The organism is Paenibacillus sp. Marseille-Q9583 (assembly GCF_976954365.1).
The window spans coordinates 57,672-98,391 of sequence record NZ_CDRJTB010000016.1 but is presented as its reverse complement, the minus strand read 5'-3'; the positions used below and the strand labels follow the sequence as shown (position 1 = coordinate 98,391).

The 40,720-nt window shown below is 44.6% G+C and carries 21 protein-coding genes (1 of these 21 running past the window's edge); 20 read left to right on the top strand and 1 reads right to left on the bottom strand.

Features of this window, described 5'->3' with window-relative positions; all coding sequences use genetic code 11:
• Positions 1-13: 13 nt before the first annotated feature.
• The 12 genes from ahpC to ACWNM1_RS10295 all read left to right on the top strand — a co-directional run bounded on the left by ahpC (position 14) and on the right by ACWNM1_RS10295 (position 10,747).
• Positions 14-577, top strand: a complete 564-nt coding sequence (ahpC, locus tag ACWNM1_RS10350) for an alkyl hydroperoxide reductase subunit C (RefSeq protein ID WP_042192019.1) — start codon at positions 14-16, stop codon at positions 575-577.
• Positions 578-591: 14 nt separating this feature from the next.
• Positions 592-2,121, top strand: a complete 1,530-nt coding sequence (gene ahpF / locus ACWNM1_RS10345) for an alkyl hydroperoxide reductase subunit F (RefSeq protein ID WP_042192017.1) — start codon at positions 592-594, stop codon at positions 2,119-2,121.
• A 201-nt stretch (positions 2,122-2,322) separates the two neighbouring features.
• Positions 2,323-2,646, top strand: a complete 324-nt coding sequence (locus ACWNM1_RS10340) for a methyl-accepting chemotaxis protein (RefSeq protein WP_449600912.1) — start codon at positions 2,323-2,325, stop codon at positions 2,644-2,646.
• A gap of 114 nt (positions 2,647-2,760) precedes the next feature.
• Positions 2,761-3,477 (top strand): purine-nucleoside phosphorylase, encoded by a 717-nt coding sequence (deoD, locus tag ACWNM1_RS10335; RefSeq protein WP_449600909.1) that lies wholly within the window; start codon positions 2,761-2,763, stop codon positions 3,475-3,477.
• 238 nt (positions 3,478-3,715) lie between these two features.
• Entirely contained in the window at positions 3,716-4,726 is a 1,011-nt protein-coding gene (locus tag ACWNM1_RS10330; RefSeq protein ID WP_449600908.1) for a cation diffusion facilitator family transporter, read from the top strand.
• A 73-nt stretch (positions 4,727-4,799) separates the two neighbouring features.
• Entirely contained in the window at positions 4,800-5,120 is a 321-nt protein-coding gene (locus tag ACWNM1_RS10325) for a metal-sensitive transcriptional regulator (RefSeq protein ID WP_042131123.1), read from the top strand.
• Positions 5,121-5,190: 70 nt separating this feature from the next.
• Positions 5,191-5,463 carry a glutaredoxin family protein gene (locus ACWNM1_RS10320; protein WP_449600907.1) on the top strand — a complete coding sequence of 91 codons (273 nt, stop codon included), beginning with the start codon at positions 5,191-5,193 and terminating at the stop codon, positions 5,461-5,463.
• Entirely contained in the window at positions 5,463-5,561 is a 99-nt protein-coding gene (locus ACWNM1_RS10315; RefSeq protein ID WP_449600906.1) for a four-helix bundle copper-binding protein, read from the top strand. Before ACWNM1_RS10320 ends, ACWNM1_RS10315 begins: the two co-directional genes overlap by 1 nt.
• Before the next feature lie 207 nt (positions 5,562-5,768).
• The gene (locus ACWNM1_RS10310) at positions 5,769-8,201 is read left to right on the top strand and encodes a heavy metal translocating P-type ATPase (protein WP_449600905.1); all 2,433 of its coding nucleotides are present in this window, start codon (positions 5,769-5,771) and stop codon (positions 8,199-8,201) included.
• Positions 8,202-8,233: 32 nt separating this feature from the next.
• Positions 8,234-8,857, top strand: coding sequence for a nitrite reductase (locus ACWNM1_RS10305; protein ID WP_449600904.1), 624 nt, complete (start codon positions 8,234-8,236; stop codon positions 8,855-8,857).
• Positions 8,858-9,095: 238 nt separating this feature from the next.
• Entirely contained in the window at positions 9,096-10,094 is a 999-nt protein-coding gene (locus tag ACWNM1_RS10300) for a protoglobin domain-containing protein (protein ID WP_449600903.1), read from the top strand.
• A gap of 68 nt (positions 10,095-10,162) precedes the next feature.
• The gene (locus ACWNM1_RS10295; RefSeq protein ID WP_449600902.1) at positions 10,163-10,747 is read left to right on the top strand and encodes a dihydrofolate reductase family protein; all 585 of its coding nucleotides are present in this window, start codon (positions 10,163-10,165) and stop codon (positions 10,745-10,747) included.
• A gap of 63 nt (positions 10,748-10,810) precedes the next feature.
• Here the strand turns inward: ACWNM1_RS10295 and ACWNM1_RS10290 are convergent, their stop codons facing one another.
• Entirely contained in the window at positions 10,811-10,981 is a 171-nt protein-coding gene (locus tag ACWNM1_RS10290; RefSeq protein ID WP_156113190.1) for a hypothetical protein, read from the bottom strand.
• 401 nt (positions 10,982-11,382) lie between these two features.
• Between ACWNM1_RS10290 and ACWNM1_RS10285 the strand changes: the two genes are divergently transcribed.
• The 8 genes from ACWNM1_RS10285 to ACWNM1_RS10250 form a co-directional block, all read left to right on the top strand.
• Complete coding sequence (locus ACWNM1_RS10285) at positions 11,383-11,856, top strand: CcdC protein domain-containing protein (protein WP_042192000.1); 474 nt, start codon at positions 11,383-11,385, stop codon at positions 11,854-11,856.
• A 246-nt stretch (positions 11,857-12,102) separates the two neighbouring features.
• Positions 12,103-12,798, top strand: coding sequence for a 4'-phosphopantetheinyl transferase family protein (locus tag ACWNM1_RS10280; RefSeq protein ID WP_449600901.1), 696 nt, complete (start codon positions 12,103-12,105; stop codon positions 12,796-12,798).
• Positions 12,798-13,541: a thioesterase II family protein gene (locus ACWNM1_RS10275; RefSeq protein WP_449600900.1), complete on the top strand. Its 744-nt coding sequence runs from the start codon at positions 12,798-12,800 to the stop codon at positions 13,539-13,541. Before ACWNM1_RS10280 ends, ACWNM1_RS10275 begins: the two co-directional genes overlap by 1 nt.
• A 17-nt stretch (positions 13,542-13,558) precedes the next feature.
• Positions 13,559-20,632: an amino acid adenylation domain-containing protein gene (locus tag ACWNM1_RS10270; RefSeq protein WP_449600899.1), complete on the top strand. Its 7,074-nt coding sequence runs from the start codon at positions 13,559-13,561 to the stop codon at positions 20,630-20,632.
• Positions 20,633-20,658: 26 nt separating this feature from the next.
• Positions 20,659-31,398: an amino acid adenylation domain-containing protein gene (locus tag ACWNM1_RS10265; RefSeq protein WP_449600898.1), complete on the top strand. Its 10,740-nt coding sequence runs from the start codon at positions 20,659-20,661 to the stop codon at positions 31,396-31,398.
• A 56-nt stretch (positions 31,399-31,454) separates the two neighbouring features.
• Positions 31,455-34,616, top strand: a complete 3,162-nt coding sequence (locus ACWNM1_RS10260; RefSeq protein WP_449600897.1) for an amino acid adenylation domain-containing protein — start codon at positions 31,455-31,457, stop codon at positions 34,614-34,616.
• A 17-nt stretch (positions 34,617-34,633) separates the two neighbouring features.
• A complete protein-coding gene (gene fabD, locus ACWNM1_RS10255; RefSeq protein WP_449600896.1) occupies positions 34,634-35,911 on the top strand; it encodes an ACP S-malonyltransferase in 1,278 nt (425 codons plus the stop codon).
• 38 nt (positions 35,912-35,949) lie between these two features.
• Positions 35,950-40,720: the 5' portion of an SDR family NAD(P)-dependent oxidoreductase gene (locus tag ACWNM1_RS10250; protein WP_449600895.1), read on the top strand. The gene runs 2 nt beyond the window's last position; only the first 4,771 of its 4,773 coding nucleotides appear in the window; its start codon is at positions 35,950-35,952; only part of the stop codon is in view: it crosses the right edge, with 1 base visible at position 40,720.

Genomic DNA, 40,720 nt, shown 5'->3' with positions numbered 1-40,720 from the left:
AGATTTAAATAATATGTCACTTATCGGAACAGAAGTCCTACCATTCAAAGCAAGCGCATTTCAAGATGGGAAATTCATCGATGTATCAGAAGAAAACTTCAAAGGTAAATGGAGTGTAGTTTGCTTCTACCCAGCTGACTTTACATTCGTCTGCCCAACTGAACTTGAAGATCTGCAGAACCAATATGAAACCCTGAAACAACTGGGTGTTGAAGTATATTCCGTTTCCACAGATACTCACTTTACACATAAAGCATGGCATGAAAGCTCTGCAGCTATTGGCAAGGTAAAATACATTATGATCGGCGATCCTTCTCATGTGATTTCCCGTAACTTTGATGTTCTGATCGAAGCTGACGGTCTTGCTGATCGTGGTACATTCATCATTGATCCAGACGGTATTATCCAAACCGTTGAAATTAATGCTGGTGGTATTGGTCGCGATGCTAGTGCACTTGTTAACAAAATCAAAGCAGCACAATATGTACGCAATCATCCAGGTGAAGTTTGCCCAGCGAAATGGTCCGAAGGTGCAGAAACGCTTAAACCAAGTCTCGATCTTGTAGGTAAGATTTAAGGAGCGAAAGCTAAATGAAATTAGATCAAGAAATAAAAGCTCAACTAGCTCAATACCTAGAACTCTTGGAAGGCGACGTAGTACTGAAAATCAGTGCAGGCTCTGACGAAGCATCTCAAGAGATGGAAGCGCTGGTTGATGAAATTGCCAAAATGTCAGCTAGGATAACGGTAGAAAAAACCGAACTGCCTAGAACCCCAAGCTTTAGCGTAAATCGTGTGGGTGAAGATACGGGCGTAACCTTTGCTGGAACTCCGCTAGGACATGAGTTTACTTCATTAGTGTTGGCTCTATTGCAAGTTAGCGGAAGAGCGCCTAAGGTTGAGCAAAGTGTTATTGATCAGATCAAAAGCATTAATGGCGAATATAAGTTTGAAACTTATGTCAGCCTAAGCTGTCACAATTGCCCTGATGTTGTACAAGCACTGAACCTAATGAGTATCTTCAATCCTGGCATTACCCATACGATGATTGACGGCGGAGTGTTCAAAGAAGAGGTAGAACGCAAAGAAATTATGTCTGTTCCAAGCGTTTACCTTAACGGTGAATTTTTCGAAAGTGGTCGTATGACGGTTGAAGAAATTCTAGCTAAAATGGGTAGTACTGTAGACGCATCAGAGTTTGACAATAAAGCTCCTTATGATGTACTTGTTGTTGGCGGTGGCCCAGCAGGTGCAAGTGCAGCAATTTACGCAGCGCGTAAAGGAATTCGCACAGGGATTGTCGCTGAACGCTTAGGCGGACAGGTTAACGACACACTTGGCATTGAGAACTTTATCAGTGTAAATTACATTGAAGGTCCTCAGCTAGTGGCTAAACTCGAAGAGCAAGTGAAAGAGTATGGCATTGATGTGATGAAGTTACAACGTGCCACACGTTTAGATAAGAATGATTTAATTGAAGTTGAACTCGAGAACGGTGCTGTTCTAAAGAGTAAGACGGTCATTTTGTCGACAGGTGCTCGTTGGCGCAATATGGGTGTGCCTGGTGAAGCTGAATTCAAGAATAAAGGCGTAGCCTACTGCCCACACTGTGATGGTCCTTTATTTGCAGGCAAAGATGTTGCCGTTGTCGGCGGCGGTAATTCAGGGATTGAGGCAGCTATTGACCTTGCGGGTATAGTGAAGCATGTAACGGTTCTGGAATTTGCTCCAGAGCTCAAAGCAGATGCTGTACTGCAAGATCGTCTCTACAGCCTACCTAACGTTACTGTGCTTAAGAACGTGCAAACGAAAGAAATTACCGGAACTGATAAGGTAGATGGTATTTCTTATATCGATCGTGCGACAGAAGAAACTCATCATATTGAATTACAGGGTGTGTTTGTACAGATCGGTTTGGTTCCGAACACAGATTGGTTAGGTGACATGGTTGAACGTACTCGCGTTGGCGAGATCGTTGTAGATAGCCATGGTGCCACAAATGTACCAGGAGTATTTGCTGCTGGCGATTGCACTAATAGTGCTTATAAACAAATCATCATTTCGATGGGATCCGGTGCAACTGCAGCTTTAGGTGCATTTGATTATCTGATCCGCAACTAATCGATACTGTTAATAAAAGCAAGTAACCCAAAGCCCTCACTTTTCACAAGGTGAGGGCTTTTTTTGTATGCTATCCGTATGTTATGAGCTAAAAAAGGGGATTTGTAAACTTTTTTGGAGGATTTTATGAGAATTCCTCGAATACATATTTCAAATATGAATTAAGCAAAATTGAGAATTTAGCACGGTGAGGTCCTATCGATTATTAAAAAGGTTGCTGACCAAACGAATTTACTCGGGCTGAATGCAGCAATAGAAGCGGCTCATGCAGGTGAGAAGGGAAGAGGGTTTGAAGTCGTAGCTAAGGAAATTCGGAAATTTTCACGGGAAACCGTTTCTTCAACTCAAAACATAAATGAAACCATGCTACAAATTAAGGGGATTACGAACCAAATGGCTAATTCGATAGAGAAGATAGCTGCTATCGGACAAGAACAGGCTGCATCTGTTCAGCATACTTCTGCATTTATTGAGGAAATAAAAATAATGTCCCAAAAGCTTAACGAGTTTGCGAATAAATTGTAGCAAGAGAATCAGTTCTTTTTTTGTTGAAACAAAAGAATATTTTAAACGTATATTTAAATTCATGGATGGTATAGTAAGATAGTAGTTGAGTAACAAACTTAGGAGGAATAAATTATGTCAACGCCGCACAATGCAGCACAAAATGGTGAAGTCGCCAAAACAGTATTAATGCCAGGAGATCCGTTAAGAGCGAAGTATATCGCAGAAACCTATTTGGAGAACCCAACCCAATTTAATACGGTACGGAATATGTTTGGATATACAGGCACTTACAAAGGTAAAGAAGTGTCAGTAATGGGTTCGGGAATGGGAATGCCAAGTATCGGTATTTATTCTTATGAACTATACAAAAATTATGGTGTGGAAAACATCATTCGCATCGGTAGTGCAGGTGCCTACACAGATAAATTGAATTTATTTGATGTGGTGCTGGCGGATAGTGCGTGGAGTGAATCTACATACGCCTATGTGCAAAGTGGTGTAGAAGGAGACGTGCAGCTGCCAAGTAAAGAATTGAACGTAGTCATTGAAGAAGCGGCTAAACGTATTAACAAGCCACTTTTGACTGCAAGAATTCATTCAAGCGATGTATTCTATCATGAGGACAACGTGCCAGGCCACAATGAATTTTACAATGAACATAACTGTGTATGTGTAGAAATGGAGAGCTATGCATTGTTCCATAATGCGAAAGTATTAGGTAAACAAGCAGCATGTATTCTTACCATTTCAGATTCATTAGTTACTCATGCAGTAACCACTGCAGAAGAAAGACAAAATTCTTTCAACAGCATGATGGAAGTTGCATTAGAAGCAGCGATCTCTCTTTAAGATTAAAAAGTGAAAGATAAACTAAAACATCTTTATACAGATATTGTATAGAGATGTTTTTTTGTGTTTTCAAGATTAAAGAGGCTATACCCCTTAGTTTCGTTATTGACAAGAAGAAAAATCCAGATCATAATAACATATGAGCACTTGTTCATATGTTATTATGATCTGGAGCTTTTGAATACCACTGCGCGCGCATACAAATACTATCTTGCTGAAGGTAAATAGGAGGCAAATCATGAAGAACAAGAAGAATAATCACAATCATCAGAATGAGCATGTAGACGGGGAACTCTCCGATCACGATCACAGCGATCACAATCATTCCCATGCAGGACATGATCATTCCCATGGGCCTCACGGTCATCATCATTTTGATCCTAGCGGAAACAAAAAAGGGCTAATGATTGCATTAATAATTACAGTAGGAATTATGTTTTTGGAGTTTTTTGGCGGACTGGTCACTAACAGCTTAGCGCTGCTATCGGACAGTGGGCATATGCTAAACGATGCAAGCTCCTTAGCATTAAGCCTAGTAGCGGTCTGGTTTGCAACTAAACCTGCCTCTCCCAATAAAACTTATGGATTTCATCGCTTTGAAATTTTAGCGGCACTATTGAACGGGGTCACGTTATTTGTAGTTGCTGGTTTTATCATCGTGGAAGCCTATGGACGATTCTTCGAGCCGCCTACAGTTGCAAGTGGCTCTATGATGCTGATCGCATGTATAGGTCTTTTAGCGAATGTTGCTAGTGCTTGGTCTCTTATGAGAAAAGGAGATGTAAAGAATAACATTAACCTTCGCAGCGCTTATCTTCATGTGCTTGGCGATGCCTTAGGCTCGGTAGGAGCTATTGTTGCAGGTTTAGTTATGATGATTTTTGGCTGGTATATTGCTGACCCGATTATAAGCGTACTAGTCGCTCTATTAATTCTTAGAGGCGCTTGGGGAATCATCAAACATACCGTTCATGTTCTTATGGAAGGTACACCGATTACAGTGAATCCATCTGAGGTGAAGGCAGTTCTAGAAAATATCGAGGGCGTTATAAATGTTCATGATCTTCATATTTGGACAATTACCTCGGGTCTTGATTCACTAAGCTGCCATCTCTTAATCAAAGATCAGGAAGATGATCAACGTATATTGCAGCAAGCCATTCAGTTAATAGCGCAACGCTTCAAAATCCAGCATACTACTATTCAAATTGAGACATCGGTGATATCCCATGAAGTGATGAAAGTCTAATTATATTTTATATTTTGAATAGATTCGGGGGGCTATAGTATAATAAAACTATATGGAAAGGAGTGATTGGTGCATGGAAGATCATACGCACGAGCACGAATCATGTAGCACGGGTGAACGAAAAAGTCATCACTCTGAGAAGACTAAAAAGAACCTGGTTAGCCGACTCAATAGAATTGAAGGACAAGTAAGAGGGCTAAAGGGATTAATTGAGAAGGACACCTATTGTGATGATGTGCTGCATCAAATCTCTTCGGTCCAATCTGCTTTGAACGGCGTAGGAAAGCTTTTGTTAGAACATCATATGAAGAGCTGTGTCGTAGAACGAATTCAAGATGGTGAAAATGAAGTGTTAGATGAGTTATTAATTACCATCAATAAATTAATTAAATAATTGATAATAGAAAGGATTCGTTGGAATCCTTTTTTATTTAGATTCATATATAGTATAGGGGGGTATACTAATGTTGTTAGAAAATATACTGAAGGAGGACGACCATATGAACGTAGAGGTATATACAACACCGACTTGTGAGGATTGCAGAAATTTTAAAAAGTTCTTAGGTGAGCATCATATTCCATTTACTGAATTTAATATTGCAGATCATCCTGACCATGCAGATACGTTATTTAATCGAACGGGAAAAAGATTGGTTCCTACCATTTTCATTAACAATCAGGTATTCTTCGGTTTTGTGTTCAATCGTCAAGAAATTGAGAAACAGTTGCATGTCTAATGTTCAGTTCGGACAATTTCTCTGAGCATGATCATTGCCAGCAATGTGCAGAAGCATGTTTTGCCTGTGCGAAAATTTGCCGTGAAATGGCCGCTTAACTCAGTAGGACTCTCTTCAGAGAGGACGGATTCATGAAGGAGTTTTCTCAGAAACAGGATTTCTGTTATTGAGAAGGCTCCTTTTTAGGTGCAATTGTGTAGAGCTTGTCGCTTGACATAATATAGGGTAGGGGGGTATACTAGCATCAATAAGAGGATGATACAAACAATAGAAATCATCATAAAAGTGGAAGAGGTGTTTATATAATGACTACTGCTGCGGCGGGACAATCACAAACTTCATTACAAATCACAGGGATGACTTGTGCTGCTTGTGCAAACCGCATAGAAAAAGGCTTGAACAAGTTAGAAGGTGTAACAGAAGCCAACGTAAACTTTGCAATGGAAAGGGCTACAGTGACTTATGATCCGAACATAGTGGACGTAAGTAAGATGGAAGCAAGTATTCAGAAGCTAGGGTATAGCACGGCTAAAGAAGCTGTAGATTTACAGCTTGTAGGTATGACATGCGCTGCTTGTGCATTGAAAATTGAAAAGACTCTGAATAAACTGCCTGGCGTAAGCACTGCCAGTGTGAACTTTGCGATGGAAACAGCACATGTCGAATATAATCCCGTTGAAGTTTCTGTATCTGACATGCAGAAGCGGGTGGAGAAGCTTGGATACAAGGCTGTTCCCAAACAAGAGCAAGGTGACCCAGCGGAACAGCGACAACAAGATTTATCCAAGCAAAAACGTAAGCTGCTGATCTCCGCGATTCTATCGTTTCCACTGCTGTGGGCGATGGTGAGCCACTTTTCCTTCACTTCGTGGATATGGCTGCCTGATCTTTTTATGAATCCATGGTTCCAATTGATTTTGGCAACACCAGTTCAATTTTATATTGGTAAACAATTTTACATCGGTGCTTATAAAGCGCTACGTAACGGCAGTGCGAACATGGATGTTCTAGTTTCACTTGGGACCTCAGCGGCCTTTTTTTACAGCCTTTATTTAACCATAGTTTGGGCTGTCGATGGTGGGAGCGCGCATCATGGACCAGAAATGTATTATGAAACGAGTGCAGTATTGATTACTCTGGTTCTAATGGGGAAATTGTTCGAATCCTTGGCAAAAGGACGGACCTCAGAAGCTATTAAATCCTTGATGGGACTGCAAGCCAAGACAGCTTTAGTTGTCCGCGACGGTGAAGAATTAAGCATTCCGGTAGAGGAAGTTATTACTGGTGATATAGTACTTGTTCGTCCAGGGAATAAAGTACCTGTGGATGGTGAAGTTCTGGAAGGGATCTCTTCGGTAGATGAATCCATGCTGACAGGCGAAAGCCTCCCTGTTGAAAAGAAAGCCGGAGATTCCGTCATTGGAGCGACGATTAATAAAAACGGTATGCTTCGAATTAAAGCAACAAAAGTAGGTAAAGAAACTGCTCTTGCGCAGATCATCAAAGTGGTAGAAGAAGCGCAAGGTTCAAAAGCTCCTATTCAACGGGTTGCTGACATCATCTCCGGTATCTTTGTTCCTATCGTTGTTGGGATTGCTGTTATTGCATTTTTAGTGTGGTACTTCATCGTAACACCGGGTGATTTTGCAGGAGCTTTGGAAAAAGCAATCGCCATTCTGGTTATCGCTTGCCCTTGTGCTTTGGGTCTGGCTACGCCAACCTCCATTATGGCTGGTTCCGGACGTGCAGCTGAACTGGGAATTCTGTTCAAAGGTGGAGAGCATTTAGAACAAACACATAAAATTGATACGATTATCTTGGATAAAACAGGCACTGTAACCAAGGGCAAACCTGAGCTTACCGATATTTTGGTCGAAGGCAACGAGACAGAATTTCTTAGACTGGTGGGTGCGGCCGAGAAGAATTCAGAACATCCACTTGCGGAAGCTATTGTCGCAGGCATCTTGGAAAGAAATATTGAATTGCCAGCGACTGAATCTTTTGAAGCTATACCGGGTTATGGGATCAAGGCTGTCGTGGAAGGCAAAGAGCTGTTAATTGGTACTCGGCGTCTCATGGACAAATACGGTGTAGAGGCAAGTCATGCTTATAACATCATGTCCACTTTAGAAGAGTCAGGAAAAACAGCAATGCTTGTGGCTATAAATAAAGGGTACGTGGGTATGGTAGCTGTAGCGGATACTATCAAAGAAACCTCTCAGGCTGCTGTCAGTCGCTTGAAAGGAATGGGAATCCAGGTCATTATGATTACCGGAGATAACGAACGTACGGCAAAGGCGATCGCAGCCCAAGTTGGCATTGATCATGTACGCGCTGAAGTACTTCCAGAAGGAAAAGCGGAGGAAGTGAAAAAATTACAAGCACAAGGAAAGATAGTAGCTATGGTTGGCGATGGCATTAACGATGCTCCTGCCCTTGCTACGGCAGATATTGGAATGGCAATTGGTACCGGTACGGACGTGGCTATGGAAGCTGCGGATGTTACTTTAATGCGAGGCGATCTATCCAGTATTCCCGACGCTATCTACATGAGTCGTAAAACGATGACCAATATTAAACAAAATCTATTCTGGGCACTTGGCTACAACTCACTTGGCATTCCGATTGCAGCACTTGGTTTCCTGGCTCCGTGGGTAGCGGGTGCAGCAATGGCGCTCAGTTCGGTTTCCGTTGTACTTAACGCGCTTCGTCTACAACGTGTGAAGATCCGTAACTAAATCGCTTGAGGAATGGAGACGGTGATAAGGATATGGGAGAGATAACGAAAATCGCAGTTGCGCCTCCAATTCAAGTGGGAGGAAGCCTGTTCACACCAGAGCAGCTTGCTACAATTGGAGCTATTGTAGGGACGAATGCAGGAATTGAAATGACATCTTTTAAACAGCTATATTTGGAGGTACCTCTGGAACATCGTGAAGAGATTGTGGAACAACTTGAGCGTACGGGCTTGGAAGTATATCCAGCGGGTTTTGTCACGAAAAGCCTGATTGCCTGTAATTTTTGTAAAGGGGCTGAGGAAGCAGGTCTGGCAGTTGCACAGAAGTTAAATCAGTCCATAGCAGGGATTGAAACACCTATGCCACTGAAGATTGGTTATGCGGGCTGTGCACTCGGAACAAGTGAGCCTTTGTTGAAGGACATCAGCGTTGTGAAAATGCGTAATACCTATGAGGTTTTTATTGGAGGAGAACCTAAAGGACTTAAGACTTCAATCGCGCAATCTCTTAGATCAAGGCTAAGTGAAGATCAACTCATTCCAGTGATTTTGTCATTGATTAACTACTACAAGGCCAACGCCAAAGGGAAAGAGAAATTCAAGAAATTCATTGACCGGATGACGATAGAATTGCTGCAACAAGTTGTTGCTGTGTAGGATAAGGTTTTAAATTTAAGAGGGGCTTCCTTTATAGGAGCTCCTCTTTTTACTGTGATCTAAGAATAATGCTATGAAATGCAAAGTTTGTAAAATTAATAAACTATTTAAGTAAATAAAGTGTTAAAATTTATAAAAATAATACCTTTATTATCAAGATAAATAGATGCCATAGGGGATGGCATGGAAGATGCGATGATCATTATATAAACAGAATGAGAGGGAAGTTGACCAAATTATGATCAATCTTAGTTCAGAGCGACAACAGCAAGTTAGCTATATTGGGATTACTGAGGCTGATTTAAATGTAATGAAAAGTAAGGAGAAAGAATTCAAGCAAATCGTAAGCTCCCTTGTAGATGAATTGTATAAGCAGATGATAGAGGAACCTGAGCTACTCCATATCATTGAACAGCATAGTACGCTTGATCGATTGAAGGAAACACAACAGTGGTATTTTTTATCCATGGCCTCGGGTGTGATTGATGAAGCATTTATTGAAAGACGACTGCTTATAGGTAAAATTCACTCGCGTATTGGTCTGACAACGAATTGGTATTTGGGCACTTACATATTATATTTGGATCTCGCTACAGCTTATTTTGAACGGATATTACCGACTGATTGGAAACCCGTCATTCATGCATTAACCAAGATGTTTAATCTGGATTCACAGTTGGTTCTTGAAGCCTACGAAGTCGATGAAAAAGCAAAAATAGAAAATTTATTGGAAAAGCAAAACCATTTGCTTACAGGTGTTAGTTCTGCGGTTCAAGAATTAGTATCCTTAATGGTTCAACTGAAAGATAGCAGTGAATCGATCGAGGAATTAGCAAGTAAGAATGCTGATTATCAAGAGAAAACACATCAAACTGTGTTATATCTCGACAAAGAGGTAGAGTCTATTCATCAAGTGGGTACAATGATTAGGGAAGTGGCTGATCATACGCATCTTTTGGGCTTAAACGCGGCCATTGAAGCGGCAAGAGCAGGGGAGTACGGTAGAGGCTTTGAAGTCGTCGCGAATGAAGTACGCAAGTTAGCTCGTCGCTCTAAAGATTCAATAGGAACGATTGATGAGAAGCTGAATAATATCAACTCCACACTGTCCAAGGTGAAAAAAGAATCGGAACACAATTCCATGTATTCTAGAGATCAGGTGAAGGGCTCTCAAGAACTAGCTTCTTTCGTGAATCTGATTGAAAAAGTGACCGTCGAGTTAGAAAACTTGAGATAAACAAGAAAGTCTTATATTTTTCAGATCAAATTTTTAGGTCTTCATTTCTGGGGCGAGGAGCGGTAACAGTGTCTAAAGATCATCATGCGCAAAAAGTGGTAAATGCACTTCGGAAGATTGTGGCAGGATTATTCATGTCGCTGGATGGGGTTGTAGACTCGCTTGAAGCCTCACCTAAGAAGTGGGGGAGCAATGAAATGAATGAGACGATTGCTGCGGGTGTTGCACAGGCGGATACTGTACTGCTTGGACCACGTACTTACAAGATGTTAGCCCAGTTCTGGCAGCATCAGAGTGACGACCTACCCATGGCAAGATTCCTGAACCATTCTGACAAATATCTGGTCTCCAGTACGATTACGGAGGACATGCTCGAATGGCAACCTGCAAGCCTGATCAAGGGCAATCTCTTCGAGGAGATAATGAAGCTAAAGCAACAGCCTGGAAAGAACATTCAGATCCCTGGTAGTCCGAAATTAGTGAGATCCCTATTACAAAATGGATTGTTAGATGAGCTTAGGCTTAATATCTGTCCCGTAGTCGTTGGCTCTGGAATGCGTCTTTTTGACGAGATCACGAATCAAGTCCCACTTCATCTTGTGGACTCAAAAGCTTACAGTAACGGTGTAGTAGGCTTAACGTATCGCATATAATCTTTGAAATGAAACACTCCTTCAGAATATTCTGAGGAGTGTTTTTTTGTTTAACAGTGCGGTTTAGACGTCGGTTTTGGAAACACCGTTTAAGCTGGGAACATAATCGGCAGCTTTATCGATGTTTACCATCTGAGCCGCTTCATTAAAGTTATTGTTATTCTGTGCATTGTTTTTCTTACTTGGTTGATGTTTGCCTGGTTCACCTTTGGGACTGGCGTTATTTTTTGGCATGACATTCACCTCCATATTCTCCCCATAGTATGAGAAGGTAGTCTGGATTTTATGCCAGACCTTGACAGTTATATAGTAGAAAACTCCCAATTCAATTGGAGGCTTTTTACTTTGAGGGGGCCTAGGGGAGTTCAGCATCGGCTAAGTTTATGGTTGTCTCGGACTTACTGAGTCCTTTGATGATATAGTGTAACAAATCTACAGCTAACCAGTTTAACCAGCTCCCTACGGTACCTAGTAAACCGGCGCTTGTTCGGATGAAGGAGGGTCCCTTCCCCTAGGGATGCTGAGGCAAGCTTAAAATTTGCGGTTTTTACCACAATGATTTTCGGTGTAAAGCTATAAATAATAAGATACACTTTATTCCAGTGATGCATATTACGTGGAAGGAGCTGTGCAAAATGAATAGTAACTTTATGTTAAGCATTATGCTGGGTGTCGCTGCAATTATTGTGCTGAGAAGACTAATGTCGGAACATAGGCCTATGGGGAAAAGAGCGTTTAGGATTATGCTGCCGATTCTATTCTTAAGCCCTGGTCTACTGTTGCTGCTGAATGGTCAGGTACATCTTCAACAGAATGAAACACTGCTGGCTATACTTGTAGGATTAGCTTTCTCGGTTCCTTTGATTATTACAACAGCTTATGAGAAAAGGGATGGCCGAATTTATACCAAGAGGAACATAGGTTTTCTCTATTTTTTCGTAGGGATCTTGATCTTGCGTGTTATTCTCAGAAGTTATCTTCTCCAGATTGAACCGCAAAATATGGCTGTGCTGCTGTTTATCGTCGCGTCGTCCTACATCATTCCTTGGAGACTAGCCAGTTATCTGAAGTTTAAAAAGATGATTAAATCAGACGTTTCGATGGAATAACGATACTTGTTTTAATAAAAGATCCGCGGGTAGATTGCGGGTCTTTTTTTTATGGGCAACTGGACCCCGCAACTGGAGCGTTGATGAACCAACATAATTGCGGTGCTTGGCTCGTAAAAGCGCAAAAGGTTTGTGGTTAAACCAGGGGTGGTTTTCGGTGAAAGGTCTGATAGGCTGTTGTAAGATTGACTTAAGAAAGAAACACACTCGGCTAAAGGATAATTTTCAGGAAAGGATGTGAGTGATATGGAATTGCACGCTTTACATATAGAAGGTGGCATTCCGGAACAGCAATATCTACATCTTTTGCTTTCTACTGATGCTGATATGCGCAAACGGATCTCAAGCTTCTATAAAAGGGAAGATGCGGAGCGTTCGCTTGCAGGTATTTTCCTTGCCAAATCAGTGATTGCCGACAGAATTGGACAGCCGGTTAGACGTATCCAGTTCCAGGTAAACCCTTATGGTAAGCCAGAGGTTAGCGGACTGAACATTCATTTTAACATTAGTCACTCCGGTGATTGGGTCATATGTGCTCTCGACGAGCAGCCAATCGGAACGGATATTGAACAGTGTCATTCCTTACCTCCCGCAATTGGAGATCTCTGCTTCACGGAAGAAGAGAAAGTCTATCTGGCAGCAGATTCGCATGAATATCCTAATCGCTTCTACGAGCTTTGGACCATGAAGGAGAGTTATATCAAGGCTTTGGGGAAGGGGATGTCAATCCCTTTACAATCCTTTTCTATTCAAAAGAGTCAGGAAGAAAGCAGGTTCAAATGTTACATACAGAATCATTTACTGGAAGATTGGTCTTTTGAGACCTTTAATGACATAACTGGTTATCAATGTGCTGTTTGCTGCCATCCCAAGAGCATACCAGGGCAGTTGAAGTTGTGGAGTTTAAATGATTTTTACTATCCTAAGTTGGAGTTGGCGTAATGATGAATCCTATAAAAGTGTTCTGTATTCCATACGCGGGCGGTTCTGCAGTCACTTATGAACGCTGGAAGAAGCGGATACCGGATAAGAATGATATGGATTTTATTCCGCTGGAACTAGCCGGAAGAGGTCGCAAGTCGAATCTTCCTTTTTATGAAAATATGGAAGAAGCCGTTGAAGATTTGTATCAGAGTATCCGCTCTGAGTTGTATGAGCCCTATGCGATATTTGGACATAGTATGGGCAGTCTGATCGCGTTTGAATTATGTCACAAGCTGCAAGAGAAGGGGCTGCCGGGGCCGGAGCATATTTTTTTCTCAGGTAGACGATCTCCTTTTATCCCCTCTCCTAATCATAACTTTCATATGTTATCTGATGAGGAGTTTGTACAGGAAGTGCTCAACTACGGGGGGACCACTAGACAGGCGTTGGAGCATACAGAGCTTCGTGAGTTATTTCTCCCGATTCTACGAGCCGATTTTAAATTAGTCGAGACGTATCAACCTAGATTAGACCGTCCCAAATTTTCAGCCAACATCAGTGCATTCGGAGGAAAAAGGGATGTCCAGGTTACACTAGAAGACCTTCAATCCTGGGGGGAGACGACTATGGGACAGTGTCGCACCAGTATTTTTCCGGGTAATCATTTCTTTATTAACGAATCGTTGGATGATGTCATTATGAAAATTTATATCGCCTTATATTTGGAGAGAATCTTCCGGGTTGCTATACCTGGGAAATAAAGGAGGTTTCAATTTCAATGTCTACAACACCCGCTAATCAATTGTCCAAATCCTCTGATCCGGTATGGCTTGAACGGTATGAGGATGAGAATATGAAGCTGGATCTCTCATGGGGAAGTCCACTGAGCAGCCAAGCAGTTAAGAATGAGGACTCTCTGGGCTTTGTGGATTTCACATTTTCAAGTCGAACATTTACCGCTTTCCGTAAGTTGGCACATACACACGGTTTTTCGATATATTCAGGGATAATGACGCTGTATGCGATGGTGTTATATCGGTACACTGGCGAGAAGAATTTCCTTATTAATTACGAATGCTCCACTGGTTATCATGAGATACAGCCGATCCTATGCACGGTAGATTCGGGACAATCTTTTATAGAGGTTTGGGAACAAACTGAGAATCATGCGAGAGAGAATCCGCGGTATGCTGCTGAAGCTTTTATGGAGCGGACTGCAGAATGGATAAGAGAAACTCGGTTGAACAGCTATGCTATAGGTCATTCTGCAATCTATGAAAGCAGGACATTATGTACATTCACTCCTTATGATCTGGCGCTGAATATCGTTGTAGGTGATAATGATCTATCGCTGCGCTTGATTTATAGCAAGACAGCCCTCCGCAGCGCTTCTATCCGCAGCTTGTCCCGTCATCTAAGCAGAATGGCCACTAATGCCCTCCGGCAGCCATTTACCCCTATTGCTTCTATCGAAATGCTCTCCACCTTAGAAAAACGCCGCATTCTGATTGACTTCAATGCAACGGACACCCTTCTTCCAGTACAACAATCGATTCATGAGCTGTTTGAAGAGCAGGTTAAACTTGCAGCAGAACATCCGGCAATTGTTCACGAAGGCGGTCAAATTTCTTACCGTGAACTAGATGAACAAGCGAACCGATGGGCGAATTTTCTGGCAGGTGAGAAGCAGACGGGACGGGAGACCCGGATTGGCTTATTGATGGAGAGTGGTTTTGAGCACATCATTGCATCCCTAGCAGTTCTTAAGAGCGGAGGTGCTTTTGTACCGATTCACGTGGGCTTACCTCAAGATCGAATCACGGATATCATCGAGAGTTCAGGGATTGAAACCTTACTGTCCTGTCAAAAACATGCATTAATGTGTGAGCACCAGGCAGCGGTGACTGACCTGAAGAGCTGTGTATACTTCGATACTGGTAAACAAATGATTCGTACCGACAAAGGATTGGAGCTTGTAACGATATCATGGGAGAACATCAGCAGCAAGAAGCCGAAGCATGTGGGAAAGCTTGAGGATTTGGCGTATATTATTTTCACTTCGGGAACAACCGGTAAACCCAAAGGCGTAATGATTGAACACCGAGGGTTGGTTAATCTGGCTACGATGTATGCCTCTGAGTTCCCTCTGGATGTGCCGAAACGTGTAGTACAGTTCGCTAATGTATCGTTTGATGCATCGATTTGGGAATGGTTGCAGGCACTGACATCGGGAGGAACACTGTGTATCCCGCCCCGGGACATCATCTATAATTTCATTCGATTTGAACGTTATTTAAATGATTATGAAGTAAATACTGCAACACTTCCACCTGCTTATGCAGCATCCCTGCATCCTGAACGCATACATACGTTAAGACATCTTTTTGTAGTAGGCTCGGCTTCTACACCTGCTTTACTGGAACAGTGGGGGGAGCAAGTTCAATATATAAATGGCTATGGACCCACCGAATCATCTATCTGTGCAACCTATTGGAAGAAGCCGAAAGAGCTTGCAGCAGGCAAGCTCAAAGCGGTTCCTATCGGAAAACCGATCGCTAATTTCCAGCTCTATATTATCGATCCTGATCAGAACCCACAGCCTATTGGCGTTGCAGGGGAGCTGTGTATAGGAGGCATTGGATTAACTCGCGGTTACTTGAATTTGCCGGAAGTCAGCAGAGAAAAATTGGTTCCACATCCTTTTCAATCTGGCGAGTGGATTTATAAGACAGGTGACCTTGCCAAATGGCTTCCTGACGGAAATGTAGAGTATATCGGACGCATTGATCATCAGGTGAAGGTTAGAGGTATCCGGATTGAGACTGAGGAGATTGAAACTGTGCTGCTGCAACATCCAGCTGTTAAGAATGCAGCCGTCCTTGATAAGAATAACGAAGAGGGTCAGAAATATCTTGCTGCATATTTAGTACTCGAAAGTAAAATTACAACCTCTGAATTACAACAATATGTACTGAGTAAGCTTCCAGATTATATGCTTCCCCAGCAGTTCATCCAAGTGGATACGTCATTCCCATTAAATGCTAGTGGCAAGATTGATCGGAAGAAACTACTTCTTATAACAACTGTTATAAATGATAACAACCTATATATTGCTCCATCAAAACCATTGGAATCTGAGTTAACCCTATTATGGCAGCAGGTGCTAGGCACAGATCGGATAGGCGTAGAGGATGATTTTCTCCTATTAGGTGGCCATTCCTTGAAGGCTGCGGTGATTATAAGCGCTATTCTAGAGCATTATGAGATTCGCATCACCTTGGCTGACCTGCTCCGCTTAAAGAATATTCGTTCTTTGGCGTCTTTTATCGAGCAGAGCGACAAGACGATTTCCACTTCGATGGATAAGGTAGCTGAGCAAGCCTCTTATCCTGCTTCCTCGGCGCAGCAGCGGATGTATACACTCTCACAGGCTAACCCGGAGAGCACTCCTTACAACTTGCCAATGGCCATTGAGATCCATGGGGAGCTGGATTTAACCAGACTCGAGATGGCTTTAAATGAACTGATACGCTGCCACGAATCGCTCCGCACCTCTTTTAGCCTGGAGGAAGACGGTCTTCGGCAGAACGTTCACGAACAAGCAGTATTGAGCCTTAAGATTGGTGACAGTCAACAGTCTGCTGAAGAGACGATACAAGCTTTTGTCGCTCCGTTTGATCTGCACCAGGCTCCATTATTTCGGGCTTTATGGAAGGAGCTTGGACCCTCACGCGGGCTTCTATTAATGGATATTCACCATTCAGTCTGCGACGGGATATCCACCGGACTTCTACTGAGACAGCTTAATGCTATATACAATGGAGAGTTGGTCGCGACTCCTGCAAGAATACAGTATAAGGATTGCTCGAACTGGCTAGAGATACAGCAGTGTACGGAGGATGGCAGAAGAGCAGAACAGTATTGGCTAAAATTATTCGAAGGGGAACTGCCGATTCTGCAATTGCCTACCGATCACTCGGGAATTCCTTATTCCCAAACCGCAGGAGACCATTTGACACTACCCTTGACCCGGAAATTAGCTGACAAGGTGAAGGAGGCGGCAGGCCGCAGCGGAACAACACCCTATATGGTAATGTTAGGAGCCTTTCAGCTCTTATTATCCAGATACAGCGGTCAAGAGGACATGATCGTCGGTACGGTAAATAACGGAAGAAGTCATTCAGAGATGTCATCCGTTGTAGGCATGTTTGTGAATACCTTACCCTTACGGCTACGCCAGTACGGTACACAAACGGGAAGAGAACTTCTGGAAGCAGTCAAGCAACAGGTACTGATGGCTTCTGAACATAGCTTATATCCCTTTGAGAAGCTGGCTTCGCAGCTAGAGTTCTCTCGCAGCCATGAACGGAATCCATTATTTGATATTTTGTTTTCGATGGAGAATCTGGAACTGCCAGACTTGCGTCTGGGAAATGCCCAAGGTATTCCTTATCCATTCCAAGACCCTGTATCCCGGTTTAAGTTAGCTCTGATCGTAACGGAGCAAGGCAAAGAGCTGTCTTTGAAATGGGAGTATCTCACCTCCGCGTTCAAACCAGAGACGGTGGAGCGAATGAACGAGCACTACTTACAGCTATTGGAACAGCTGGTGACAAGACTGGATGATTCTATTTCAGAGTTCGAGATGATTACCATACCGGAAAGGGAGCAGCTGCTGAACATCTTCAATACTGAATCCGTAGCTTTTCCTGAAGAAATAACAGCCTACGAATGGTTCATGTGCCAATCGGGGAAAACCCCGGAACAGACCGCGGTGATCTGCGGAACGGAACGTTTGACATACCGAGAGCTAAATGAACAATCCAATCGCTTAGCAAGGGCACTAATAAGTAAAGGTCTGGGAAAAGACAGCATTGCCGCTGTGATGTCCCGTCCATCCGTGCATATGATTACAGCAATCCTAGCCATTCTGAAGAGTGGAGCAGCTTATCTTCCTATTGATCCTGATTATCCAGCAGAGCGTATTTCTTATATGCTTCACAATAGTGGTGCAGAGATCCTGTTGACACAAAGTCAATTCCCAGCTCCAGATGATTATGGTATAGAAATGCTGGATATAGATCATCTGGATTGGTGTCTGGATTACGGAGCGGAGGATTTGGAATCCTTGAGCGGACCGGATGATCTGGCTTATATCATCTATACCTCCGGGTCTACAGGGAAGCCAAAAGGGGTTATGATAGAGCATCGCTCACTGGTCCAATTATGTCATTGGCATCATCGGGTTTTTGCACTGAATGAGCAGGACCGGACGACTCAGTTTGCCGGATTTGGATTCGATGCAGCGGTATGGGAGATCTTTCCCTCCCTGTTATGCGGAGCCGAGCTTCACCTCGTTCAGGAGAATCTCCGCAAAGATGTGCATCGATTAAATGAATATATGAATTTAAACGGAATTACGGTGAGTTTCCTGCCTACGCCGATCTGCGAGCCTTTTATGTCGCTTCAGAATCAATCCCTACGCTTGTTACTAACTGGAGGAGATACTCTGAAGTCGTTTATTCCGCAGCGTTATAAACTAGTTAACAATTACGGTCCAACAGAGCATACGGTTGTAGCCACTAGCTTTCAGGTAGAGGAGAGCAGTGGGAAGATTCCTATCGGTAAACCCATTGATAATACCTCCATCTACATCATAGATCCGTATTTCAGATTACAGCCGGTAGGCGTGGAAGGCGAGATTGCTATCGCGGGTACTGGAATCGCTAGAGGTTATTTGCATAACGAAACGTTAACTAACCAGAGGTTTGTGGACGATCCTTTTCATCCTGGTAGAAAAATGTATCTAACCGGAGATCGGGGTCGTTGGCTGACAGATGGCAACGTTGAATATAAAGGGCGGTTAGATGATCAAATCAAAGTCCGTGGCTATCGGATTGAGCTTGGTGAGATAGAGGCGAAGCTGCTGCTTAATCCTGAGATTAGAGAAGCTGTGGTGATTAGTAAGACGGGGAATAACGGAGGCAACGAATTATATGGATATTGTATCCCAGCTCACTCTGGTGTTGTCGAAGAATCGATCAGAGAGAAGCTAAGAGAACAATTGCCTGAATATATGGTTCCTGCTCAGCTTGTCTTGTTGGAGAGCTTACCGCTTACTCCTAACGGAAAAATAGACAAAAAGCAGCTTGCACAAAGGCTGACGGAAAAGGCTCCGAATATGATTAAGTTACCACCTACGAATACCATGGAACGGATTCTGGTTGAAGTATGGAAAGATGTACTCGGTGAGACTGCGGGGACAGAAGATCACTTCTATAGCTTGGGTGGAGATTCGATCAAAGCCATTCAAGTTGCCTCTCGATTACACAAATATGGCTTGCAACTGGATGTGAAGCACATTCTTCAGCAAAATACGATTCGCCGAATCGCACCGTTCGTGAAGACCAAATCTGTGCGGGGAGGAGAAAAGGTGAAGCTGGAATCGGCTGCGCTAACGCCTATCCAGAACTGGCTGTTTCAGAATCCAGAAGGGGTACGTCATCATTTTAACCAATCCATGCTTCTCTTCCATCAAGAAGGCTTTAGCCCTGAAGGGGTTGAACGGAGTTTCGATCTTCTGTCCAATGTACATGAGGGTCTGCGAGCCAAATTCAGAAGAACCACAGAAGGGCAGTTTGAGTTTGAGGCTATAATCCAAGCGGATTCTATGATCGAAGGTGGATTTTCAGTAAAAGTGTATGACATGCGAGAAGAAGAGCATCCGGAACAGAGAATGAGCGAAGAGGCGGATACGCTTCAAGCGGGATTAAATATAGAACATGGGCCACTTGTAAAGCTAGGGTTATTCCGAAGAACTGAGGGTGATTACCTTCTAATTGTTATTCATCACCTTATAGTAGATGGGGTGTCATGGAGAATCCTTCTTGAGGATTTCAGAAATATCTATACTCAGTTAAAAACGGCAGAGCATGATACGAAAATTCAGCTTCCAGAATCGACTGATTCATTCTTCTATTGGGCGGAACAAATGAAGCAGTACGCTCAAAGTGAAGAGCTGCTTAAGGAGCTTACTTTCTGGAATAGAATCACCTCCTGGGAAGAAGAACCGTTGTATCCTGGTCTAACTTCCACCCATATGGTTAACCAATCCAGCAGTGTTACCTTGCTATTTACCCGTGAACAGACGGAGGCGTTGCTGAAAGATACCCATGGCAGTTATAACACGGAAATTAACGATTTACTGCTGTGTGCAGTTAGCTTAGCAGTTAAAGATTGGATTGGACGCCGAGCCATCAAGATTACAATAGAAAGTCATGGACGCGAAGAATTGTTTGTTGATACGGATGTGACTAGAACAGTAGGATGGTTTACCTCTGTGTATCCATTGCTGCTGGAGCTTATCGATCCCGATGACATTGGAGACTCCATCAAACGAACTAAAGAAACGCTGAGGGCCGTGCCACATAATGGTATCGGATACGGTGTATTGAAATACTTGAGCACAGCGCATAGACAAGAACTTGGTGAGATATCGCCGCCAGTGATTAGCTTTAACTTTATGGGGCAAATGGATAACGAGAATCAGTTATTCAGTGTATCGAAGCTCTATAGAGGACAGGAAGTGCACCCGGAATTTAATCATAATCATGCGATAGCCTTGGAAGGTGTAATCAGCGGCGGCTGCCTTGAAATGGTCTGTCACTATAATAGGGAAACCTTAGAACCAGCTGCCATACATGCTTTCGCTGAGGCCTACAGACGTAGCTTACTGGCAATCATTGAGCATTGTCAGAACCGGAGAGAAGGGGAATTGACGCCGAGTGATTGCTCATCTGGTCAAATTGATTTTGAACTGCTTGGCGAGATCTTTGAATCCATCGGCAATTAAAAACGAATGTTTAGGGGTAGAGGCAAATGTATACAAAGGCGGATATTAAGGATATTTATTTTCTGACACCTATGCAGGAGGGAATGCTCTTCCATCATTTAATGCATCCAGCTTCCAGCGTCTACCTAGAGCAATTTCACTTTAGTCTGCAAGGCGAATTTAATCCACGTATCTTTGAAAAGACGATCGCACTGCTCGTTGAGAAATACGAGGCTCTACGTACCGTGTTCATTCATAAGAATGTGAAAAAAGCGGTGCAGGTCGTACTGAAGCAGCGGGTGCAGAGTATTCGTACAGAACAGGTTATCGGGTTGGATGAGACAGCACAATCTGAATTTATAGAACAATATAAAGCATCAGACAGAAGTCAGCCGTTCGATTTAACGCTGGATGCTCCTGTCAGGTTGACGGTTATTGAGCGGAGCGACCGCCGAGTCGATGTCATATGGACATTTCACCATATCATACTTGATGGCTGGAGTGTCGGCTTGCTACTACGGGATTTCAGGCGTATGTATCGGCAGCTTAAGAGAAACAGACCGATAAGAACTCGGCAGGTGTTGCCGTTCTCTAACTATATTCAATGGTTAGAGAAGCAGGATAAAGATTCAGCGATGGATTATTGGAACCATTATTTGTCGGGATATGAGCAGCGTGCGGGAGTTCCTGCATGGAAGCCGGATAATGCTGAAGGTGAAGCCTACTCGCTCTCAGAAGTGAGCTTTACCGTAAACCGGGCGTTGACCGAGAGATTAGAGGCCTTAGCCCGAAAGAGTGGTGTTACGCTGAGTACGATGCTGCATATGATCTGGGGTATTGTACTGCAGAAATATAATAATGTGGATGATGTAGTGTTTGGCTCGGTGGTCTCTGGGCGTCCGCCGGAGGTGAGCGGGATTGAACAAATGGTTGGCATGTTCATCAATTCCATTCCGGTTCGTATTCGCAGAAATGATCAGACTACTTTTGCAGAATTGCTGGAGACGGTAAGAGATCATGTAGCGCTTTCTTCAGGGAATGAATTTGTAGCTTTACCTGAAATTCAGAATGCTTCGTTACTCAAGCGGGAGCTTCTGGACCATGTGCTTGTCTTTGAGAATTACCCGTTGGAAGAAGGGATTCAATTAAAAAATGAACGTGATCTGGGCTTTGTATTAAGCCAAGTGCAGGTCTTCGAACAGACCAACTATCACTTTAATGTTGTAATCGTTCCTAGTGGAGAAATCTCCATACGTTTGGGTTACAACACCAAGGTATATGATCAGGTTTTTATAGAGGGCATTCAAAGACACATCGAATTAATTGCCGAAAGTCTTCTGGATCGGACGGATATGAGAATCAGCGAATTGATGCTGCTACCAGGAACAGATGCTGCTACTTCAGGATCGGCAAAGGGAACAGAGTATTCTGCCTTGGAACAGCCAGGGACCCTTACACAGTGGCTTAAGCAGCAGGCTAGTCAGAATCCGGATAACGTTGCACTGGTATATGGCGAAAGTAAGTTGACCTACGCTGAGCTGGATGGAAAATCGAATACGCTCGCTCGTGAGCTCAGAGAATGGGCGATAGGCCCCGGAGATATTATAGGGATTATGGCTGAGCCTTCGCTAGAGATGATCGTAGCCATCTGGGGTGTGTTAAAAGCGGGAGCTGGATATGTACCGATAGATCCTGAATTCTCGGCAGAACGACAAGCTTATATGCTAAAAGATAGTGAAGCAAGGCTGCTAATTACACAAGAGGGCAATCTTCGGGCAGAGGAGCTTCCGGTAGAAACGCTGTATCTAGCTAGCAATGAAATGGAGAATGGTGCGGAGATCCAATGGCCGGATAATGATCCAACCGATACGGCGTATGTGATCTATACCAGTGGAACAACGGGAGTTCCTAAAGGAGTCGCGATCGCTCACCATAATCTTGTGAATTACTTGAGTTGGTTTCAGCGTACAGCAGAGCTTCGGTCCAGTGATAAGACGGCCTTAACCTCTTCCTTTGCTTTTGACCTCGGATATACTGCTCTTTTCTCAGCAATGGTAAGTGGATGCGAACTTCATTTACTGGATAAAGAGTTATATGCATCGCCACAGCGGCTTCTTGAATATGGTAGAGTTCATAATCTTACCTTCTTAAAAATGACACCAACACTTTACAGCACGTTGCAAAACGAAACGGAGGCTGCGGAGCTGTTCTTCCCATCCTTGAGAGTGCTAGTACTTGGCGGTGAACCGATTCATGTGAGGGACGTGGAACGGACCTTCCAGCTTAGCAGTAACATTCAAGTAATGAATCATTATGGCCCTACGGAAGCTACAATCGGCAGTATTGCTCAGTGGATGGAACGAGATGGATTAGAGCAATTTAGCCAGATGCCAACGATTGGCAAACCTATTGATAATACTAGAATCTACATTGTAGATAAGAACAATCACCTGATGCCGACGGGTTTAGCCGGGGAAATCTGCATTGCTGGAAATGGAGTAGGCAAAGGGTATATAAACCGTGAGGATTTGAATAGCAGTAAGTTTCTAATCCTGTCTTTATCAGGACGTGAAGAACGATTATACCGTACAGGCGACAGAGGTAGAGTGCTGCCGGATGGCTCTATTGCTTACCTAGGACGGATAGATGATCAGATAAAAATAAGAGGCTACCGAGTGGAACCCGCCGAGGTGGCATATCAGATACAGCAGCATAAGGACATCACAGATGCAGTAGTGATTGGCCGTCAGGATTCCAGCGGACAAAATTTACTTTGCGCGTATTATGTAACAGATTCAGGTCTGAAGCCAGCAGAGTTAAGAGCTTTCCTGACTCAATTACTACCTGATTTTATGATTCCAACCTATTTCATGGAGCTGGATACCTTACCTGTAACTCCTAACGGTAAAGTCAACAAGAAGGAGCTTCCCGAACCGGAAGCAGGCGCTTTCTTATACAACATCTATGAAGCTCCACGCAATAAGCTGGAGAGCAAGCTGACTTATATCTGGCAAGAGGTCTTGAATATAGAACGTGTAGGTATTCAAGATGATTTCTTCTTACTGGGAGGTCATTCGCTTAAGGCCATGGTGCTTGTATCTCGAATTCAAAAGGAGCTTAGTATCGAGGTCCCACTTAAACAACTATTCGTCACTTCCACTGTAGCAGGTCTTGCGGATTGGATGGGAGGGGCAATCCAGCGAGTACAGGTACCCATCCAGTCAGCTGAGTCACGGGTGATGTATTCGGCATCGCCAGTGCAGCAAAGAATTTACGCCTTAAGTCAGCTGGATGATCATTCGACCACCTATAATATGCCGAATATATGGATCGTGGATGGGGAGCTGGATCGCTTACGGTTGCAGCAGGCCATGAAAGATATTATCGGACGGCATGAAATTCTGCGGACGTCTTATCTTATGACGGAGGAAGGGCTGATGCAGCAAGTGCATCAGGAGTTCTCTTTTGAAGTCCCGGATATTACAGGAGATAGAGATTCTGTTGCTTCAATAATTGATGAGTTTATTGCTCCGTTTGCCTTAGACAGGGTTCCGATGCTCAGAGCACAGACGGTTAGAATTGAGGATGGAAGACAACTGCTACTGATGGACATTCATCATATTGCTTCTGATGGCATCTCCACAGCGATTTTATTTCAGGAACTAATGGATCTTTATGCTGGTTGTTCTATAGAAGAAGCTACTATCCAGTACAAGGATTATACGGAGTGGAGATTGAGTTCAGAAGGAGTGGAGGAGCGCGGTAAACAGGAGCAATTCTGGAAGGAACAACTTCAGGACGATCTTCCCGTCTTGAATCTGCCAAGTGATTTTCCAAGGCCAGCAGTACAAAGCTTCAAAGGTGACTTTATTGATTTCACCTTGAATGGAGCGGCTGTCGATGATATTCGGCGATTATCCAGAGAAACGGGTGCCACTTTATTTATGGTCTTGCTGGCAGCCTATAATATTCTTTTATCAAAATACACGGGGCAAGAGGATATTATCGTCGGTTCAGTCTCCATGGGAAGGCCACATGCGGATTTGGAACGGACAATGGGCATGTTCGTGAATACGGTAGCGCACAGAAATTATCCGGAAGGTGACAAGACCGTTTTTGATTTCCTGAAAGAAATCAAGGAGCGTTCGTTGGATGTATTCGAGAATCAGCATTACCCTTTCGACGAGCTGCTGGATGTGCTTAGGGTACGAAGAGAAAAAAGCAGGAATCCGATCTTTGATACCATGTTTATTCTGGAGAATATGGATGTTCCGCAGATTGAACTGGGCCATGCCAAGCTGTCTTACTATCCTTTTGATTATAAGATAGCTAAGTTTGATATGACGGTGTTTGCCGAGGAGCGTATGGATGAAATTGTTTTCCGATGGGAGTATGGAACCGATTTGTTCCAGCGGGAGACGATACGGCGTTTTTCAGAGCACTATTTGAATATTATACAGGAGATGACTAGGAAGACAGATGCCCCAATAAAAGAACTGCAGCTGATAAGCGAGGAAGAGAGAGCGGTCATTGTTCAGGAATTTAACGATACCTGGACGGACTATCCAAGAGATCTAACGGTTCCGCAGTTATTTGAGGAGCAGGCGGCAAAGTTTCCCACACATGTTGCCCTAGTCTCTGGGGAAGAGCAAATGACATATGAGGAGCTGGATCAGCAGTCTGGAAGGTTGGCTTATCTGCTTCGAACTCAAGGTGTTGGCCCAGGTCATAGAGTGGGGCTGATGGTGGAACGTTCATTTGAAATGATCATTGGGATCTTGGGAATATTGAAAGCAGGCGGAGCCTACGTACCTATAGATCCAGAGTATTCACAAGAACGTATCGGCACCATTATTGAGGATGCGCGGATTCAGGTACTTTTAACCCAAAGTTTATTAGTAACAAAAATTCATGAAACAACGAGAGAAGTTCTGCGTGAAGTGATCTGGCTCGATGGTCTGCATGCACTCCAGGTTAACGAATCATTCATACCTTTTCCTTGTCAGATAGATTCCTCCTCTCCAGCCTATGTAATGTACACTTCAGGATCTACCGGCAAGCCGAAAGGAACGATAAGCAGTCATTCCGGCATTATCCGCATTGTAAGGAATACTAACTATATCAAAATTACTGAAGATGACGCACTGCTGCAATTATCCAATTATGCTTTTGACGGATCTACCTTTGATATTTTCGGCGCTCTTTTAAATGGTGCTAAGCTGGTGCTAATTGACAAGGAGTCGATTTCGGATATCGCGGAATGGACGAAGATGATCGAGAACGAACGCATTTCGCTACTGTTTATTACCACCGCATTATTCAATACCGTCGTGGATGTGAACGTTGAAGCCTTGTCTCAGGTAAGAAAAGTCCTCTTTGGCGGGGAACGAGTTTCTGTAAATCATGTTCGTAGAGCACTCGATACCTTTGGTGACGATAAGCTGATTCATGTATATGGACCAACGGAAAGTACGGTATTCGCTACTTACCAGGAAGTTAAGGCTCTTTCAAATTCGGGAACCCTTCCGATCGGCAGACCAGTCTCCAATACCCAAGTGTTCATTGTGGATCGTTACCATCAATTGCAGCCTATAGGTGCGCTCGGGGAAATTATGATTTCCGGTGACGGCTTATCACTCGGCTATCTGAATCAGGCGGAGATGACCGCAGAAAAATTTGTAGAGCATGCATATCTGGAAGGCTGCACGATGTATAAGACGGGGGATTTGGGCCGCTGGCTTCCGGACGGATCGATAGAGTTCCACGGCAGAATAGATCAACAGGTAAAGATTCGTGGATTTCGTGTAGAGCCAGGGGAAATAGAGGCAGTGCTGCTACAGTTGGCTGGAGTGCAAGAGGGGGTAGTGCTCGCCAAAGACAACGGTATAGGAAACAAGCAATTATGCGCGTATCTGGTTACTGACGAATTGCTTAAGCCGACGGATATCCGCCATTACTTAAGTCAAAGATTGCCGGAATATATGATTCCAGCCCATTTCATCTTTATGGATTCGCTGCCTTTGACCTCAAATGGAAAGGTGAATACTCGGGCTCTTCCTGAGCCAATGCACGGACTATTAGAAGCGGGCGATCAACTCTTTGAAGGACCAGCGAATACACAAGAAGAGCTGCTTCTGCAACTCTGGAAGGAAGTATTGGGTGTTCAGGGTATCGGTGTGCATGATGATTTCTTCGGGCTTGGCGGACATTCGCTGAAGGCGATGGTCCTTTTAGCCAAAATACAGCAGCAATTTCAGCTTCATCTGCCACTTTCAAAATTATTTTCGGGTCCGACGGTTAGACAATTATCAGAGAATATGAACCTGGCGCAGCCTAACTTAGAACGGGTTGTTCCAGTGGCAGAGTTTCAGGTGTTGTACCCGGCATCCTCTGCACAGCAGCGGATCTACGCTTCATCCATGAGAGAACCGGATAATATCGGCTACAATATCCCCTTTGCGGTATACCTGGATGGGGAGCTAGACCTTGCAAGACTGGGAGAAAGTCTTCAGGAGTTAACGAATCGTCATGAAGCTTTACGTACAGTATTTGAAGAGGTAGAGGGGACGGTGGCTCAGCGGATTCTGCCAGAGCAGAAGATTCCACTTGAACATTACCAAGGGACAGAAGAGCAATCAGAGGAGATGATGGGGGGCTTTATTCGTCCCTTTGAGCTTACCAAAGGACCTTTGGTACGTTGCGGAATCGGAACACTGTCTACCGGAAGGCATTTGCTCATGCTCGATATGCATCACAGCATAAGCGATGGCAGCTCAATAGCGATTCTTTTTAAAGAGTGGATGCAGCTCTATCGTAGGGAATTATTACCACCAGTGTGGCGCCAGTATAAGGATTATGCGGTCTGGCAGCAGCAGTTCATCCGCTCTGAAAGTATGAAAGCACAAGAGAACTACTGGATAGAGCAACTACAAGGTGATATTCCGGCGTTGAACTTGCCAGTGGATTTTCCGAGACCAGCTGTTCGTTCCTTTGAAGGTGCCAGCTTGACGGCCACATTGAATGAGGAATTGTTCGGAAGGATCGGAGCACTCAGTCGAGAGACAGGTACGACATCCTATATGGTCTTAATGGCCGCTTTTCAAATCATGTTAGCCAAGATTACTGGAGAACAAGATCTACTTGTAGGAACCGTGGCAGCGGGAAGAACAGAAGGTGATATCCACGATACGGTAGGGATGTTTGCTCAAACCTTGGTCATTCGAGGAAATCCAGCTTTCGATAAAACAGGAAAGCAATTTCTACAAGAGATCAAAATGACTACACTGAATGCTTTTGAAAATCAGGACTATCCTTTCGATCATTTAGTTCATGCACTCGATGTAAAGCCTGATGCTAGCCGTAATCCACTATTTGACGCCATGTTCATCTATGAGAATACTGAGTCAGGCCGACTTCAGTTTGGAGATACGGTATGCACACCTATTCAGAACAGTGCTGGTAGTGCCAAGACGGATCTTACACTAGTGGCTGTGGAAGAGATAGCTGTCGGGATCTCACTGAAATGGGATTATAGTCTCCAACTATTCAAGCTAGAGACGGTAAAAAGACTTAGTCGTTACTTTACTGAGGTGTTGAGCCAGTTGTGCAGCTGTCCTGATACCAGTATCTCCATGCTTGAGATGGTGAACGGAGCTGAAAAAGAGGCGCTTTTGTTCGGCTACAACAACACTGCGGTTGAATACGAGGAAAATAATACTTTACTCCTGTTGTTTGAAGAGCAGGCAGTATCGAATCCCGAGCAGATCGCATTAGTCCATGGCGACTCACAGATCACCTACGGAGCGCTAAACGAGCGTGCAGAGCAAATGGCAAGAGGGTTTGTCAGCTTGGGTATTCAACCTTCAGCTACGGTTGCTGTGATGCTGGATCGTTCGATCGAGATGGTTATCGGAATTCTAGCGATATGGAAAGCTGGAGGGGCTTATGTACCTCTTGATCCAGATTACCCGCAGGAGAGAATCTCTTTCATGCTGGAGGATTGCGGAGCCAAGTGGCTGCTAATTAATGAACAAGGAAGCAAGAAGATTCATTTCTCAGGTACGGTGATTAATTTTGAAAAACCGGTGGAGCATCAGGACGAGGGAACTTTGCCTTTGAAGAAATCACCGGACGATCTAGCCTATGTCATCTACACTTCGGGTACGACGGGAAGACCCAAAGGGGTGGCCGTTACTCAACGGAGTATAGCCAATACGCTGCAATGGCGCCGTGAGGCTTATGCACTCGGGATCTCAGACACTGTGCTTCAGTTATTTTCTTTCTCATTCGATGGCTTCCTGACAAGTCTATTCACTCCACTCATCTCGGGAAGTCGGGTAGTTCTACTGTCTGATCGTGAGGCTAAGGACCCGTTTGTTATCGCGGACAGTATTTCTGATTACCATGTAACTCATTTTATAGCAGTGCCTAGCCTGTATCTGGCTCTTCTTGAATGCTGTGAAGCAGAACGTCTACATTCGCTAAATCAAGTGACATTGGCAGGTGAACAGATTACGAAACATGTGATTGAAGAGAGCAAACGACTGCTCCCACACACAGAGTTGATGAATGAATACGGACCTACGGAGAATAGCGTGGCAACAACCTTCTTTAGAAATCTGCAGCCGGATAGACCTGTCTATATTGGTAAGCCGATTGCAAACACGGAGATCTACGTACTTGGCAAGGATCATCTTCTGATGCCAGCAGGTATGGAAGGGGAGCTATGTATTTCAGGTACAGGTTTGGCTGCCGGTTACTTGAATCGACCGGAGCTGAACGCAGAAAAGTTCATTTCCAATCCTTATTTTCCAGAAAAACGCATGTATAAGACAGGGGATTTGGTGAAGTGGCTGCCAGACGGAAACCTTTGCTACATCGGAAGAATAGATCGTCAAATCAAAATTCGCGGATACCGGATTGAGACTGATGAAATCGAGAACGAGCTGCTCCGTCATGAAGCGGTAACTCAAGCGCTTGTTATCGGCAGAAAGGATGATGAAGGAAAGTTATACTTGTGCGCTTATATTATCGGCGAGGGAAAGGTAGAAGATCGAGAATTACGGAAGCATCTATCCTGTCGTCTTCCAGATTACATGCTTCCAGCCGCTTTTATTCATCTGGAGCAGTTCCCGCTGACGTCTAATGGGAAAACGGATATTGCAGCATTGCCTGCCCCTAAGTTCACCTCCAAGCGAGAAAATGAGGACTCAACGTTCCAGAATGAGTGTGAACGCAGTCTGGCAGAGGTATGGAATAAGGTTTTAGGGAAGACGGGGGTGACTGCCTCGGATAATTTCTTCGAACTCGGGGGCGATTCGATCCGGGCGATCTCGCTGGTATCCGAAATTCATAAGCAAATGGGCATCAAGGTGGCTATTGCTGAATTATTCCATTATCCAACCATCCGGGAGCTTGCAAGCTTACTTGAACAAGAGCAGCGGGAGACCTTGGCAAGAGTTGTAGTATCACTGGAAGCTAGTGGATTGTACCCTGCTTCCTCAGCACAAAAACGGATGTTTGTACTGAACCAAATGCAGGAGAGCAGCACGGTCTATAACATGCCTGTAGCGCTTATGCTTGACGGCGTTCTGGATCGTACCCGGTTGGAACAGGCCTTGGAGCAGCTGATTGCAAGGCATGAGCCATTAAGAACCTCCTTTCATCTGAATCAAGGCAAGATTGTGCAGCAGGTTCATTCCGAAGTTCCATTTCGTATGGGGTATCGAAAAATCCCTGAGGTTAGCCTGGAAAAAGCACTGAAATCGTATAGTAGATCCTTTGATGTGACTCGTGCTCCTTTATTCCGAGCCGTTCTGCTTAACATTCATGAGCAGAGAAATGTATTGTTCCTTGACATGCACCATATTGTTTCAGACGGAACCTCAATATCTGTTCTGCTTCGCGACTTAACTGCGCTATACAACGGAACAGGTCTTTCGAAGCTGGAAGTACAGTATAAGGATTTCTCTGTATGGCAGGAGAACTTTCTACAGTCCGAGATGTACAGTGAGCAAAAGAGCTATTGGATGAAGATGTTCTCAGGTGTTCTTCCCTCTAAAGATCTCCCGACCGACCACCCTCGTTCTGTAACTAGAACGTATGAAGGCAGGGACGTCTGCTTTGAAGCAGAGCCTGAATTGAGGGAAGCCCTGAAGAAGCTTTCCATAACGGAAGGAACTACCCTGAACAATGTGCTGGCTGCTTGTTATCATATTTGGTTGTCCAAGTATGTGGATAGCGAGGATGTTATTGTCGGTTGTGGCGTATCTGGTAGAAGCCATGGCGATTTAAGCTCCATGGTGGGCATGTTGGTGAATACAGCCGCTATTCGCAGCCGTCCGCAAGGGAAGAAGACCTTTAGAACCTTCCTTAGAGAGTTGAAGGAGGAGACGTTGTCTGCATTTAACCATCTGGATTTCCCTTTCGAGCATATGATCAGCGATCTGAAGCTTGCACGAGATGCATCCCGAAATCCATTGTTTGATACCTTATTCGAGCTCCAGAGCTTGGCGGATACGGAAGCTGATCCGGTGATGAATGGGCTTGCTGTTCAAAGGCTGGATATACGTTCAGGTTTAACCAAGTTTGACCTGGCACTGTTCGCCGGGGAAAGAAGCGATCGATTATACTTCAGCTTCAACTATAGAACTTCGCTTTTCCGCGAAGAGACCGTAGTCAATATGGCCAACCAATATATGCGGGTTCTTCGAACCATGGCAGAGGCTCCTGATTGTTATATTCAGGAAGTGGATATCCACTCTCCGGCTGAAGAGATATACTCCTAATTCATTGTAGAAGGAGGTCAGTAAGGAATGAATGATATTCAAAAGGAGGAGAAGAGATGGCAGTAAATAAACGGGTCATGAGCGGCTTTCCGGAGCAAGAGCATGATCGGAAGTTATGGGATCTTAGCGATGATTCAGAGAAGCAGCAGTCTAAGGGGGAGCTAATCTGGAGTGGGTTTCCTGAGGAACATACGCAGAGAAATCTATTTCCTGAAGAAGTCTATCAATTTCAGCAGAGCAGAATGCCCTTACCCTCTGCTCTAGCTGAAAGAGTAATGGAGGTGGTATCTAACTCCTCCAGCGGAAAAGTTTCTCTACTGTTAAGAGCCGTGCAATATATGCTCTTCAAATATTGCGGTAATCAACTGATTACAACCGGGGTGCTAACGAAAAGTGCAACTGGTTCGAAGGTGGAGAGAAGGGTATATCCTGTGCTGACTTCTATCGATCCTGGTTCTTCTTTGATGGAACAGCTTGTAGAATCGGGCATCATGGAAACTTTCACCGAGGATTCCATCAAGAGTTCACCTTTGAAGCCTAAAAAAAGTTTGGAGCCCCTTAAGGTAGAATGGGGAGAGTCACCTTGGAAAACGCTAGTGCTTACAGAAGCAATCGAAAGTGCAGAAGAAGCGGAAATTATTGGTGCGGAAATGGCTTTTGCTCTGGTAGAGCGAAATGAAGCAATGATTCTGGAGGTAGTATACAACGGTCTGTTGTTCTCAGCGGAGAAGGTTTCTACCCTCTCGGGCCAATTGCTTCATTGGTTAATGGAAGCCCTGAGCCATCCCAATCAGCCGTTTATGCAGCTCGATATTGTTCCTCCTGAGGAGAAGAACAGATTGCTTTATGAATTCAACCCTATCGCTACTCTTTATCCGCAGACCCAATCCGTGGTGAAGCTGTTTGAATCGAAAGTACTGGAGACGCCGGATGAAGCGGCGGTCACATCCGGCAATCAGCAGTTTACTTACCAGAAGCTTAATGCAGCTGCCAATCGAATTGCGCACCAGCTGCAAGCACAAGGCATAGGCACCGGTTCCATTGTAGGCATTATGACTCAGCCCTCACTGGAGATGTTCAGTGGTGTACTTGGTATTTTAAAGTCAGGAGCTGCTTATCTTCCGATTGATCCCGAATATCCGCTGGACCGCATTCAGTACATGCTGAATGACAGTAAAGCAGAGGCGATGTTATACCAGACAGATCTGGAGCTGCCCAAACATTACGGAGGAAGATTAATTGATCTGAAGGTTCTGACGGAAGGGGACGAGGAACAGAGCTTAGGTAATCCAAATGTACCATATACTCCGGAAGATCTGGCTTATGTTATTTATACATCAGGATCAACAGGAGCACCCAAGGGTGTCATGATTGAGCATCGAGCTTTACTCAACCTATGCTTCTGGCATCTGGATCAATTCGGGGTAACGGCTACCGATCGAGCAACAAAATATGCTGGGTTCGGATTTGATGCTTCAGTTTGGGAGATATTTCCTTACTTGCTGGCGGGTGCCTCCATCCACATTGTTCCTGCGGAAGCAAAGCTTGATATGGTGAGGCTTAATCACTTCTTTGAAGAGAAGGGGATATCCATTAGCTTTTTGCCCACTTCCATCTGCGAAAGATTCGTAAGGCTGCCAGATCATAGTCCAACACTTCGGATTCTGCTTACAGGTGGTGATCGGCTGAAGCAGACGCGAAATACACCTTATAAGCTGGTGAATAACTACGGCCCTACAGAGAATACCGTTGTCGCTACCAGTTATACCATTCACGATTCCCGCTTAGCCAATCATATAGGACGCCCAATTCATAATACGCGGATTTATATTATTGATGAGTATGGAGCATTACAACCAGAGGGAATCATTGGGGAAATGTGTATCGCAGGGGATAGTCTCGCACGAGGCTACCTGAATAATGAAGCATTAACTGCAGCTAAGTTTGTCAGCAATCCCTTCGAGCCGGGAGAGAAGATGTACCGTTCAGGTGATTACGCCAGATGGCTTTCCGACGGAAACATAGAATTCATCGGAAGAATGGATGACCAGGTCAAGATTCGAGGGGTTCGTATTGAACTGGAGGAAATCGAAAATCGGTTGTCTCAATATCCAGAAGTAGAGGGTTGTGTAATCACAACCCGTGAAAATAAGGAATCTGGCAATTACCTGGTTGCTTATTATGTGGCTAGACAGGAGATCCCGGTTTCGCAGCTTCGATTGTTCCTCTCTGAGACTTTGCCCGAGGCATGGATGCCTTCGACTTATATGTATTTGAAGCAGCTACCGATTACCCCGAATGGGAAAATCGACAGACGCGCTTTACCGGAGCCTAGTGTAGCACGACCTATGCTGGAGGTTCTATATTCCTCATCCAAGACAGAGACTGAACAGATGCTTTCTCGGATTTGGGGGGAACTGCTAGAGGTCGAGCAGATTGGTCTCGATGATAACTTCTTTGATCTAGGCGGGAATTCTCTGCTTCTAGTATCCGTTCATGCCAGATTGGAGGAGGAGGCTCCGGGAAAAGTGAAAGTCGTTGATTTGTTTGATTATCCGTCCATATCCAAGCTTGCGCGCTTTATAGATGAGAGGTCACAGCCGGCGGTGATCGAACCCGTTCACACAGAAGTAATGCTTAGAGCGGATTGCTTGCGAAGCCTCGAGGAAGAGGAAGGGGATGGAAACATTCGATTCCGTCTAGAGGGATGGAGAGCGGAGCAGCTACGTGATTGGGAGGAAGGGTCTGCCTTTGATCTACCTAGCTTGTTCTTAGCCGCATTCTTCTATCAGATATTTGAAATGAGTGTGCAAGAGGAAATTGTAGTCCAGGTTCTTTCAGAGGATCTGCAATGGATTGTGCCGGTTACAACAGATTTCGATGACATTTATCAATTTAATGAGCTGCTTGAGCAGGTATCTGCAACTATTTCCGGACTGAAAGGCTCAGATGGCTATCCGGTCTATCAAGCTATTGATTGGCTGGAAACAGATCGCTTGAAGAACTGCAAATCGATCGTGCCATACTTCTCTTATAACGATTATGAGGAGAATATGAGTCTTCACCAGGCTGATTTATATGTGCAAATTGTTGAGGATTTAGAGGGCTATGAATGTATCTGCGATTATCGTACAGATCTGTGGAAGGAAGCTAAGGTTTTTGAATTTATGGAGAAGTACGCGGACAGCGTTGTCAAAATGCTTGAGGTCCAAATATAGAAGAGGAGTGATTGTACATGGGCAAAATCGCATTTTTATTTGCAGGTCAAGGCTCTCAATATGCTGGAATGGGTAAAAATTGGGTGCCGTTATACCCCGAAGCTCAAGAAGTATATGAAGAGGCAAACGAAGCTGCTGGATTCGATCTGGCTAAACTAACTTTCGAAGGCAGTATCGAGGAACTGACCCGTACGGAGAATACGCAGCCTGTTTTAGTGGCCATGAGTGTTGCCGCTTATCGCGTATATATGAATCGAATTGGCATCCCGGCGGATCTAATGGCTGGACATAGTCTTGGGGAAATTTCCGCATTAGCTTGCGCCGGTGCGATATCCCTGACGGATGCCATCCGAATTGCCCGTAAAAGAGGGCTGCTAATGCAAGCCGCAGCAGCCGATGGAGCAGGGGCCATGGCTGCGATCAGCGGAGTGGATCAAGCAGAGATTGAAAAACAATGTGCGTTGGCATCGCGGGATGGATACTCGGTTGCTATTTCCAATATTAACGCTCCTTCACAAATTGTGATTTCAGGTCATAAAGAAGCAGTCCAATCGGCGATTGAAGCTTTAAAGAGTATTGGAGGACGCGCAGTTCTTTTAAAAGTGGGGGGACCCTTTCACAGTTCATTGATGGCACCAGCAGCAGAGAGTTTCTCCGAGGAGCTGTTGAAATACAGCTTTAAGAAAGGGCCGTTTGGAACTCCAGTCCTCTCGAATATCTCTGGTCGTCCTTATGAAGGTGGAGAACAAATTGTTGCCAATTTAGTGAAACAGATCGTCGCTCCGGTTCAGTGGGTAGCCAGTATGAAATATTTGGCTGAACAAGGGGTCACCACAGCGATTGAGTTTGGGCCAGGCGCCGTGCTCACCAATCTTATGAGCAGAACAGCGCCTGAAATACAAACGCTCTCTTTTGATAAGTCGCCATCCCTTGAAGTAATCAAGGAGACCATTGAGCAGGTTCAAACCGTTCCAACATCTGGTTCTCGGCCAGCTTTATCGCTGCTAGCTCGTAGCCTAGGGATTGCTGTCAGTACTAGAAACCGCAATTGGGATCAAGAAGCCTACAAAAAGGGAGTATCTGAACCCTACAAACAAATTCAACAGCTGCAAGAGAAACTTGAGCAGGAAGGAAGAGAACCTAGTTTAAGTGAGATGAAGGAAGCTGTGCTTATGCTGGAAAGCGTGTTTAAGACCAAGGGCACACCACCGGAAGAGGCATCGGAAAGATTCGAGCAGCTGTTTGCAGAGACGGGTACCAGCCATTTATTTCAGGACTATAAAGTACTGGTATGAGAGAAGGCTGTTCACGGGACTAGATGGAGGTGAAGGGCATGGCCAACAATGATTTCAAGTTTGAAAGCGGAAGGCGGAAGAGAGATACGGAAGCTTCCAGACCCGGAATAAATAGAACCGATCAGGGATCCAGACGGGATATTGCAGTGATCGGGCTCTCCTGCCAATTCGGGAGCTCTAAGAATCGCTATGAATACTGGGATGCTTTAAGCACCGGAAAGGACCAGATTGGACCTTATCCACAGGAACGAAGAGCCGATGCTGAGAACTATCTTAGACATTTTATGAATGCTGATGACGCAAAGAAATTAAACTTTTCTGAGAAAGCATATTTGGAGGAAATTGATAAGTTTGACTATCAGCTATTCTCTATTTCTCCTACAGAGGCAAGTTTGATGGACCCGAATCAGCGACTGTTTCTAGAGGCAGTGTGGGGGGCCATTGAAGATGCCGGATACGGAGGTAAGAAACTGGTAGGCAGTAAAACCGGAATTTATGTTGGATACTGCAATATTTCATTGGAAGAATACTTACGGTTTATTGAAATGGCGGATCCTTCTCTATTCAACATTTCCATCCCGGGAAATATTAAGTCCATTATCGCGAGCAGAATCAATTACTTATTCGATCTTAAGGGTCCGAGCATGTTGATTGACACCGCTTGTTCTTCGTCCTTAACAGCGGTTCATATTGCATGCCAAGCCATACGTAACGGAGACTGCGATTTGGCTGTAGCAGGTGGCGTGAAGCTGAACCTCATTCCTGGAGTCAAGAGCGAAAATGAGGATATCGGTATCAGCGCATCGGACGGCAGAACCCGAACCTTTGACGACAGCTCGGATGGTACGGGGGGCGGCGAAGGTGTAGGAGCTATACTGTTGAAGCCTCTGCACCAAGCCATGCTCGATGGCGATGATATCTATGCGGTCATTAAAGGCAGTGCGATTAACCAGGATGGCAGCTCGGTGGGGATTACGGCCCCTAATTCTGCCGCACAGGAAGCTGTGATTCTTAAGGCGTGGGAGGATGCCAGAGTTAATCCTGCCACCATTACTTATATTGAAGCTCATGGAACAGGCACGAAGCTGGGCGATCCGGTAGAAATGAATGGATTGGAGCGTGCCTTTCGCAAACATACGGATAAGAAGCAATTTTGTGCAATAGGCTCGGTGAAGACGAATATTGGACATTTGGACGGTGCGGCAGGCATGGCGGGTATGATTAAGGCTATTCTTTCTCTTCATTATAAAAAGCTCCCCCCTAGCCTGCATTTCAAACGCCCGAACCGGAGCATACCCTTTATCGATTCCCCCCTTTACATTAATGACCGGCTAATGGAATGGGAGAATGAAAAGGGGCCACGGAGATGTGGAGTCAGCTCTTTCGGCTTAAGTGGCACGAACAGTCATGTCATTCTGGAGGAGGCACCTCCAGTAATTCATAAATCTTGCGCATCTGGGGAGCAGTTGTTGACACTGTCGGCGAAGGGTAAGGAAGCTCTCAAAGCTTTAGTTGGACATTACAGTGAGCACTTGCTGGCCGAACCGGAAGTTACACTGGAAAGTCTATGCTATACAGCCAATACAGGAAGAGGACATTACAATTACCGTTTAGCGCTGCTTTTGTCGGATAAGGAGGAACTTCGGGATCTTTTACAAATTCTGCTGAATCAAGATCCAGAGAACGTTAATTGTCCCAGAATTTATTATGGAGAGAGCAAACTGATCTCCCAACTGAAAGAGAGCAGAGAGCAGGGCGAAATCACTAAGGAAGATAAACATCGCCTGACTTGTGAGGCTGAGGAATGGATCATCCGCTTAAAACAACATGCAGATACGGCTTCTCTTGCCGCATTGGCTAAGGTATACACGAGAGGTGCTGAAGTGGAATGGGAGCATCTGTATGAAGGGCAAGAAATTCACAAGACGAGAGCTCCTTTATACCCATTTACTAGAAAAAGATGCTGGATAGAAAGTAAAGGTCACCATGAGCGCAGACCTGCTTCAGAGAAAACCATTGGTCATCCTCTATTGGACAGATGCTTAGCTAAGTCGATAGATACTCAAATTTACTCCACGATATTTAGTATCGAAAGACATTGGGAGCTTCGCGAGCATGTGCTTGGAGGGCATTCTATCCTTCCTGGAACATCTTATATTGAAATGGCCCGTGAGGTAGGTAGTCAGTATTATGGAAGCCAGAATATCGAGCTGAGAAATGTCCTCTTTACACTACCTTTAGTCGTGGATCAGGACGAAGAGAAAGAGGTTCAGACCAGTATTCGGATGTTCGCTGACCATCTGGAATTCACGATTGTGAGCAAAGCGCGACCGGAATCGGAGTGGGTGAAGCATGCCGAGGGATTTATTTATCCATTAGCTAGCGGGAAACCTAAGAAGCTGGATATCAGCGAGATTCAGCAGCGTAGTCTCCACCAATTGATCATCGATGATGAGGCGCTGGCAGGAGCACTTGTGCACACTGGTCCTAGATGGAGGAATATTCGCAAACTTTATATTGGCGATGATGAGGTACTTGCGAAGCTAGAAATATCTGAGGCTTATGTGGATGAGATGAAGAAATATTATTTATACCCATCCTTGCTGGATGGTGCGGTTAACGCTGCTAATGGTACTGCGGGAGAGGGCCTGTACTTACCACTTCACTACGAAAAAGCCAGATTCGCAAAAGCAATTCCTGGTCGATTCTATAGTTATCTTAGGAGAAAAAGCATGTCCAAGGCCAGCGACGAAGTAGCAGCCTTTGATATTTCTCTGGTGGATCTAGATGGCGAAGTCTTCGGCGAGATTGATAACTACACGATTAAGAAGTTGCATGAGTTCGAGACGAAGCTGCAAGAGATCTCAGGAAAGCAGAGTAAATATCATGAGATTTGCTGGATACCCAAACCGAGAGATGCTCAGCTGACCGAAACTCAGACTCAACCAGAGCGAGTGATCATATTGGCGAATGACAGCTCTATTTGTCAGAAGATGTCTGGGTATTTAGAATCCTCCGGGGTAGAGATTACGCAAGTCCTTCTCGGAACAGTGTTTCAGCAGATGGATGGGAGAACCTTTATACTGCCTAACACGCTGGAAGGATTTGCACAATTGCTTCAGGCAACCAAACATCTATCAGCGGACAAAATCATTCACGCTTGGGGTTTATCGGAAGACGAGAGCCCGGCAACTGTGGAGCAAGTGAATGAACAAATACAACTGGGTGTAATTAGCCTCTTTCACTTATCTAAGGCTTTAGCGGGTACCAAGAGGGGAAGAGAGATGGAGCTTATTGTTATGGCTACTGAAGCTTTTGAAGTGAACGGTGAGGAACAAAAAATCCATCCACATCATGCCTCACTCTTCGGGCTAGCTAAAGTAATCAGCCATGAATATACCAATATTTCAGTTCGCTGCGTAGAGCTTGATGGAGATGAATCTGTATCCGCAGCCAGTGCAGAGCTACTTATGCCTAAGCAGGAATTCACTTCGTCCTATCGAAATGGCGTTCGTTATGTAGAGCAGTTCACTGAGCTTCAAATTCACCGGGAACTTGAGAATGGATTGAAGATCCGACCGGGTGGAGTATATGTTATCACCGGTGGAACAGGAGGTATTGGACTTGAAATAGGTAAATATCTTGCTTCCTTCGGAGATATAACCATTATTCTCTTAAGCCGAACCGCTTATCCAGCGAAAGGGCATCAACTGGAACTGGCGAAACAGAAATTGCAGGCTGGATATCATCGGCTGCTAGACGCAGTGAGCGAGATGGAGAGCTGCGGAGCTACAGTGGAGTGGATGTCAGTAGATATTACTGAAGAGCATCAGCTTGAGCCTGCGCTTGAATGTATCCGCGCGAAGTATGGAACGCTGAGCGGCATGATCCATTGTGCAGGTGTAGCTGGGGAGGGTTACATCATCCGCAAAGAAATGGAAGAAATGGTGAGAGTGCTTAAGCCCAAGGTACAAGGGACGTGGCTGCTCGACAAGCTTACGGAGAAAGACCCATTGGATTTCTTTATTCTCTGCTCATCCTTGACCTCGGTCTTTGGCGCACCTGGACAGAGTGATTATACCGCCGCGAATGCTTATCAGGATGCGTACTCATTTTTCAGAAATAAGCAAGGTAGAAAGACCCTCACCATTAATTGGGCAGGCTGGAATGAAACCGGAATGGCTCTGGACTACGGTGTCAGCGAGAAGGAGGGCATGTTCAAACCCTTAACTTCTGCAGAAGGGATTCTGGCCTTAACAACTATCGGCAGCTTAGAGCATCGACAGGTGCTTGTAGGTGAAGTGAATGATTCGATTTTTGCTGAATCGATTCCATTTCTTCCGGTCAGCTTATCGCCAGCGCTGAATGCTAAATATAAACGAAGTCATACGAGCAGTAATAATTTAGAGCAAGTTGATAACCTGGATGCTGCGATTACGATCAAAGGGAAGGATCGAGAGGCATTAACTCCAACTGAGCTCCGCATCGCAGGCATTTGGGCGAAGGTTCTTGGCATGAATGAAATCGACATCTATGACAAGTTCTTTGAGATTGGTGGGGATTCTCTTCTGGCTTCACATCTGCTGAAGGAAGTAGAGAAGGTATATCCCGGTGTTATCGACATTACGGATGTATTCATTTATTCAACCATTCTAGAAATGGCAGGCTTTATTGAAAGCAAGACCGTTCCTGCAGTTATCGAAGGCGTGAATGTAAGCAGTAGCTTTGAGGATAACATTGATTTCATATTGGAGCGGCTCGCGTCTGGTAAGCTTGCTGCGGATCAAGCGGAGGCCTATATACAGGACT

What these genes read in the sequence shown, in the direction of transcription:
- ACWNM1_RS10315 (WP_449600906.1), top strand. Translation starts at nt 5,463, where the DNA reads ATGTTCAGTTCGGACAATTTCTCTGAGCATGATCATTGCCAGCAATGT.
- ahpC (WP_042192019.1), top strand. Translation starts at nt 14, where the DNA reads ATGTCACTTATCGGAACAGAAGTCCTACCATTCAAAGCAAGCGCATTT.
- fabD (WP_449600896.1), top strand. Translation starts at nt 34,634, where the DNA reads ATGGGCAAAATCGCATTTTTATTTGCAGGTCAAGGCTCTCAATATGCT.
- ACWNM1_RS10280 (WP_449600901.1), top strand. Translation starts at nt 12,103, where the DNA reads ATGGAATTGCACGCTTTACATATAGAAGGTGGCATTCCGGAACAGCAA.
- ACWNM1_RS10325 (WP_042131123.1), top strand. Translation starts at nt 4,800, where the DNA reads ATGGAAGATCATACGCACGAGCACGAATCATGTAGCACGGGTGAACGA.
- ACWNM1_RS10300 (WP_449600903.1), top strand. Translation starts at nt 9,096, where the DNA reads ATGATCAATCTTAGTTCAGAGCGACAACAGCAAGTTAGCTATATTGGG.
- ACWNM1_RS10320 (WP_449600907.1), top strand. Translation starts at nt 5,191, where the DNA reads ATGTTGTTAGAAAATATACTGAAGGAGGACGACCATATGAACGTAGAG.
- deoD (WP_449600909.1), top strand. Translation starts at nt 2,761, where the DNA reads ATGTCAACGCCGCACAATGCAGCACAAAATGGTGAAGTCGCCAAAACA.
- ACWNM1_RS10290 (WP_156113190.1), bottom strand. Translation starts at nt 10,981, where the DNA reads ATGCCAAAAAATAACGCCAGTCCCAAAGGTGAACCAGGCAAACATCAA.
- ACWNM1_RS10330 (WP_449600908.1), top strand. Translation starts at nt 3,716, where the DNA reads ATGAAGAACAAGAAGAATAATCACAATCATCAGAATGAGCATGTAGAC.
- ACWNM1_RS10305 (WP_449600904.1), top strand. Translation starts at nt 8,234, where the DNA reads ATGGGAGAGATAACGAAAATCGCAGTTGCGCCTCCAATTCAAGTGGGA.
- ACWNM1_RS10285 (WP_042192000.1), top strand. Translation starts at nt 11,383, where the DNA reads ATGAATAGTAACTTTATGTTAAGCATTATGCTGGGTGTCGCTGCAATT.
- ACWNM1_RS10260 (WP_449600897.1), top strand. Translation starts at nt 31,455, where the DNA reads ATGGCAGTAAATAAACGGGTCATGAGCGGCTTTCCGGAGCAAGAGCAT.
- ACWNM1_RS10275 (WP_449600900.1), top strand. Translation starts at nt 12,798, where the DNA reads ATGATGAATCCTATAAAAGTGTTCTGTATTCCATACGCGGGCGGTTCT.
- ACWNM1_RS10310 (WP_449600905.1), top strand. Translation starts at nt 5,769, where the DNA reads ATGACTACTGCTGCGGCGGGACAATCACAAACTTCATTACAAATCACA.
- ACWNM1_RS10265 (WP_449600898.1), top strand. Translation starts at nt 20,659, where the DNA reads ATGTATACAAAGGCGGATATTAAGGATATTTATTTTCTGACACCTATG.
- ahpF (WP_042192017.1), top strand. Translation starts at nt 592, where the DNA reads ATGAAATTAGATCAAGAAATAAAAGCTCAACTAGCTCAATACCTAGAA.
- ACWNM1_RS10270 (WP_449600899.1), top strand. Translation starts at nt 13,559, where the DNA reads ATGTCTACAACACCCGCTAATCAATTGTCCAAATCCTCTGATCCGGTA.